Genomic DNA, 54,889 nt, shown 5'->3' with positions numbered 1-54,889 from the left:
CTTGTCGACAAACAAAAGGCGAGACAAATTCACGACGAAAGAAAATGCCCTGATTCCAGTCTGAGATGGAATTGAGCCGAGATCGGGCCGGCCGTGCGAGATGATCTGGGCGTGAACTGGTCCCGAGTCGACGCCTGGCTCCGCTCTCACATGCCTGAGTTGCACGCCAAGTTCCTGCCTCCGGCCACCGCGACCGACGTGGCGGCTGCCGAGGAGGCGATCGGTGTGCCGCTGCCGGCCGACCTGGCGGCGTGGTGGATGGCGTGCGGCGGCCTGACGAACGTGGACTACACGCCGATCATTCCGAAGTTCCACAGCCCCGTCGGCGTCGGCCAGTCGCTGGAGGTCCGCGAGACGATGATGGAGATCCGGCGCGAGGTCGCGATCGATCCGGACGTCGACGGGTACGAGGCGCGAAAGCTGGCCGAACCCGCCGGGTCGCCCATCGGAGACCTGTGGCTGCCGCTCTTCGTCCCGATCGCGGTCAACGCGTCCGGCAGCTACCTGTTCGTCGATCTGCGCGAGGGGCCGCTGCGCGGGTGCGTGATGCCGTTCGACAACGTCGAGGGCGCGGACGAGGAGCCGCTCTGGAAGAACGTCGCCGCGATGCTCGACGCGACGGTCGAGTGGCTTGAGGGCGACTTCCCCGCCGAGTGGCGGGCATGAGATTCGGAAGTCGCCCAAAAATGGCTGCAAAAACAAATCAGCTCCCATCCGCATTTCTGCGAACAGGAGCTGATTCGTGTTATTCAATCGGGGTGACAGGATTTGAACCTGCGACCTCTTCGTCCCGAACGAAGCGCGCTACCAAGCTGCGCCACACCCCGGCTGGGAACATGTAGAACTCTACATCATGTCCGCGCCAGCTCCGAATCGGACCCCCTCATTTCGCCCCTGACCAGGCGTAACGGGCCGCGGAACCAAGGTCAGCAGGGAAGCCTCCGGAGGGCAGCAGAACCGCACCGGCGCGTACGGCGAAGTGCCCATGCCGGCGGACACGTTCATCCACATGTGCGAGCCCCAGCGCGAAACTCCGCGGGCGCGGCCGCGGTCCAGTTCGCAGTTCGTCACCACTGCGCCGTAGAACGGGATGCGGAGCTGGCCGCCGTGCGTGTGGCCCGCCATCACGAAGTCGTAGCCGTCGGCGGCGAACGGGTCGAGCACGCGCGGTTCCGGGGAGTGCGTGACGCCCAGGCGCAGGGCTGCCGACGGGTCCGGGGCGCCGGCGATGTCGGCGTAGCGGTCGCGCTTCAGGTGCGGGTCGTCGAGGCCCGCGCAGAAGATGGCCTGGCCGTTCACCATGATCGTCTTGCGCAGGTGCGTGAGGTCTTCCCAGCCGCGCTCGATCATGCCGGCGCGCAGATCGCGCCACGGGAGCGTCACGCCGTGGATGCGCTTGGTCTTGGCGGACGGCAGCAGGTAGCGGACCGGGTTCTTGAGCCTCGGCGCGTAGTAGTCGTTGCTGCCGAAGACGAACACGCCCGGCTTGTCGAGCAACGGGCCGAGCGCGCGCAACGTGCCGGGGACGGCGTCCTTGTGTGCGAGGTTGTCGCCCGTGTTGACCACGAAGTCCGGGTTCAGGTCGGCCAGCGCGGCCACCCAGCGCTGCTTCGACACCTGGTTCGGCGTCATGTGCAGGTCTGAGATGTGCAGCACGCGGATCGGCTTGGCTCCGGGGGACAGGACCGGCACCGTGGCGGTGCGCAGGGTCCAGTGCCTTCTCTCGATTCCCGCCGCGTACGCGACGGTCGCGGCGCCGAGAGCGGTCGTGGCGAGGAGGGCGCGGCCCAGCTTGTTCACGCGTCAAGGGTACGGAAGGGCGTTAACTCGATCGGCGCGGCATCCGGAGGGCGGTACCGTTCTGCGCCATGGCGGACTTGAAGACGCGGCTGAAGAACGACCTGACTGTCGCGATGAAGGCACGGGAGACCGTCACGGCCGGTGCGTTGCGAATGGCGCTCACGGCCGTCACGAACGAGGAGGTCTCGGGCAAGCAGGCCCGTGAGCTCTCCGACGACGAGGTCGTGAAGGTCCTCGCGCGTGAGGCGAAGAAGCGCAAGGAGGCCGCGGAGGCCTTCGACGGCGCCGGGCGGGCTGAGAAGGCGGACCTGGAGCGCCAGGAACTCGCCGTGCTGGAGATCTACCTCCCGAAGCAGCTCGACGACGCAGAGCTGAAGTCCATTGTGGACAAGGCGTACGACGCCGTCGCCGCCCAGCTCGGCGAGGCGCCGGGGCAGAAGCAGATGGGCCAGGTCATGAAGGCCGTCAACGCCGAGGTCGCCGGGCGCGCCGAGGGTGGCCGGGTGGCCGCCGCGGTGAAGGCCAGGCTCGCCGGTTAGAACTCAGTGCCGCAGCGGTGATCGACCGCTGCGGCACCCCAGCTCAGAACGCCTTGTCGACCGCGTCCGCGAACTCGCCCATCGACCCGAACTCCAGGTCGTAGCTGAAGTCGCCGGACGGCTCCGGCGTCGCGCCCCAGCCCGGCCGGTCGCTCCGCCGGTTGATCCACACGGACGGCAGCCCCTCCCGCTTGGCCGGGACGTGGTCGTGGAACAGGCTCTGCGCCACGTGCAGCAGCTCCGAACGCTCCACGCCCAGTGAGTCCAACTCGCGATCCAACGCCCGGAAGTGGTTCTCGGCGGGCTTGTACGCGCCGACGTCCTCCGCGGTGATGATCGCCGCGAAGTCCCCGCGCAGCTGCCGGTTGCTGCCCGCGAACCCGGCGCGGTGCACGTTCGACAGGATGATCAGCCGGTAGTGGGACGCCAGGCGCGCCAACGCGTCCGCGGAGTCGGGGAACGCCGGCCAGTCCGGCACCGAGTCGCCCAGCCGCCGCGCCCACTCGTCGCTCACCTCGCGCTCCAGCGAGGCGCCGGTCTGCCGGAAGGCCGTGGCCAGGACGTCCGGGTACAACGCGGACGGCGTCGCCGCCTGCACCGCCGACTCCTGCTTTCCGTACGCGAGCAGCAGCTCCTCGTCGGACAGCGAGAGCCCCTGTTCGCGCGCCCACGGTGACAGCACCGCGGCGATGCCGGTCTCCCAGTCGATGAGCGTGCCGTAGCAGTCGAAGCTGAGCGCCTTGAACGCTGTCAGGTCCATGACCCAAACTGTAGTACAGTTCAACTGTAGGGCAACCCGTTAAACTGGCCACATGTCAGCCCTCGACGGCCTCGAAGTGCGCCGCACCACCACGGCCCAGCAGCTGGCCGACGGCCTCTCCGAACGGATCATGGCCGGTGCTTTCGGCCCTGGTGACAGGCTCAGGGAGAGCGCGATCGCGGCCGAGCTCGGCGTCGCGCGCAACACCATCCGCGAGGCCGTCCGGATCCTGGAGCTGACCGGACTGGTCCGCTACGAGGTCAACCGCGGCGCCGTCGTCATCGCGCCCACACCGGAGAAGATCGAGGCGCTGTACACGGCCCGCGAACGCCTGGAGACCGCCGCGATCGCCCGCACCCCGCGCCCGGAACAGCTCGAAGCGATCACCACGGCGTTCGACGCCCTCGTGGAAGCCGCCCGGACCGGCGACGGGATCGTCGACCGCGACCTCGCGTTCCACCAGACGATCGTCGCGCTGCTCGACAGCACGAGGCTGGACGAGTTCTTCGCCTCGCTGACCAAGGAACTGCGCTTCTACCTCACGGTCCTGAGCAAGTCCGAGACGCCCGAGGAGGTCGTGGCCGAGCACGAGGCCATCGTCGACGCCATCCGCCTCGGCGACCGCGACAGGGCGGTCGCCGAGATCCGGGCGCACGTCGACGTGAGCGTCCAGCGCCTCAAAGCGATGCTCGGGTGAGCGCTACCGGGGTTCCGGTTCGGTCGGCAGCGTGATCGGTGGCGGCTCGTTCGGGTTGCCGGGGTTGGGCGGCGGCTGCGCCGGCGGTTCCGTGGCCACCGGCGGCGGCACGTACCCCGAGCTCACCGACAGCGTGATCACCGTGCCGCGCAACGCGTTGCCGCGCGGCGACTGGCTGACGACCGTGCCCTTCGGCTTCTCCGAGTTCACCGACTGCTGGCTGACCTTGTAACCGGCCTGCTCCAGGATCCGCACGGCGTCGTTGGACTGCTTGCCCACGACGTCGGGCACCTGGATCTCGCGGCCGCCCTTGAGGTAGCGCTGCTCCACCTGCGGCAACTGGGCCACCGGCAGGTTCGCGTGCATCTTCGACATCGTCTCGAACCACGTCTTGGCCGGGATGGTGCCGCCGAAGATGTTGCCGTTGCCGCACAACCGGGGTGCGGCGCCCACGCAGATCGGGCGGGGCGAGTTGCCGTCGTTGAACGTCTGCACGGCGCCCGCGAAGTCCGGGGTCGCGCCGATGAACGCCGCCGACTTGTACTCCTCGGTGGTGCCCGTCTTGGCGATCATCGGGCGGGTCCACTTGGCGGCACGGGCGGCGGCCGCGGCGGTACCTCCGCCGACGTCGTCCTTGCTCATGCCGACCGCCAGGCCGTTCGCGAGACCCTCGGCGACGACCTGCTCGCACGGCGCCTCGTTGACCGGGATCGGCTTGCCGTTGCGGTCCAGCACCTTCGTGATCGGCGTGGGCGGGCACCACTTGCCGCCGCTCACGATGGTCGCGGCGACGTTCGCGAGCTCCAGAGTGGACACCGGCGCCGGCGAGAGCGTGAACGACGCGTTGCCGCCGTTCTGCTTGTAGAACTCGGTCTGCGAGACGCGGTTCTGCTTGTCCTTGGCCTTCGGGTCGGGCCTCGTGCCCTGCAGGTTCGTCGCCATCGTCTCGCGCATGCCCAGCCGCGAGGCCATGTCCACGACCGCGTCCATGCCGGTCTGCTCCTCGAGGATCACGAAGCCGGTGTTCGGCGAGGTCGCGAGAGCCTGCTGCAGCGTCATGGACGACGGGTAGCTCGAGTCGAAGTTCGACAGGCAGTACCAGCGCGTGCCGGGCTCGCCGGTGCTCGGGCAGCGCTGGGCGCCACCCTTGAAGACCCGCGAGGTGTGCGAGGTCGGCGTCGGGATGACGTTCTCGATGCCGAGACCCTTCTCCAGCGCCGCCGCGGCCGTGAAGACCTTGTAGACGGAACCGGCGCCGAACTTGTTCTCCACGCCGCTGGGCAGGTCGTACGTCGTCTGCCGCAGGTCGGCCTTCAGGCCGTAGTCGCGGTTCGCGACCAGCGCCAGCACGTCGTGGCGTTCCTTGCCGGGCTTCACGATCGCCATCGTGTTCGCGATGCCGTCGGTGCCCTTGCCGACGCCGGCCTCGGCCGCCGCCTTCGCCTGCTGGGTGACCGCTCTGTCCAAAGTGGTCTGAATGGTGTAACCGCCGGTGCGCAGCTGTTCTTCGCTGAAACCCGCGCGCTGCAAGTAGTTCACGACGTACGAGCAGAAGAAGCCGTTTTCCGGACCGGCACCGACACAACCGTTCGGTGGTGTGCGAACCGGAGTCGCGAGACCCAGTCCTTCCTTCTTCGCCGCCTCACCCGCGTCACGCGACAGCTTGTCGTTCTCGACCATCCGGTCGATCACTTTGTTGCGCCGCTCCAAAGCTTTGTCCGGATACGCTTCGGGGTCGAGTGCTGACGGACTGTTCACCATTCCCGCGAGCATCGCGGCCTGAGGAACCGTCAACTTGTCCGGCGTCGTGTTGAAGTAAGCCTGCGCCGCCGCCGCGATGCCGTAAATGGTCGAACCAAATGGAACGACGTTGAGGTACCGGGCGAGGATCTCCTCCTTGCCGAGCTTTCGCTCCAGCTGCAACGAGATCCGGGCCTCGCGCATCTTGCGCGCGATGGTCTGCTCCTGGGCCTTGGCCTGCTCCAGCTTGTTGTTCCGCGCGACCACGTGGACCAGGTAGTTCTTGACGTACTGCTGGGTCAGCGTGGAGGCGCCCTGCGACACCGACCCGCTGACCTGGTTCGTCAGCCCGGCTCGGATCGTGCCCTTCCAGTCCACGCCCTGGTGCTCGTAGAACCGGCGGTCTTCGACCGAGATCAGCGCCGCCTTCATGGTCGGCGAGATCTTCTCGGGAGGTGTCAGGACTCTGTACTGGTCGAACAGGTAGGCGATCGGGGCGCCGTCCTTGTCCGTGACCGTGGTGATCAACGGGGGATCCGTCGTCACCAGGTCGGCCGAGATGCTGTCCACAGTGTCGCTGGCTCTGTTCGAGACGAGGCCTGTCGCACCCACGACTGGGAACAGCATGCCGGCGAGGAGAACCCCAGCCAGCAGGCACAGGCCGAGCATCTTGAGCACGCCATTCCTGACTCGCACGCGGGTCAGCGTACGCCGTACACGAACGGGTGAAGGTGATCAGTAAGTGCCGTTACTCAGCATGAGTAGACATACGCAAGACAGGTAACAGTCGGGTGACCCAGGCTTGGACAGGGAACCGAACAGCACTACAGTCCGTCAACGTCCAAGGAATGCAGCCGTGGCTCGAACGCTACGGCATCCGTGGCAGGGGTGTGGCGGATTTCCACATTTGGACAGCACTGAGGAGTGGGGGATATGAACCAGGGGGATTGGCGTATCAACGCTTCGTGCCGTGACGAAGAGCCGGACCAGCTCTTCGTTCGAGGTGCGGAGCAGCGCAAGGCGAAGCTCGTGTGCCTGGGATGCCCGGTGCGCATGGAATGCCTGGCCGAAGCGCTGGACAACAAGATCGAGTTCGGGGTCTGGGGAGGCATGACCGAGCGCGAACGCCGTGCTCTGCTGCGCCGCCGTCCGGACGTTGACTCGTGGTTCGAACTGCTCGACAACGCACGTCAAGAGCACGTCGAAGACACGAGGGTCAGCTAGGCGCTTATTCGCCGGCGAGTCGACGACCTATCTCCCGAAGGCCGTCGAGGTCGTGCACGTCAGCAGGCAATGCGGGCACGCCGACCAGCGCGACGCCGGGGTGTGCACGCGTGAACCGGGCCAGCAGCCGCTTCTCACGATCGGCCACTGCCACCCGGTCCGCGTGCAGCCGGAGCACTGCCGCGGCGAGCGGCGCGTCACCGGAGCGGTCCAGGTCATCCGCTGCGGCGACCGCCTTCGCCGCGGGCAGGTCCCCCGCGAGCACGGGATGGGTCCTGTTCGCGACGAGCCCGCACAACGGCATGTTCTCGGCGCTGAGCCGTTCCACGAAATAGCTCGCTTCGCGCAATGCGTCCGGTTCCGCCGCCGCCACCACCACGAAACCGGTTCCGGGCGAGCGGAGCAGTTCGTACGTGCGCTGCGCGCGTTCGCGGAATCCTCCGAACATGCTGTCGAACGCCTGAACAAAAGTTGACGCGTCCTGCAACAGTTGGCCGCCGACGATCGTCGACACGGCACGGGTGAAAAGGCTGAAACCGGTTCCGACGATCTTGAGCAGCCCCCGGCCGCTCGCTCGCGCCGGCGCCGACAGCATCCTGATGAACCTGCCGTCGAGCACCGTCGACAGGCGCTGCGGCGCGTCCAGGAAGTCGAGCGCCGACCGCGACGGCGGGGTGTCGACGATGATCAGGTCCCACTCGTCCTGCGCCACCAGCTGGCCCAGCTTCTCCATCGCCATGTACTCCTGCGTGCCGGAGAACGACGAGGAAATGGTCTGGTAGAAGGGGTTCGACAGGATCTGGTCGGCCCGGTCGCGGCCCGCGTGGGTCAGCACCATGTCGTCGAACGTGCGACGCATGTCGAGCATCATCGCGAACAGCTCGCCCTTGGGCTCGAAGCCGTCGACGACGACCTCGCGCGGGTGGTTGTCCAGTTCCCGCAGGCCCAGCGACTGCGCGAGCCGCCGCGCCGGGTCGATCGTCAGCACGACCACGCGCCTGCCGCGTTCGGCCGCGCGCAACGCCAGCGCCGCCGCGGTCGTCGTCTTGCCCACGCCGCCGGAGCCGCAGCAGACCAGGACGCGCGTCGCCAGGTCGTCGAGCAACGGGTCGAAGTCGAGCCTGGTGGTCATCGGACACCCGCCGCGACCAGCGCCTCGGCCAGTTCGTAGAGCGCGGCCACGTCCACCCCGTCCGTCAGGTCCGGCAGCTCCAGCGTCGGCAGGTCCGACTCGGAGAGCAGTTCCTTGGCTTCCTGCTGCGACTGCACCCGGATGGCATGCTCCACCGTCTCGTCGACCAAACCTTCGAGCGTGAACTCGTCGAGGTCGAGCCCGGCGGCGTTCAGCCCCGCCCGCACCCGTGACTCGTCCAGCCTGCCCTCGGCCGCGACCGGCAGCGAACGCGCGGGCAGCCGGACCGGCTGGACCCTGTTCACCAGCACCGCGCCCGGACGCAGGTCGGCGCCGTCCAGTTCGGTCACGGCGTCCAAGGTCTCGCGCACCGGCATCTCCTCCAGCAGCGCCACCAGGTGCACCGCCGTGTCACCGGAGTGCAGCAGCCGCACGACGCCGTCACTCTGCCCCTTGATCGGCCCGACCTTGGCGAGGTCGGCCATGGCCTTGGTGACGTCGAGGAACTTGACCACGCGCCCGGTGGGCGGCGCGTCCAGCACGACCGCGTCGTAGAGGTGGCGGCCGTCCGGCCCGGTGCGGTTCACGCACTCCTTGACCTTGCCGGTCAGCAGGACGTCGCGCAGGCCGGGCGCGAGGGTGGTCGCGAACTCGATCGCGCCCATCTTGCGCAGCGTGCGGCCCGCGAAGCCGAGGTTGTAGAACATCGCCAGGTACTCGAGGAGCGCGGCCTCCGCGTCGATCGCGAGCGCGTGCACCTCACCGCCGCCCGGCGCGGACGCGATCCGTTCCTCGGAGTAGGGCAGCGGGGCCCGGTCGAAGAGCTGGGCGATGCCCTGCCTGCCCTCGACCTCGATCAGCAGCACCCGGCGCCCACCGGTGGCGAGCGCGAGCGCCAGCGCGGCCGAGACCGTCGTCTTGCCCGTGCCGCCCTTGCCGGAGACCACGTGCAGACGGGCTCGGGTCAGCTCCTCGGTCCACGACGTCACATGTCCAGACTATGTGTGAAATCGGTCGAACGTGGATCGGTCGGTCAATCGACCATGGTGAGGAAGAGAACGGCGATCGCTGTCGCGGCCACCAACGCCCACGCGACGACCGAGGGAAGCCACAGCGCGATGCTCAGCGTGATCACGCCCACGACCACGAGGCCGATCAGTCCGGCCTGGACGACCTCCGTGCGCCGGCTGTGCTTGCGGTCACGCACCTGGGCCATGGCGACGAGCACCATCACCAGCCCACCTGCCGCGAACAGGCTGGTGGCGATGATCCGCCAGGTCTCCATGTGATCAAGGTAGCTCGAAGTGCGAGAACCGCGCAGAGGGCGATCGGGTGGCAAGTTAGGCTCCGCGCATGACGAAGTGGGAGTACGCGACCGTGCCGTTGTTGATCCACGCCACGAAGCAGATCCTCGACCAGTGGGGCGACGACGGCTGGGAGCTGGTCACCGTGCTGACGAACCCGACGGGTGAGCAGCACGTCGCGTACCTGAAGAGGGCGAAGGCATGAGCACCTGGAGCAACCGCCTGAAGGAGCTCGGCATCGAGCTCCCCGGTGTCGCCGCCCCGCTCGCCGCCTACGTGCCCGCCACGCAGAGCGGCCCGTGGGTGTTCACCTCCGGCCAGCTGCCGTTCGTCGAGGGCAAGCTCCCCGCCACCGGCAAGGTCGGCGCCGAGGTCTCCCCGGAGGAGGCCAAGCAGTACGCCGCGACGTGCATCCTCAACGCTCTCGCGGCCGTCCACGCGCTCGTGGGGATTGACTCGATCAAGCGAGTCGTGAAAGTTGTCGGGTTCGTGGCCTCCGCCGAGGGCTTCACGGGACAGCCTGGTGTCATCAACGGCGCCTCCGAGCTGCTCGGCGAGATCTTCGGTGAAGAGGGCAAGCACGCCCGGTCGGCTGTGGGGGTCGCAGAGCTGCCGATCGGCGCTCCAGTGGAGATCGAACTGATCGTCGAGGTGTGACATGTCGGACACGTGCCACGAACTGCTGCTCAGGCTCGCCGGACGCCTTCCGGACGACCTGCTGTGGCGGTACCGGGACTGGGCGGCTTCGGACGCGTATGCGGTGCTCGCGCGGTCGCTGCCGCGCACTCTGCTGCACGGACGCATCCCTCTGACTGATCACGAACTGCGCCTTTTGCAGGACGCGCTGGTGCCCTACGGGGCGGAACCCGGTGCTGTCAGTTCGGTCAAAGGGCTGGACGAACTGCCACCCACCGACTACACCTTTTCCCCGGAATCACCCGATCGGGTGCCGATGGGAGATTCCGCGACCGTCGTTCTCGGAGCCACGCTGCGAGGCCGGCACGGGGTCGGGGAGGTTCGCTCCTGCTGGCGCATCGGTCCCTCCGGGATCAACCGCGTCCTGCTGGTGGCGGCCACCACCGGCCACGCCCGGCTGACTGGTGAGTTGCAGCGTGTTCTGCGGGCGTTGGGCGAGCACGACCCGTGCGTTGAGATCGTGCCGTCCGGCATGGACCTTCCGCCCTACCACCGGGCGGCGTTGGCGGCATCGGAGCTGGTGTGTGCCGGCGCCGAGTCCGAGGAGCACCTGGTGCTCAGCTAAGGAGAGTTGACGTGACGAACGACGGTGTCGGCCTGCCGGTCCGTCTCCACGATCTCCTGCTGTCGATGGCCGGGCGGGTCGACGACGCCGCCCTGTCGCAGGCCCGCGAGTTCCTCGCGGTCGGAGAACTGGATCGCTCGATCGAGCTGCTCCTGGGCACGCTCCTCGCGGGCGGCATCCCGGTGCTGCCGGACGAGCGCGCGGCCATCACGTGGATCCTCCACGAGGTCCGCTCGGACGCGGCGCTGACCGACCGCCTGCCGGTGGTCGAGATGCTGCCGTTCATCAGGCACCGCTTCACCTCCGAGACGGACCCGGCCTCGGACATCGCGGGCGATCTCGCCCGTGCGGTGTCGGTGCTGCCGGACATCCGCTCGGTGCGCTGTGTCTGGCGTTCGTCGCCCACGGGCTCGACGCCGGGCCCGTTGCCGCAGCGGGTCGTGCTGGTGGACATCGGTCCGCAGGGCTTCGCGCCCGCGACCGCCTACCGGGTCGACTCGGTGCTGCGCAAGGCCGGCGTCCGCGCGTCGGTCGAGGTGCTGACCACCGGTGTGCAGCTCAGCGACTACCACGCGTCCGCCGTGACGTCGTCGATGGCGGTGCCGATCTCCGGCGCCGCCGCCCCGATGATGGCCGACCACATCTCGCAGCAGCAGCAAGCCTGGTTCGACCAGCCGGCAGAGGAGCTTCCCGCTCCGGCGCCGGTGGCCGAGCCGACACCGGCGCCGGAGCAACTGGAAGAGACCGGCTCACGACGCGCACGTTCCGCACCGACGACGCTGGAGGGCTCTCAGCCCTTCCCGCCCAAGCCCGTGAAGCGCATCCCGAGGGCCCCCGTGGAGCCCGAGATCGAGGTGCTTCCCGAACCCGTCCCGATCAACCGGGCCGAGATCACGACCGAGCTCAAGCCCGACGAATTGGCGGCTCTGCAGGCCGCTCTCGCCGAGCCCGCCGAGCCGTCCTCCGTGGACGCGAACCTCAGCGAGCGCGAGCGGGCCCTGTTGCAGCAGCTGCACGAGGAGCTGGCGCAGCGGGAGCAGACCGGGGCGAAGGGACCTGACAGCGGTCGCTGGCAGATCGACAGGTCCTCGTCGCGTTCGTCGGCGTTCGGGGCCACGAACAACGGCCACCAGCCTCAGTAACCCGTTCGCAGGTACTCCAGCTGGGCCCGCACCGACCACTCGGCCGCGGGCCACAGCACTTTGTCCACGTCCGCGTAGACGACCTCGACGACCTGTCGCGGGGTCGGTGCGCCGCCCAGCGCTTCGACGGCTTTGCGGACCTGTTCCAGGCGTTGCGTGCGGTGGGCGAGGTACATCCGCGCGGCTTCTCCGGCGTCCGCGAGCTCCGGGCCGTGGCCGGGCAGCACCGCCGTGTTCTCCGGCAGTTCGGCGAGCAGCTTGAGCGACTCGAAGTAGTCGCCCAGCCTGCCGTCCGGGTGGGCCACGATCGTCGTGCCGCGGCCCAGGACCGTGTCGCCGGTCAGCACGGCCTCGCCGTCGATCACGAAGCACAGCGAGTCGCTGGTGTGGCCGGGTGTGCCCAGGACGCGGAGTTCCAGGCCGGCGCTGGTGATCACGTCGCCGTTGCGGAGGCCTTCCGATCCGTGGGTGAGCGTCGGGTCTAGCGCGCGCACCGGAGCCTTGACGAGTTCCGCGAACTGGCGGGCACCCTCGGAGTGGTCCGGGTGGCCGTGGGTCAGCAGGATCTCGGCGATCGGGCCGACCGCGGCGATGCGCTTGAGGTGCGCCTCGTCGAGCGGGCCCGGGTCGACGACGACGTACGACGTCGCGTCCGGTGCCTTGAGCAGCCACGTGTTGGTGCCGTCGAGGGTCATCGGCGACGGGTTGTCGGCCAGCAGCACGGCGGCATGTTCGGTGACCTGGCGGAGTTCGCCGTACAGCGGGTGCGCGGCGCGGGCGCCGATCAGCGGGGCGCCGCTCACTGGAACACCACCCGGATCACGTCGCCGTCGCGGATCAGCTTGGGAATGATCTTCTCGACGCTGCGTTCCTCTGCCATGACCTTCTCCACGCTGCCGAGAGCGCCCACCTCGTCGAGGGTGCGCCAGGTCGGCGGCATGAGCATGCGACGACCCTCCTGTGCGTCCTCGATGGCGTCCGCGGGGGTCTGCCAGGCCGCGTCGGAGGCTTCCGTCGTCTCGCCGTCGGCCTTCTGGCCCTGGGGCAGGGCGGCGACGAAGAAACGGGTGTCGTAGCGGCGGGGCTCCTCGTACGGGGTGACCCAGTTCGCCCACGGCCTGAGCAGATCCGCGCGCAGGACCAGGTTCTCGGCGGCGAGGAACTGGGCCAGGGAGATCTCGCGGTCGACGAGCTGCTGCCGTGCCTTCGCGTACGTTTTCGTGTCCGCGACGACGGAGTTGGCGTCGGGGCCCGCGAGCAGAACGCCGGACTCCTCGAACATCTCGCGCACGGCGGCGCACACGAACGCACGGGCCGTGGCCGCGTCAACGCCGAAGATCTCGCCCCACCACTGCGGCGGCGGACCCGTCCACGCGACGGACGTGTCGGCGTCGCGCTGGTCGACGCCACCGCCGGGGAAGACGGTCATGCCGCCCGCGAACGCCATGCCCTTCACGCGGCGCAACAGGAAGGCTTCGAGGCCTTCGGCGCCGTCGCGGAGCAGGACCACGGTGACGGCGTCCCGCGCCTGCGCGGGCTGATCGGGTTGGGAGACCGGCCGTGCGGGTACCAGGTTTCCCGGCAAGGTCATGTCGTCGGGCATCCTCCGAGCGTACGACCGCGCTAACCCGAGGATGGTGTGATGGCGACGAAGGTCTCCGGTTGTCTGGTGCAGACCCTGCTTTTCCTGCTCGGCGCCGTGCTGGGCACAGGGCTGACAGCGGTGGCGGGCGTGGTGATGTTCGTGCCGGACCGCACGACCGTGATCAGCGTGGATCCGACCTCCAGCTCGCCGGGCGTGTACGTGAAGAAGGTCGAACAGCTCGTGGGCGGCACCCACTACGAGATCTGGCTGGGTCCGACGCCGGACCGCGGCCACGTGGTGACCGTGCCCGCCGGCTGGGACCACGACCCGCAGCGGGAGTCGAGCGACGCCGGCCTGCGCCTGAAGTTCGACAACGGGGGCGAGATCTTCGTCCCCAAGGCGAGTTACTCCTGAGGCAGGATGTGCGAGTGGACGAACAGCTGCGCGTAGGACTTGTCGGTGCGGGCCCGTGGGCCGAGATGATCCACGCACCCGGCATCGCGAACCATCCGGGCACTTCCCTGACCGGCGTGTGGGCCCGGCGCCCGGAAGCGGCCGCGTCGCTGGCCGCCTCCTTCGGCGCGGAACCGTTCGAGGACTACACCGCGATGCTGTCCACTGTGGACGCCGTCGCGTTCTGCGTGCCGCCGGGCGTGCAGGGCCCGATGGCGATCGAGGCCGCCCGCGCCGGCAAGCACCTCGTGCTGGAGAAGCCGATCGCGGAATCCGTGGAGGTGGCTTCGGAACTGGCCGACGCCGTCACCGAGGCAGGCGTGGCGTCCCTGGTCGTCCTGACCCGCCGCTACGCCCCGGAGACGAAGGAGATGCTGGCCCAGCTCCACCGGACCGGCGGCTGGACCGGAGCCGACAGCCGCTGGATCTCCGGCGCGCTGCTGGACGGCCCGTTCTCGAACTCCCCGTGGCGCCACGACAAAGGCGCTCTGGACGACGTGGGCCCGCACGCGTTCGACCTGCTCGACGCGGCCCTGGGCGAGATCACCGACGTGCTGGCGGCGAACGTCAACGACACCGGCCTGTGGCAACTGATCCTGCAACACGCGGGCGGCGCCACCAGCACCGTCTCCCTGTGCCTGTCCCTGCCGATGCAGCCACCGTTCGCGGACTTCACCGTCTTCGGCACCGAGGGCCACCGCACCCTGACGAACCGCGACACCCCCGCGCTGGAGTGCTTCACGAACCTGCTCGACGACTTCGTGGCGATGGCGGACAGCGGCACCACGACGCACGAGTGCGACGTGCGGCGCGGCCTGCACCTGCAGCGGATCATCGACCTGGCGCGCCGCAAGGCAGGCGCCTGACGTCTCACGGGAAGTGGCGGCGGAGCCTCACGCACAGCTCCGCCGCATCACCCCGAGGCGCCCCGGCCCACTCCACCTCGGTCCACGCCAGCTCCTCAGGCGTTCCCCGATGCCGCACGAACACGTGCTGGTGGAAGTGCGGCACAGACCGCCCGGCCACAGCCGAGAACACGAACTCCGGATCCAGCTCGGCCCGCAACCCCACCGCGACGAGCCGAACCGCCCGTGCGACGGCCTCCGCTTCAGCCACGGTGAGCAAGTCCAGGGCGGCCACGTGCCGGCGCGTCTCCACGAACAGATACCCCAGCACCCCGCCGGGCTGATGCGACACGACGACCAGGTCGTCGGCGAACACGACCGGCCCGGCCAGCGGCCCGGAACCGAGGTGCTTCGCGCAGATCAGGCACTCGTCCACAACCCAGCTCCGTCCAGCCGCGACCTGGGCGCCCAAAATTGTCAGGGGTGCCCGCTAGCGTCCAGAGCATGGACCTCACCGCCACGACAGCCGAGCTCGCCGGTGCCGCCGCCGAGGTGGCGCGGCTGCTGCCGACCCGCGTGCTCGACCCGGTGCTGGCCGGGCTTCGCCTGAAGGCCGGCACCGACGTGGAGGTCGCGGGCAGCGACCAGGAACACGGTGTGCGCCTGAGCGTCTACGCGACGGTGCACACCGAGGGCGAGGTGCTCGTGCCGGCGAAGCCGCTGGCCGCGACCCTTCAGGCGCTCGACGAGCCGCAGGTGCGGCTCAAGGTCGAGGGGCAGCGGCTGGCCATCCGCACGCCCACGTCGAGGTTCGCGATTCCGCTGCTCGACCTCGCCCACCACCCCGGTGTCCCGGCGCTGCCGCCGTTGCAGGGCCACGTGGACGCCGCCACGCTCAGGACCATCGCGGCGGTCGCGGGGGCGGCGTCGAAAGACGACGCGTTGCCGATCTTCACCGGCATCCGGATCCAGTCGGACGCCCACAAGCTGCATTTCATGGCTACCGATCGCTACCGCATGGCCTACGCCACACTCCCGTGGGAACAACGAGGTCAACTCGACCTGTTGGTACCTGCGAAGGCCATCGTCGAAGCGGCCCGGCAAGCGACGGGCGAAGTCGCCCTGCACGCGAACGAGGACCGCATCGGCCTCGCCTGGGGCAACAACTCGATCTCCACCGCGCTCCTGGCCGCTCCGTTCCCGGACGACCGCGCGCGCCGACTTCTGGAGGCAGTCATCGACAGCACGGTGCTCGTGGACGCGGACGCGTTGGCTCGCGCCGTCCGCAGAGCCACGCCCTACGGCGGTCCGCACCAGGCCGTGACCATCCAGGTCGAGGACTCCGAGATCCGGGTCAAGGGCAGCGACCCGCAGCACGGCGAGTCGGAGGAGTTCGTCAAGGCCACGGTCGAGGGCGACCGGCTGACCAAGACGTTCCAGGCCCGCTACCTCGCGGACGCGCTGAAGGCGTTCGCGGGCCGCCGGATCGAGTTGAAGATCCAGGACGGTCTGCGTTCTACGGTGCTGACGTCGACGCCCGGCGAGGACGGCGTCGAACTCACCTACCTCGTGGTGCCGATGCGCTCGGTGGCATAACGCGAAAGGTCTCGGAAGCGAAAGCCTCCGAGCCCTTCACCGAGCGAGTCTCAACGAGCCGCGAGTTCCATCTCAGAACGAGCGGGCACTTCGGCTGGCACGCCGCGCTGCACGGTGCCGCGCAGCAGCCAGACCGCCAGCGCGATCAGCAGTCCGGCGACGCCCGACGCGATGAACGCCGGCCGCGTGCCGAAGTGCTCGATCAGCTGACCGGACAGGCCCTGGCCGATGGCGAGGCCGACGGTCACCGAGGTGATCACCCAGCCGAACGCCTCCGCGGCCATGCCGTTCGGCGTGACCTGCTCGATCGCCGCGGAGTGCGCGGTCGACTGCGGCGTGATCAGCGTGCCAACCAGGAACAGCGCGACGCCCAGGCCGATCAACGTGGCCGGGATGGCCAGCAGGAACGCCAGCAGCGCGAAGCCGCCCAGCAGCACCGGCAGGCGCAGGTGCATCGGGCGCGGCCACGGCCGCATGCCGTACAGCACGCCGAAGATCACCGAGCTGATCGACCACAGCGACAGCATCAGGCCGCCCATCGAGGCGTGGCCTGCGGCCTTCGCGAACGCCGGCACGGCCACCTCGACGAAGCCGATGGTCACACCGAAGCCGAGCGCGGCCAGCGCCACCGTGCGCATGCCGGGGTAGGCGAACGCGCCGAGCAACGGGCGCGGAGCCTGCACGACCGGACCCCAGGCGCGCACGACCGGGTTGAACGCGAACCACAGCGCGCCCACGACCATCAGCACGGAACCGACGAGGACACCGGTGCCCGCCCACGGCGCGGCCAGCAGCAGACCGGCGAGACCCGGTCCGAGGATGAAGAAGACCTCCATGCTGATCGCCTCGTAGGCGTAGCCCGCCATCCGAGTCGGGCCGGACGGGACCATCCGCTCCCACAGCGCACGCGACGCCGAGCCCACCATCGGCTCGGTGGCGCCGACGCCGAGGGCCAGCGGGACCAGCACGAACACCGACGCGCCCGCCTCGACGGCGAGCACGGACACGGTGACGAAGAAGGCGAAGAGTCCGGTCACCGCGAGCAGCGGGCGAGTGGGACCGAAGCGGTCCATCAGCCGGCCCTGCACGACGGAACCGAGAGCCACACCCGTCAGCGCCGCCGCCGAGACCATGCCGGCGACCGCGAACGATCCCGTCGCGCGCTCCACGTAGAGCAGCAGCGAGAGCCCGACCATCGCGATGGGCAGGCGGGCGAGCAGAGACGCGACCACAGGGCCGCGCATGCCGGGGGTCGTCAGGGCAGCGCGGTAGTCGGAGAGGCGGGCGGAGTGGGACATGTGTACCAGTATGCCAAAGTTGGTACGGATGTACCAGATCGGGTGCCCAGGGTCACGATGGTTGCGATTGGGTCACGGGAATGGGATGACCGGGTGAAACATGCAACGAATCGGCCACACACGAGGTCCTTGAGGGTGAAAGGGCTTGAGCAGTCGGGGTGGCGACATGCGAAAGTTGACTCGCCAACCGAGACCAACCTCTGGCTTGAGGGTCGGGGCCTGCGCGCCAGAGGGATGGAAGGCACGGTTCGTCGGGGGATGGGCCGTGCAACACAAAGGACCGGTGCGCCACGTCGGGGGTGGCGCCCGGTCCTTTTTGTCTGGTCGCTGCTCCGCAGACTCCGGGCTCGTTCGCCGAGGAGCTGGTCATCCGCGCGAACTCGCGAAGCTCTTGGCGCGCCGGTCGGAACCTCGTCGCGTGCTTGTGCCCGAACGCGCACGGAGCCCCGTTGACTGCCCGGGGCTCCGTTGCGTTTCGTGCTTTGCGTTCTGACTAGCGGGCGCGGCGCGCGAGGCGCTCCGGGTCCAGGATCAGCACGCTCTTGCCCTCCAGGCGCAGCCAGCCGCGGTGCGCGAAGTCGGCCAGAGCCTTGTTCACGGTCTCGCGGGACGCGCCGACGAACTGCGCGATCTCCTCCTGCGTCAGGTCGTGCGTGACGCGGAGCAGGCCGGCCTCCTGCGAGCCGAAGCGCTGTGCGAGCTGCAACAACGCCTTGGCGACGCGGCCGGGCACGTCCGTGAAGATCAGGTCGGCCAGCATGGAGTTCGTCCGGCGCAGCCTGCGGGCCAGGGCCCTCAGCAACTGCTCGGCGATCTCCGGCCGGTTGGTGATCCACTGTCGGAGCGCGGGGCGGTCCATGGACACCGCGCGCACCTCGGTCACCGTCGTCGCAGTCGACGTGCGGGGGCCAGGATCGAAAATGGACAGTTCGCCGAACATGTCGGAGGGCCCGAAGATCCCCAACAGATTCTCGCGGCCGTCCGGCGACTTGCGGCCGATCTTCACCTTGCCGGACTGGATGATGTACAGGCGATCGCCCGGCTCACCCTCCGCGAAGATCACGTGGCCACGCGGGAACTCCACCGTCTCAAGGGTCGTCGCCAGCGCCTCTGCGGCCGCCGGGTCCACCCCCTGGAAGATGCCCGCTCGCGCCAGGGTCTCGTCCACCTCGTCCCTCCTAATCGACGCGACGGCACGCCTACCACCATCTTTGGTGGAGTCAGCGCCGTGCCGCCGATCACTGCGTTGCAGTCTAAGGGCTACGTAGTGGATCGCCGCTCGGCTCGCCGTCTTACTAGGAACAACAAGACTGAAGCGATCCAGAGCCCAACGAGCCAGTTTACGCCATTCGGGTGGACGTCAGCACGGGGCCATCAGCGAACGCGCTTGCGCGTGCCACCGCGGCCACGGCGACGGAGGCGGAACATGTCAAGGGCGCGACCGATGCCGTGTCCGTAGAGCGCCTTGACCTCTTCGGGCCTGGCGGACTCCAGGAACTCCTCGACCTCGTTCTCCTGCACGGCGACGTGCCGGAGCTTCGCTTCGACGCGCTCCATGAAGAGCGCGAAGAACATGATCACGATCGGAACGACGATCACAAACCAGGCAGTCATGATGCTCCGAAGTCTGGCGCATGAGGGATTCGAGTGCGGATCTAGGGGGTGGGTCCGGCGTGTTGACTACTCTGGATCAGTGCCCGCAACCAAGAAACCGGAAACCAAACTCGGCCTGACCCGCAGGGCCCGCCGGATGGTGCGCGTGCTGGCCGAGGGCTACCCCGACGCGCACTGCGAGCTGGACTTCACCACGCCGCTCGAACTCGTCGTGGCGGTCATTCTGTCCGCGCAGTGCACCGACAAGAAGGTCAACGAGGTCACTCCCGCGCTCTTCATGAAGTACCCGACGGCCGCCGACTACGCCGGCGCCGACCGGACGGAACTCGAAGAGATGCTCCGCCCCACCGGTTTCTTCCGGAACAAGGCAACGTCTCTTATGGGTCTCGGTGCTGCTCTTGTGGAGCATCACGACGGGGTGGTGCCGGGCAACATGGAGGAGCTGGTCAAGCTCCCTGGTGTAGGACGCAAGACGGCCAACGTGGTTCTCGGCAACGCGTTCGATGTGCCCGGGCTCACAGTCGACACCCACTTCGGCCGCCTCGTGCGCCGCTGGGGCTGGACCGATCTCGAGGACGCCGTCAAGGTCGAGCACGCCATCGGCGAGCTGATCGAGAAGCGCGACTGGACCATGGCCTCGCACTGGATCGTCTTCCACGGCCGCCGCGTCTGCCACGCCAAAACCCCTGCGTGCGGGGCCTGTCTGCTGATGAAGGACTGCCCGTCGTACGGCCTCGGACCGGAAGACCCGGACAAAGCGGCCAAGCTCGTGAAGGGCGACGAGAAGCCGCACCTGATCGAGCTCGCCGAGCGAGTACGGGCCGGTGAGAAGCTAGGGGGGTGAACAACCGCACGCGCTGGCTCGCCGTCGTGCTCGTCCTCGGCGTGGCGGGTGTCGTGGCGCTGTGGCCCCGTGACGACTCGCCGGGGCCACCACCGCCCACGTCCGCCCGCCCGACGCAGGACGTGGCCGCATTGCGCGCGCAGGCCCAGCTCCGGCCGTGCGTGCCGGGGGCGGAGGGCGGTGTGGGCGTGACGTGCCTCGGCGACGGCACCCGGACGGACCTCGCGCTGAAAGGCCCGCTCCTGATCAACTTCTGGGCGACCTGGTGCCAGCCGTGCCAGGAGGAGCTGCCCGTGCTGGACACCTATGCGAAGCAACCAGGTGCCGTGCCGGTCGTCCCAGTTCTCGTGGAGAGCAGGGACGCGGACGGCCTGGAGCTGCTCGCCCGCCTCGGCGTGCGGTTGCCGTCCGTTCACGACGAGGCCGATGAACTGCGCAAGCGAGTCAAGGCGCCGATAACGCTTCCCGCTACGTATTACGTATCAGCGGACGGACAGGTCCGGCAGATCACCGATCCGCCGTACTTCACAGCACCGGAACAGGTGGAGAAGGCGGTTCGATGACGGAGGCGACGGAGCCACCCGAGTGGATGCAGCGCCTGGTCAAGGCAACTGGGGAGATCGACGCACGAACGTTCATGCGCGACCCCCGCCCGCCTGCGCGCGCCTATCGCAAGGCGTCAGTGCTCATGCTCTTCGGGGAATCCGACGAACACGGGCCCGACCTCCTGCTGCTGCGCCGTTCGGACACGCTCGGCTCGCATCCGGGCCAGGTCGCGTTCCCCGGCGGCGCGTCCGACGACACCGACGACGGGCCGGTGGGCACGGCATTACGCGAGGCTTACGAGGAGACCGGTGTACTTGAGTCAGGAGTGAGACCACTTGCTTTGCTGCCGGAGCTGTACGTGCCGGTGTCCGGGTTCGTGGTCACGCCTGTGCTCGCCTACTGGGAACAGCCGAGCCCCGTCGCACCAGTCGATCCGGCGGAGACCGCCGCGGTCGCTCGGGTGCCGGTCGCGCACCTCGCCGATCCTGCCAACAGGTTCCGGGTGCGCCACCCCGCGGGTTACGTCTCAGCGGCCTTCTCCGCGCCGGGCATGCTGGTGTGGGGATTCACCGCGGGGTTGGTCAACGGCCTGATCGCACTCGGCGGCTGGGAACAGCCGTGGGATGCGACCGATGTGCGTGATCTTGAACTAGCGTTGCGCGCTACACAGTGAGGCGGAGGTTTCGGGTTGAACTGGGTTGACCTGCTCGTGCTGGGCCTTGCCGCGATCGCCGCGGTGTCCGGGGCCAGGCAAGGCATGGTCGTCGCGCTGCCTGCGTTCGTCGGCGTGCTCGTCGGCCTGATCCTCGGCACACAGATCGCTCCGCTGCTGGTGTCCCAGTTCGAGAACGTCGTCACCAAGGTCGTGTTCGCGGTCGGCGTCGTGGTGCTGCTCGTGGCGCTCGGCGAGACGATCGGCGTCTACATCGGCCGGACGATCAAGGCCAGGGTCAACGCGTCGCCGTTGAAGGGCGCGGACAACGCCCTGGGCGCGATCGTGCAGGGCCTGGTCGTCTTCATCGTCGCCTGGATGATCGCGCTCCCGCTGACCTCGGTCGTCGGTCTGCCGGACCTCACCTCGTCGCTCAAGCAGTCGGTGATCCTCGGCAAGGTCGACCAGACCATGCCGCAGGCCGCCCGCGTGTTGTCCGGCGACCTGCAGAAGCTCTTCGACGTCTCGGGCTTCCCGCAGGCGATGGACCCGTTCAACCGCACGCCGCTCAAGGAGGTCGAGCCGCCGAACAGCCAGCTCGCGGACTCCCCGGTCGCGAAACGGCTCCAGGCGAGCGTGCTCAAGGTCCGCGGTCGTGCGCCGTCGTGCTCACGTGCGCTGGAAGGCACCGGATTCGTCATCGCGCCCGAGCGGGTCATGACGAACGCGCACGTCGTCGCGGGCACGAACGAGGTGACGGTCGAGGTCGGCCGCGGCCAGTTCGACGCGACGGTCGTCTCCTACGACCCGCGCACGGACATCGCCGTGCTCGCGGTGCCGGACCTGGAGGCCACGCCGCTGCAGTTCCGCAGCGACGAGGTGCAGCCGGGCGAGGACGGCATCGTGCTCGGCTACCCGCTCGACGGCCCGTACAAGTCCTCGCCGGCACGGGTGCGCGAGCGGATTCCGCTGCTGCGCGGCCCGGACATCTACGACGCCCAGACGGTCACGCGCGACGTCTACACGGTGCGCGCCGAGGTCCGGTCAGGAAACTCGGGCGGCCCGCTGGTCGACCCGAACGGCCGGGTGATGGGCGTGGTGTTCGGTGCCGCGGTCGACGATCCGGAGACGGGCTTCGTGCTCACGGCCCAGCAGGTGCAGTCGATGGTGCAGAAGGCGCCGACGCTGACGAAGCGGGCGTCCACGCAGGGTTGTGCCTCGTAGCGATGCCGTCGAGCACGTAGCTCAGGCCGGTGTCGAACCACGCCGCGGCGTTCGTGTGCTCGGCCTCGTACATGACCCTGGCGAGCCTCGGGAACCTCCCGGTGGCCAGCATCCGCTGCATGTAGGGGCCGGAGGCGGCCTGCCACTGCTCCTCGGTCATGCCGCTGGCCTGCTCGTCCCGGGTCTCGGCGATCTCGTTGCGGACCGCGCCGTGGACGAACGCCATCACCGTGCCGACCGCGCCGAGCACGTCGTCGATGGTGGGGAACTCGGGCCTGTCGTCGAGGGTGGCCAGCGTTGCCTCGATGTGCGCGAGTGAGTTCGGGCCCCGGTGCGGGCGGCCGCCGAGCAGGTCGATGAGCCACGGGTGCCGCTTCGCCGCCGCGCGGATGCCGTGGGCGATCCGTGTCAGCGCCTCGCGCCACTCGGTGCCCGGTTCCGGTAGCGCGATTTCGCCGTAGACCTCGTCGACCATGAGGTCGAGCAGTTCGTCCTTGGTCTCGATGTAGCCGTACAGGCGCATGGGGCCGGCGTTCAGCGCGGCGGCGACCTTGCGCAACGACACCTCGTCGAGCCCGCCCCCGTCGGCGAGCCTGATCGCGGCCTCCACGATCAAATCCCTGCTCAACGGGGTCGGCGACGGCTTGCTGGGCGGCTCTGGGCGGTCCCACACGAGTTCGTTCGACATCGGACTGGACAATACACCGTCTGGCTGCGATACAGTGTATCGAGTGATACGGCGTATCGGGAGGATGCGATGAAGACTTCGGTGTTGGTGGTGGGTGGGGGACTGGCGGGGACGTCGGCCGCGCTGTTCCTGGCGTGGCGCGGGGTGGACGTGGTGCTGGTCGAGAAGCATCCGGGCAGCTCACTGCACCCGCGGGCGGTCGGCTTCAACGCTCGGGTGGGCGAGTTGCTGCGCGCGGTCGGCCTGGAGGGCGAGCTGCCGGTGAGCAGGATGACCAAGGGGTTCGGCGTCCGGCGGGTGCGGGCGGAGAGCCTGGTCGGGAAGAAGTACGACGAGACCTTCTGGACGCCGCCGGCGCAGCTCTCCGACATCGAGTACTCGCCGTCCAAGGGCGTCGGGGTGGCCCAGGACAAGATGGAGCCGCTGCTGCGGGACAAGGCCCGTGAGCTGGGCGCGGACATCCGGATGAGCACCCGGATGCTGGAGTTCTCGCAGGACGGCGAGGGTGTCACGGCGATCGTGCAGGGCGACGGCGAGCCGTACGAGATCCGTGCCGACTACCTGGTCGCGGCGGACGGCCACCGCAGCCCGATCCGCGAACAGCTCGGCATCACGCGCACCGGCCGCGGCTTCATGCACACGTCCCGCAGCGTGCTGTTCCGCGCGCCGCTGCAGGAGTACCTGAAGGACGGCATCGGCCAGTTCGTCATCGACGACGTCGGCTTCCTGACCACCTACGGCGACGGCCGCTGGGTGCTGATGCTCGACGACCGCGAGTACGCCGAGCCCGAACTGCGGCAGAAGATCGTCCAGGCCATCGGCCGCGACGACTTGGAGATCGAGATCATCACGACGGGCCGCTGGACGATCAGCGCCGGAGTGGCCGACCAGTTCTCGCAGGGCCGGATCTTCCTGGCCGGCGACGCCGCGCACACGTTGCCGCCGAGCCGCGGCGGGTTCGGGGCGAACGTCGGCATCGAGGACGCGCACAACCTCGCCTGGAAGCTCGCGGCGGTGATCAACGGCGAGTCACGACCGTCCCTGCTGGACACCTACGACGCGGAACGGCGCCCGGTCGCGACCCTCTGCCACCAGCAGATCTTCGCGCGCAACGACGGCCACAACCGCGACGGTCAGCCGGAGGACGCGCCGCTGATCGACAACAACGCGATGCACTACGGCGTCCTCTACCGCTCGGACGCGGTGCTCGGCGCGGGTCCGGAACTCCCGCAGGCCCAGCTCCCCGAGCAGTGGAACGGCCAGCCGGGCACGCGCGCCCCGCACGTGTGGATCGAGCCGGGCAAGTCCACTTTGGACCTGTTCCAGCGCGGCTGGGTGCTCGTCGCCGACCACCCGCAGTGGGAGGAGGCGACGGCGGACCTGAACGTCCGATACGAACGGGTCGAGCGGCTGGACGTCTTCGGGCTGTCCGCGAAGGGCGCGTCGCTGGTCCGGCCGGACGGCTACGTCGCCTGGCGCTCGACGGACCTGCCGGACGACCCGACCGGTGCCCTGAAGAGCGCGTTCAGCTCGTCTTCTGCAGGAACTCGGTGATCAACCTGCTCGTGGTGTGGGACGCCTCCTGGTTCGGGAAGTGCCCCACCTCGGGCAGGCTCCGGAACTCCGACCCCGCGCCGAGCCACGGCCGCGAGTCGAGCGCCGAGGCCTCCGGTGCGATCGGGTCCAGCGCGCCGTGGATCTGCAGCACCGGTACCTGGATCGGCTTGTCGACGGCCTCGGCGAACCGGCGGCCGTCGCTGCGCAGCTGCGAGCGCACCGCCCAGCGGTAGTACTCCAGCGCGCTGTGGGCGACGCCCGGGATCGTCATCGCCTGCCGGCAGCGGCGGATGACCTCGTCGAACTCGGGCGCCGTCCGCCACTTCGGCCCGGTCCACGCCGAGAGCAGCTTGGCGATCTGCAGGCCGTTCTCGCCGGTCAGCCAGCGTTCCGGGTAGATCGGCAGCTGGAAGCGCAGCACGTGGGAGTTCGTCCGGGGATGCCGGCGGAACGCCCGGCGCGTCACCAGTGGGTGCGGTGCGGACAGCACGGAGATCGACGAGACCACGCGCGGATGCATCGCGCCGACGGTCCACGCCGTGGCGCCGCCCCACGCGTGACCCACCAGGTGTGCGCGCTGGGCACCGAGTGCCTTGACCAGGCCCGCGATGTCACCCGCGAGTGTGAATCCGTCGTAGCCGCGCGGGGGTTTGTCCGAGTCGCCGTAGCCGCGCAGGTCGACCGCCACCGCGCGGTAACCGGCCTCGGCCAGTGCGGTCAGCTGGTGCCGCCACGACCACCAGAACTCGGGGAACCCGTGCAGGAGCAGCACGAGAGGTCCCTCGCCGAGTTCGGCGACGTGCAGGCGGATGCCGTTGGCCGAGACGTCGCGGTGCGTCCACGGACCCGCGACCCGCACGACGGACGGGTCGGGTTTGCGGCTCAGTTGTCGTCGCCCCTGCGCGTCAGGGCCGCGACCGTGTCCTTCGCGGCCGCGATCGACTTCTCCGGCGCCCTGATCTTCTTGACCTTGCGGTAGCCGAGGAAGGCGAAGGCGACGGCGCTGAGCAGCATCACGCCGAACACGAGCCCGAAGCCCGCCCAGTAGCCCCAGCCGAACCACTCGGCGAAGCCGAACCCGAGGGCCATGAACAGGAAGAACAGGCTGAAGCACAGGATCGTCAGCGCGACGATGAAGAAGACGCTGCCCTTCACGCCCTTCTTGATCTCGGCCGTGATCTCGCCCTTCGCGAGCTCGACCTCTGCTCTGACCAAGGTCGACACGTGGGCGGTCGCATCACGGACGAGACCGCCGAGCGACGCCTCGGCCGTCGGGTCGTCTGCGGTCAGCGGAATCGACGCGATGTGTTCCCTGGTGGTCACTCGGACATGGTGCCATGCGCCCGGCTCCGGCGAATGAGCAACACCGCGGCGAGCAGCGACGCGATCATCGAGGCGAGCAGCACAGCCGCCTTCGCGGTCTCCGCCTGGTCGAGTGAGAGCTCCGCGATCAGCAGGCTGACGGTGAACCCGACCCCGCCCAGCACGGCCACCGCCACGATGTCCCGCGGCCCCGCACCGGACGGCCACACCGCCGCCTTGAACCACACCGCGAGCGCCGACGCCCCGACGATCCCGATCACCTTGCCGACGACCAGCCCGACCATCACCCCGATCGCGATCTTGTCCGAGAAGAGCTTCCCGAACGCCTCGGCGCCCACCGGCACACCCGCCGCGAACAGCGCGAACACCGGCACCGCCACCCCGGCGGAGAACGGCTGCAGCCGGTGCTCCAGCCGGACCGCGGGCGCCTCCTGCTCGTACGGGTCGCGCCTCACCCGCGTCAGCAACGCCAGCGCGACGCCCGCGATCGTGGCGTGGATGCCCGACTCGTGCATGAACCACCAGGTGGCGAGCGCGAGCGGCACGTAGATCCAGGCGCTGGTGATCCTCTTGTACTGGAGGAACCAGTACAGCGCCAGCAACAGCACGACCGCTCCGGCCGCGAGCAGGTTGAACTGCGCGGTGAACAGGACGGCGATCACGATGATCGCGCCCAGGTCGTCCACCACGGCCAGCGACAGCAGGAACACCCGCAGGCTCGACGGCAGCCCGGACGCCGTCAGCGCCAGCACTCCCAGCGCGAACGCGATGTCCGTCGCGACAGGAATCGCCCAGGCCTTCTCGATCCCCGGCTCCCCCCAGCCGATCGACAACGCGACCAGCGCGGGCACGATCATCCCGCCGACCGCCGCGATGATCGGCAGGGCGGCGGCCTTCACATTGGACAGTTCGCCGACGACGAGCTCGCGCTTGAGCTCCAGCCCGGCGACGAAGAAGAAGATGGCCAGCAGGCCGTCCTTGGCCCACTCGTCGACCGACAACGGTCCAAGATGGAGGTCCCGCAACGCGAAATAGCTCGGCGCGAGCGGGGAGTTGGCCCACAGCAACGCGATGGCCGTGGCTCCGAGCAGCACGGTCCCGCCCACGGTCTCCGTGCGCAGGTAACGAGCGAAATCAGCGATCTTGCGAGACACAGGGCTCCCAGGGCGGTCGACAGGTACACGAATACTCGTGCCGACCAGACTTCCCGGCTCACCTAGACGCGATCTTAACGCGAACGGGCGCCCTCAAGTGAGGACGCCCGTCACGTTTACGCAGATCAGTCCTCGGACTTGCCCGACTGCAGACCCGCCGAGATCAGGTCCATGACCGACGAGTCGGCCAGCGTCGTCACGTCGCCGACCGCGCGGTTCTCGGCCACGTCGCGCAGCAGGCGGCGCATGATCTTGCCCGAGCGCGTCTTCGGCAACTCCGGCACGACCATGATCTGCCGCGGCTTCGCGATCGGGCCGATCTCCTTGGCCACGTGGTCGCGCAGCGCCTTGATCGCGTCCGCGCCGCCGGCGTCCGCACCCGCGCCACCGCGCAGGATCACGAACGCCACGATGCCCTGGCCGGTCGTGTCGTCGGACGCGCCGACCACAGCGGCCTCGGCCACGGTCGGGTGCGACACGAGCGCCGACTCGACCTCGGTGGTCGAGATGCGGTGACCGGACACGTTCATCACGTCGTCGACGCGGCCGAGCAGCCAGATGTCGCCGTCGGCGTCGTACTTCGCGCCGTCACCGGCGAAGTAGAAGCCCTGCTCCTTGAAGCGCGACCAGTACGTGTCGCGGTAGCGCTCCTCGTCGCCCCAGATGCCGCGCAGCATCGACGGCCACGGCTCGTCCAGCACCAGGTAGCCACCGCCACCCGCGGGAACCTCGACGCCCTCGTCGTTGACGACCTTCGCGCCGATGCCGGGCAGCGGGCGCTGCGCGGAGCCGGGCTTGGTCGAGATGACGCCGGGCAGCGGCGAGATCATGATCGCGCCGGTCTCGGTCTGCCACCACGTGTCCACGATGGGAGCCTTGCCGCCGCCGACGTTCTCGCGGTACCAGATCCACGCCTCGGGGTTGATCGGCTCGCCGACCGAACCCAGCACGCGCAACGAGCTGAGGTCGTACTTGGCCGGGATGTCCGCGCCCCACTTCATGAAGGTGCGGATCAGCGTCGGCGCCGTGTAGTAGATCGAGACGCCGTACTTCTGCACGATCTCCCAGTGGCGGCCCTCGTGCGGGGTGTTCGGCGTGCCTTCGTAGACGACCTGCGTCACGCGGTTCGACAGCGGGCCGTAGACGATGTAGCTGTGGCCGGTGACCCAGCCGATGTCCGCGGTGCACCAGTACACGTCGGTGTCCGGCTTGAGGTCGAACACGTTGTGGTGCGTGTACGACGCCTGCGTGAGGTAGCCGCCGGACGTGTGCAGGATGCCCTTCGGCTTACCCGTGGTGCCCGAGGTGTAGAGGATGAAGAGCGGGTGCTCCGCGTCGAACGCCTCGGGGGTGTGCTGGTCGGACTGCGAGTCCACCAGCTCGTGCCACCACACGTCCTTGTCGGTCCACGCGACCTCGGTGTCGGTGCGCTTGACGACGATGACCTTCTCCACGGACGGCGCGTCGGCGACGGCCTCGTCCACGGCGGGCTTGAGCGGAGCCGGGGTGCCGCGGCGGTACTGGCCGTCGGTCGTGATCACGAGCCGGCACTCGGAGTCCTGGATGCGGGTGCGCAGCGCCTCGGCGGAGAAGCCGCCGAACACGACGTTGTGCAACGCGCCGACACGGGCGCACGCGAGCATCGCGAAGATCGCCTCGGGGACCATCGGCATGTAGATCGCGACACGGTCCTCGGCACCGATTCCCAGCGACGTCAACGCGTTCGCGGCCTTGGAGACCTCGCGCTGCAGCTCGGCGTAGGTGATGGCGCGGGAGTCGCCCGGCTCACCCTCCCAGTGGATGGCGACCTGGTCACCGTGGCCGGACTCGACGTGGCGGTCGACGCAGTTGTAGGCCACGTTGAGCTTGCCGCCCACGAACCACTTCGCGAACGGCGCGTCCGACCAGTCGAGGACCTGGTCCCACTTGGTGTCCCAGTGCAGCCGTTCCGCCTGCTTCGCCCAGAACGCCTCGCGGTCGGCCTTCGCCTCCTCGTACAGCTCGGGCTGTGCGTTCGCCTGTGCCGCGAACTCGTCGGAAGGCGGGAACGTCCTGCTCTCCGTGAGCAGGTTGTCCAGAGCGTTGCCCTGGCCTGGCGACTGCGTCATGGTGCGAGACCTCCTGGAATGTCCAGACCGGTTGGGGATGCGGGTACTGACCGTAGTGCGAGCCAGCTCACTTCCAACAGGCTCCTCCCCAGAAAGGTTCAGACCAATCTTGGGAGGTCGGTTACACGGCTGTCATTGTGTAACCCGTTTTGTCTGGTCCGGGCACGTGTGGCGCGTTGAACGGGCGCAGTTGCGCGCTCAGCGGTTGGCTCAGTGAGCTGGGTCACGCGTTTCACCTGGTCAGGTACTCTGCGCCACCGTGACCGATCCTCTCGCTCCGCTGCTTTCCTTGCCTGGCGTGGCTGACGCCGCGAACGCCGCCAAGGACGCCGTCTTCCAGGTGCACCGCCATCGGGTGAACCTGCGTGGCTGGGCCACGACGGCGGCGGAGGCGTCCGTCCGCGCGGCCCGTGCGTCGGCCGCCCTGGAGGGCGGGCCGACCGAGATCCCGGAGTCCGGCGAGGTCTCGGATCCCGTGCTGGCCGGGTCCTTGCGGATCGCCGAGGCACTGGGCGGGCTCGTCGGCACCTGGCAGCGCGCGCCGTTGCAGGCCCTCGCACGGTTGCACGTTCTCGCCGCCGCCGATCTCTCCGCCGAGGTCGGACGGCCGCGCGTCTCCGCGGACGTGTCGGCTCGGCTCGACATGCTCGGCTCGCTGGTCACCGGCGGAACGTCCGTGCCGGCCCCGATCGTCGTCGCCGTCGTGCACGGCGAACTGCTCGGGCTGGCGCCGTTCGACGTCGCCAACGGCGTGATCGCCCGTGCCGCGGCCCGGATGACGTCGATCTCCACCGGCCTCGATCCCAAGGGGCTCGGCGTGCCCGAGGTGGCGTGCCTGCGCCGGTCGTCCGAGTACGAGGCCGCTTCCGTGGCGTTCGCGTCGGGGTCTCTGGAAGGCCTGACCCAGTGGATCCTGTTCGTGTGCTCGTCGCTGGAGGCGGGCGCCCGCGAGGCCAAGAGCATCGCGGACGCCGCGCAAGCTAGTTGACGATCTCGGCCAGGACCTCGGCTGCCCTGATCGCGTCCTCGTCGGTGACGTAGAGCGGGGCGAACCCGAAGCGGAGGACGTCCGGCGGCCGGTGGTCGCCGATGACTCCGCGCGCGATCAGCTCGTCCATGACGTTCCTGGCATCGGGGCACCGGACCGAGATCTGGTTGCCCCGCTGGTCGGGCGTGATCACCTCGAGGTTCGTGAGCTTCTCGACGTGCTCGCGGAACAACGCGGTGAGCGCCAGGCCGCGCTGCCGCAGTTCGGCCAGGTCGACGTCGTCCCAGACGTCCAGCGCGGCGTCGAGCGCCAGCATCGACAGGATGTCCGGCGTGCCGACGCGTGCCCTCGCGATCCCGGCGTCCGGTTCGTAGGACGACTTCATGCCGAACGGTTCGCGGTGGCCGTTCCAGCCCGACAACGGGTTCTCGAACGTGGCCTGCTTCGCGTGCGGCACGTAGATGAACGCCGGTGAGCCCGGTCCGCCGTTGAGGAACTTGTAGGTGCAGCCGATCGCGAAGTCGACCTGGAGGGCGTCCAACTCGATCGGCAGCACGCCCGCGCTGTGGCAGAGGTCCCAGACCACCTGTGCGCCAACGGCGTGCGCCTGCTCGGTGAGCGCCTTCATGTCGTGCAGCGCGCCGGTGCGGTAGTCGACCTGGTTGAGCAACACCACGGCGGTGTCCTCGGTCAGGTCCAAAGAGGACGGATGCGCCGCGCGGATCTTCATACCGGTCAACGAAGCCACCGACTGCGCGATGTAGCCGTCGGTCGGGAACGTCGACTCGTCGCACACGATCTCGGTGCGTTCGGTGCCCTTCACCGCGCCCATCAACGCCTTGTAGACGTTGACCGACGTGGAATCGCCGACCACGACCTGGCCTTCGGCCGCTCCGATCAGCCGGCCGACGCGGTCGCCGACCCGTTGCGGCGTCTCCCACCAGCCTTCGCTCCACGACCGGATCAGCCGCGTGCCCCACTGGTGGCCGATCACTTCCTGCATGCGCGCGGCGACGTGCTTCGGTGGTGCGCCAAGGGAGTTGCCGTCGAGGTAGACGACGCCTTCGGGGAGATCGAACAGCTCGCGCCTCACACGTAACTCCTCGCGGTCCACAGCTCGGGGAACACCGCTCGTTGGGTGCGCTTCTCCAGCCATGCAACACCAGCGGAGCCGCCCGTGCCGACCTTGGAGCCCATCGACCGCCGGGTCGCGAGCAGGTGGTCGTAGCGCCAGCGCGCGAACTCCTCGGCGATGTCGGTCAGCGCCTCGCCCAGCTCCAGCAGGTCGCGGTCGTTGCCGCGGTAGATCGCCGCCCACACCTGCTCGACCTCGGCCGACGGCTCGTAGGCCTTGGTCAGGTCGCGGTCCAGCACGCTCTGCGGGACGTCGAAACCCTTGCGCTTCAACGCGCCCAGCACGTCGTCGTAGAGCGACGGCAGCGCCAGCGACTTCTCCAGCTGCTCGTGCATCGCCGGCACCGCCCGGTGCGGCACCAGCATCGACGCGGACTTCTCGCCGAGCAGGAACTCCATCTCGCGGTACATGCCCGACTGGAAGCCGGACCCCTCGCCGAGCGCGTCGCGGAACGAGTTGAACTCGGTCGGCGTCATCCGCGCGATGGGCCGCCAGGCCGCCGACAGCGCCTGGAGGTGCAGGTCGGAACGCCGGAGCGTGCGCACGGCTGCCCGCACGTCGTCGGCGCGCAGCTCGCTCTGGGCCTGCCGCCACTCGAAGCAGAGCAGGCCGAAGTACAGCTCCATCACCTGCGTGATGACCAGGAACGACATCTCGCGCGGATCTTTGGACCACTGCTGTTGAAGGGTGTGCAACACCGACGCGTGCACGTAGTCCTCGTACGGCGTGGTGCCGCCGAAATCCAGCTTGGGGGACACGGGGCAGCTCATGGGGTCAATCGTCGCCGGAACGGCCCGTCACCTGAATGGGCGACGAAAGGCGTTCGCGCCGAACTTCTTCTGATTGCAAAACAGATCGCCGGGTAGCTTTGCGTTCATGTTGGACGAGGTGGACAAGGCCCTGTTGGAGGCACTCCAAGAGGATGCGCGCCTGTCGTACAACGAGCTCGCCCGACGCGTGCACGTCTCACCGCCGACGGTCGCGCAACGGGTCCGGCGGCTGGAGAACATGGGCGCGATCACCGGCTATCGCGCCGTGGTCGATCCGACCGTCGTTGGACGTCCGGTCGTCGCGTTGGTGCGCATGAAGTGCTACGGCCCGCGGTGCATCACCGTGCACCCGCAGCTGCTCGACGACTGCCCGGAGGTGGTCGAGGTCGTGCGGCTCACCGGTGACATCTGCTCGGTCGTGAAGGTCGTGACGACGTCGATCCTGGAGCTGGAACGGCTGCTGGTGCGGCTGGCGTCGCACGGGGAGACGTCGAGCGCGATGGTGCTGTCGACGCCGATCCCGTGGCGCCCGGTGTTGCCCGGATAACATGCATCTGAGATTCCAATTAAGCTAGTCTCGATCACGTGAGGCTGACCAAGAGCACCGACATCGCGTTGCGGATCGTCATGCGACTGGCCGTCGTCGACGACTCCACCCACCCGACCACGCGCGAAGTCGCCGAGGTCATGGGCGTGCAGTACACCCACGCGGCGAAGGTGGTGGCGCAGTTGCAGCACCTCGGCGTGGTCGAGGCGCGGCGTGGCCGGGGAGGCGGGCTGACGCTCACCGCCGCGGGCCGAAATAGCTCGATCGGACGCCTCGTGCGCGACCTGGAGGGCGTCGGTGACGTCGTAGACTGCGAGGGCGAGCTGCCTTGCCCGCTCAGCTCCGCCTGCCGGTTGCGGCACGCGTTGCGCGAGGCTCAGGAAGCCTTCTACGCCTCACTGGATCCGTTGTCCGTCGGGGACCTCGTCGCTCAACCCACCGGCCCGGTTCTGCTCAGCCTGGGGCAGAAGTGAGGAGCTCGTCGATGCTGTCCCCGAAGTCCGCCGAACTGGTCGAGGCCACGCTGCCCGCGGTCGGCGCCGCCATCGGAGAGATCAGCCGGCTGTTCTACGACCGCCTGTTCGCCGAGCACCCGATCCTGCTTCGGATCATGTTCAACCGCGGCAACCAGGCCAACGGCACGCAGGCCCAGGCGCTGGCCGGGTCGATCGCGGTCTTCGCGACCGGACTGCTCGCCGGGCAGCAGCCGGAGGCGATGTTGCGCCGCATCGCGCACAAGCACGTCTCGATCGGCGTCACCTCCGGCCAGTACGCGGTCGTGCACGAGCACCTGCTCGGTGCCGTCGCCGAGGTCCTGGACGTCACGCCGGAGATCGCGGCGGCCTGGAGCGAGGTCTACTGGCTGATGGCCGACACGCTGATCTCCCTGGAGCGGTTCCTGCCCAGGGGCCAGCAGGAGTACCGGGTGATCGCGCGGTTCCAGGAGACCGACGAGGTGGCGACGTTCGTGGTCAGGCCGGTCAGCGGTCCGGTGCCCCCGAGCAAGCCGGGCCAGTACGTGTCGGTGCACGTGCCGCTGCCCGACGGTGCCCGGCAGATCCGCCAGTACAGCCTCTCCGGACGGACCGACGACGCGCTGCAGTTCTCGGTCAAGCGGGACGGCGAGGTGTCGAACCGCCTGCACGACTTCGCGCCGGTCGGCAGCACGCTGAAGCTCAGTCATCCCAGCGGGGACGTGACGCTCGAGCCCGGTGACGGCCCGGTGCTGCTCGTGTCGGCCGGGATCGGCTGCACGCCGATGATCTCGATGCTCGCCGAACTGGCCGCCACGGATTCACCGCGGCAGGTGGTCGCGGTGCACGGCGACCGCGACCAGCTCTCGCACCCGTTCCGCGCCGAACTCGCCCAGCTCGTGGCCAAGCTGGAGGACGCGCGGGCCCACGTCTTCTACGAACGGCCGATCGGGGAGTGGCCGGCCGAGCGGACCGGGTACGTGGACCTCGCCGGCGTCGAGATCCCGCCGAACACGACCGCGTACCTGTGTGGGCCCGTGCCGTTCCTGCGTGCCGTGCGAGCCCAGTTGCTCGAAGCGGGCGTCACCGACATCCACTACGAGGTGTTCGGGCCGGACGTGGTGTCAGCCGGCTAGCCGGTCCAGGGCGTTGCGGACGTGGCCCTTGGTGTCCTCGAGAGCGGCGGCCGCACGTTCGGTCGGTGCGCCGGAGAGCAGGTGCACCAACGCGACCTTGAGGTCGCCGGACGCGTCCGCCAGCGCCTGCTCGCACGCGGTCTCCGGCTGGCCGGTGGCCTCGTGCAGGATCCGGATCGTCCGGCCGCGCAGCTTCGCGTTGGTGGCGCGCATGCTGACCATCAGGTTCGAGTAGGTGCGGCCGAGCTTGATCATCACCGCGCTGGAGAACGAGGTCAGGACCAGCTTCTGGGCCGAGCCCGCCTTCATCCGGGTGGAGCCGGCGATGGCCTCGGGACCGGTGTTCAGCGTGACGAGGACGTCCGGGGTGAACGGCACCGACGCGTTGTTCGACACCAGCACCGTGTGGGCGCCAAGCGCTCGCGCCTCCTGCAGGGCGCCGATCACGAACGGCGTGCGTCCGGACGCCGTCACGCCCACGACCAGGTCTTTTCCGGTGGCGTGGCGACGGATCTGGGCTGCGCCGGAGTGGTCCTCCACCTCTTCGACGGCACGGACGAGGGCTTCCGGACCGCCGGCGTGGTGGGCGACGAACCAGTCGCCGGGAACGTTGAAGGTGGGCACGAGCTCAGCGGCGTCCAGCGTGGCCAGCCGGCCGGACGTGCCCGCGCCGACGTAGTGCACGCGGCCGCCGGACATGATCGCAGTGACGCCCAGGTCGACCGCGCGGGCCAGGTCCGGCAGTGCTTCCGCGACCGCCGCCGGGACCGTGCGGTCCTCGTCGTTGATCATGCGCAGCACGTCGATCGTGGATACCCGGTCGATGTCCGTGGTGCGGGGGTTCCGTTGCTCGGTCGGAGATTCCACGCGCACCACCACACCGTTCCGGGGGGAGATCATTTAGTCGTCTCCCGCGGCCGTCGCCGGCCGTCTGGTCTGGCGCCGAGCCGGTGGCCGGACACCGCTTCGTAGGTCGCCTCCAGCGCCGTCTTCGCCGAGTCCACGTGGTGCTGCGCGACGCCGATGAACAGGCAGTCGATCACCGTGAGCTGGGCGATGCGGCTCGCCATGGCGCCCGAGCGGAACGTGGTCTCGCGCGCGGCCGTGGTCAGCACGTGGTCGGCGACCTCGGTGATCGGCGACCGCGGGAAGTTGGTCAGCGCGACGGTGGTGGCGCCGGTCTCGCGAGCGACGCGGAGGGCCTCGACGGTCTCCGCGGTCGAGCCGGTGTGCGAGATGCCCACGGCGACGTCGGCGGGGGTCAGCACGGCCGCCGACGTCAGCGCGATGTGCGTGTCGTTCCACGCGAAGCAGGTGAGCCCTATGCGGTGCAGCTTCTGCTGCATGTCGAACGCGACGAACGCGGACGCGCCGAAGCCGTACACGTCGACACGACGGGCGCCCGCGACCGCCTGGACGACCTTGTCGAGCGACTCGATGTCGAGCTGCTCCGCGGTCTCCTCGACGGCGCGGGCGTCGGCGAACGCGACCTTGCCGACGACCTGCTTGAGGTCGTCGCCCGGTCCGATGTCGCCACCCATGTCGTGGTTGGCCCTGGCCTGGCTGCGGGCGGTGTCGGCGGCGAGCGCGATGCGCAGCTCCGGATATCCACCCACGCCGATGGCCTTGCAGAACCGCGTCACCGTCGTCTCACTGGTGCCCGCCTGCTCGGCGACCTCGGTGATGCTGCGGTGCGCGACAGTTCCGGGGTTCTCCAGCACCACCTTCGCGACGCGCTGTTCGGCGCGCGCGAGACCCGGCAGCAACGACCGGATCTTCACCAGTGGACTGGACTCGGCACTGCTATCAGTGGACACGTGGGAAACTTACTAACCGCCACTGCGAGGGTCAACGGAGTGTGTCCGAAAGTCACTCTCTCGGCAGGTCCTAGTGGACGTCGGGCACCTTCCGGGTGGAGACGGCGATCCGGTTCCACGAGTTGATGGTGAAGATCAGCGCGATGAGCTGGGCCAGTTCCTCTTCGCCGAAGTGCTTCGCGGCGCGCTCGTAGACCTCGTCGCTGACGTACTCGTGGCTGCTCAGGACCGTGATGGCCTCGGTGAGGCGCAACGCGGCCTGCTCCTTCTCGGTGTAGATGTCACCGGCTTCCTCCCACGCGCTGAGCAGGTAGATGCGGGCCTCGGTCTCACCGCCCTTCCGTGCGTCGACCGTGTGCATGTTGAGGCAGTAGGCGCAGTGGTTGAGCTGGGAGGCGCGGATGCGGACGAGCTCCGCGAGCTGCTCGTCGAGACCCTCGCGGGCGGCGGCGTCGAGGGCGATCATGGCGCGGTAGACCTTCGGTGCCTTCTTGGCGAGGTCGATGCGGTTCGTCATGGCTAAAACCTATGACGCTGATTGGCCCTGAGCATGGTGCAATCTGATCGTGGAATCGTGGGCCAATCTTGACTTCCACCTGGACCTGTCCGGTCCGGGTGGACTGCGGCACCGGTTGACGGCGTCGCTGCGGGAAGCGGTCCGGTCGGCACGGCTGCCGCCCGGCACTCGCCTGCCCGCCTCGCGGTCGCTCGCCGTCGACCTGGGAATCGCGCGGAACACCGTCGCGGAGGCCTATGCGGAGCTCGTGGCAGAAGGCTGGCTGACCGCGCGTCAGGGATCGGGAACCGTTGTCGCGCAACGGGTCGCGCCACCTGCGCCGGTGAAGCGTCCGGTTGCCGACTCCGAGGTGCGGTTCGACCTGACGGTGTCCACGCCCGACGTCACCGAGTTCCCGCGCGCCGAGTGGATCCGGTCCACGCGGCGGGCGTTGACGGCGGCGCCCTCGGAGGCGTTCGGGCCAGGGGATCCGCAGGGGCGCATCGAGTTGCGGACGGCGCTGGCCGAGTACCTGGCGCGGGCGCGGGGTGTGCGGGCCGATCCCGAACGGATCGTGCTGTGCTCGGGGTTCGGCGGCGCCATCCAGATGTTCAACCGGCTGCTGAAACCGCCCGTCGTGGTCGAGGAGTACGGGCTGGACTTCCACCGCTCGATGTGGAGGTCGACAGTGCCGTTGGCGGTGGACGACCACGGTGCGAACACCGAGCAGTTGCCCGACGACCGGCGTGCGTGCGTGTTGACGCCCGCGCACCAGTTCCCGTTGGGCGGTCCCTTGCACCCACGGCGGCGCGCATCGGCCGTGGAGTGGGCACGGCGCGTGGACGGCCTTGTGCTGGAGGACGACTACGACGGCGAGTTCCGTTATGACCGGCAGCCGGTCGGGGCCGTGCAGGGACTGGATCCGGAGCACGTCGTCTACCTGGGCACGTCCAGCAAGGCGTTGTCACCGGCGTTGCGGATCGCCTGGATGGTGCTGCCGGACCGGTTCGTGGACCCGATCCTGGCCTTGAAGACCGACCGGGAGCAGCACATCAGCATGCTCGATCAGCTGATCCTGGCCGATTTCCTGGAATGCGGCGCCTACGACAGCCATGTGCGGCGGATGCGGCTCAAATACCAACGGCGGCGCGATCGGCTCGTGGAGGCTGTTTCGCCGTACGCGTCGGTGTCGGGCATCGCGGCGGGAATGCATGCCGTGCTCGACACACCGCACGAGGCGGCGATCGTGCAGACCGCGCGCGAACGTGGGATCGAGGTCAACCCTCTCTCGTCCTTCCGGCACGAGCTGAGCGACGACGACCGCACGGGAGTCGTGGTGAGCTTTGGAGCGCCCGCGTTTCCACGGGCGCTCCCGCTGTTCACCGAGGTGCTAGCGGCGTGCCACTGACCAGCCCTCGGCCGTGACGTCGCCACGGGCATGCACGTAGACGCCGCGCCCGTTGTAGAGGCCTGCCTTGGTGTAGACGAACCTGGTCTTCACGGATTCCGTTGGCACCCAACGACGTTCGGTCGTCGTGATGGTGCGCGCGTCCTGCCAGTCCGTGCCGTTCCAGTGCTGGATGGTCAGCTTGTCGCCCTTGTCGACGTCCACGAAGACCTCGACCGGGCGTTCCGCGACGAGGGTGCCGCCGGAAGTCGTTGCACGCCATTGCTTTCCGCGTGACTGGACCGCGAGCGCGTTGGCCAGGCCGTCGGCGACGACCCTCCGCGCGGGGTTCACGCTGCCCCAGTCACGGCTCGGGTGCACGCGGTTGGTCAGCAGGATCGCGATCGACCGCGAGGCCTTGTCGATCACGAACGACGTGCCGGTGTAGCCGGTGTGACCTGCGGTTCCCGGCCCGCTCAGGCCGCCCATGTACCAGCGCTGGTCGAGCTCGAAGCCGAGGCCGTGGGCGTTGTCGGGGAACTGCTGGTTGAAGTTCGTCAGCATCAGCTCGACGGAGTGCTCGGACAGGATGCGCCGGCCGTTGTACGTGCCGCCGTTGAGGATCGTCTGGCCGAGTACGGCGAGGTCTTTGGCCGTGCCGAAGACACCGGCGTGGCCCGCTACTCCTCCGAGGGACCACGCGTTCTCGTCGTGCACCTCGCCGCGGACGATGCCGCGGGGCGGTGCCGTCTGGAACTCGGTCGCGGCCGTGCGGTCCTTGGCCTTCGGGTTGTAGCCGGTGTCCTTCATGTTGAGCGGCTTGGTGATGCCGTCGCTGACCGCCTGGTCGAGCTTCTTGCCGCTGACCTTGAAGACGAGTTCGCCGAGCGTGATCAGGTTCAGGTCGGAGTAGACGTACGTGGTGCCGGGCGTGGACTTCGGCTTCACGTCCATCACGCCTTTGATGCGTGACGGGATGTCCGGGTACTTCTGCCACAACGGGATGAACGGCTCAAGCCCGCTCGTGTGTGTGAGGAGCTGCTTGACGGTGATGTTCTCTTTGCCGTTCACGCCGAACTCGGGCAGGTAGGTGGCGACCTTCTCGTCGATGCTCACCCGGCCCTGTTCGACCTGCTGGATCACCGCGATCGACGTGAAGAGCTTGGAAATGGACGCGAAGTCGAAGATCGTGTCCTTGCGCATAGGGACGCGTTCTTCTTCTGGCAGCTGGGTTTGCTGGTCCTTGTACAGAACCGCGTAGCCCGTGCGGTCGTGCGTGACGATCTTGCCGTCGTGCACGTACATCGTGACGGCGCCGGCGAACAGCGGTTTGCCGTTGGCCTGGGGTTTCTGGAACTCGCGGAGCTGGCGCAGTGCCGCGTTGATCGGCTCCGGGTCGAGGTTCGCGAAGTACGGGTTCGACTCGCGCAGCGTCGTCCAGCGGTGCGCGAAGCCGTCCTGGGGCTGGTCGAAGTGGCCGGGTACTGCCGTCGTCACGAGTGCGACGGCCAGTGCAGGGATGAGCATGGCGTCCTCACCGGTAGCGCAGGTAGGGCAGGCGGGTGCGGCGGAACTGCTGGAGCTCCTGTTGCCACACACCGGTGACCTCGTCCAGTGGAGCCTGGGCGTCGATCATCGTGCGCAGCCGGTCGGAGCCGCTGAGCTTGTCGATCCAGTTGTCGGGACGCCACGCGAACACGGCGGGGTACAACGACTTCGCGGTGATCAGCATGGCGACGGCGGCCTTGATGGCGTCGAACTGGGCTGCGTCGGTGACGTGCAGGGTGACACCGCCGCAGGTCTTGCCCTGGAACTTGTTGAACGTCGGCGAGAAGTAGGTCTCGCGGAACCTGATTCCCCTGAGGTTCAGGGCGTTGAGGGACTCGGCCCAGCGCCAGTCGATGCCGGGCGCGCCGACCGTTTCGAACGGACGGGTGGTGCCGCGGCCCTCGGACAGCACCGTGCCCTCGAACAGGCACGTGCCGGGGTAGACCAGCGCGGTGTCCTGGGTGGGCATGTTCGGGCTCGGCGGGACCCACGGCAGGCCGGTGTCGAGCTGGGTGCGCCGCCAGTTCCGGACGTTGACCACCTCCAGCCTCGTGGTCAGGTCGAACTCGCCCTGGAAGAGGCGGGCCAGTTCGCCGACCGTCATGCCGTGTTGCTGGACGATCGGCTTCAGGCCCACGAAGGTCGCGTAGGCCGGGTCGAGCTGCGGGCCGTTCGCCGTGCCGCCGATGGGGTTCGGGCGGTCGAGGACGATGAAGTCCAGGTCCTTGGCCGCTTCCATCGCCTGGTACAGCGACCAGATGTAGGTGTAGAAGCGTGCGCCCACGTCCGCGATGTCGAACACGACCGTGTCGATGCCCGCCTTCGTGAACATCGCCTGGATCTTCGCGGGGGTGGCCTGGTACGTGTCGTACACCGGGATGCCGGTGCGCGGGTCCGCGTAGTCGCCTTCGGAGCCGCCTGCCTGGGCCGTGCCTCGGAAGCCGTGTTCTGGCCCGAAGACGGCGGTCGGCTTGGCGCCGTGGGCGACCATCGAGTCGACGACGTGGGTCTGGTCCTTGAGGATGCCCGTCGGGTTCGTGAGCACGCCGACCTTGCGGCCCTTGAGCTTGCGCCAGCCGTCCTGCGCGAGCTGTTCGGAGGCGGTGGCGAGCTTCGGGGACGCGTGGGCGGTCGCTGTGCTGACGAGGGGGACGGACAGGGCGCTTGCCGCGAGGAAGCTCCGCCTTCTCACCAGGTCACTCCGTGTCCGAACGGGTAGGGGGTCGGGCCTGGCACGTCGACCGGGAGCTTGCCCTGCGGCTTGGCCTCGCCGAGCAGGATCCTGGCCAGCGCCTCCATCGAGACCGTCGTGGTCGAGTAGGTGGCGAGCCACGTCTTGGCGTTGCTGTGGGCGACGTCGTACGGGTTGCCGGTGGCGGCCGCGATGACCGGTTTGCCGGTGGCCACGAGCTGGTTGATCAGGTCGACCTGGGCGGGCCTGGTGCTCGCGTTGTTGGTCAGCACGACGATCTTGTCCGCGTTGGCCGCCGCGGCCACCGCCTGCTGGATCTGCGCCGGGGTGGGGCTGGTCGCGGTGACGACCTTGGTGCCCTTGAGTCGCGTCGCCAGGGCTGCCGTGGTGGCGTCGCTGGTGCCGACGACCAGGGGAGCGGTGGCGTTCAGGGGGATCGCCTGGGCGTCGTTGCGGACGGCCGTGATGGTGCGGTCGGCGATGGCCTGGGCGCTTTGCGCGTTGGAGCCGACGACCTGGTCGACCTTGTTCTCGTCGACCTCGGCGGTGAGCATGACGCCGCGCAGGAGCTTCATCTTCAGGATGCGCAGGACGCTCTGGTCGATGCGCTGCTCGGTGATCTCACCGCTGCGGACGGCCTTGATGACGCTGTCGATCGCGAGGCCGAGGTTCGGCGGCATCAGCAGCTGGTCGACGCCCGCCTTGATGGCCAGCACCGGGATCTCGGCGTCGGAGTGGAGCTTGCGGACGCCCGCCATCTCCAGCGAGTCGGTGATGACGACGCCGTCGTACTTCAGCTCGTCGCGCAGCAGACCCGTGATGATCTTCGGGCTGAGCGTGGCCGGGTTGCCGGACGGGTCGATCTGCGGCACCTGGATGTGCGCGGTCATGATCGAGTCGATCTTGGCGGCGATGGCGGCCTTGAACGGCGGAGCGTCGATCTGGCGCCACTGGTCGAGGCTGCGGTTCGAGACCGGCAGGGCGGTGTGGCTGTCCTCGGACGTGTCGCCGTGGCCGGGGAAGTGCTTGGCGGTCGAGGTGACCGAGCTCAGGTCGAACCAGCGGCGGCCCTCGTAGCCCTGGACCTGTGCCGCGACCATGTCGGCCGCGAGCTTCGGGTCGCTGCTGAAGCTGCGCACGCCGATGATCGGGTTCGCCGGGTTGGAGTTCACGTCGGCGTCCGGGGCGAAGTTCTGGTTGATGCCCATCGCGCGAAGCTCTTGGCCGGTGATGCGCGCGGCCTCTTCGGCGTCCTTCGTGCTGCGGCCGGCGCCGAGGGCCATGTTGCCCGGCAACTGGGTGGCCGGCGGGCCGATGCGCGTGACGAGGCCCATCTCCTGGTCGGTGGAGATGAGCAGGGGGATGCGACTGGCCTTCTGCAGGCCGTTCGAGAGCTGCGCGATCTGCTTCGGGGTGTCGATGTTGTCGCGGCTCGAGTTGTTGAAGTAGATGACGCCGCCGGGCTGGTACTTGCGCACCATCTCCGCGGGCGTGGCCACGCCGAAGTCGGCCTGGTTCTTGGGGTGCGGGACGTCGGCGGCCTGGCCGTTGACGTACGTGACGAAGAGCTGGCCGACCTTCTGTTCCAGCGACATCCCGCGCAGCGTGGTCACGGAGGCGTCCGCTCTCGCCACCGGCGTGAGGGCGACCATGGCTGTGACCAGCGTCAACGCGGCGAACTTCCGCACTTGTCCGTGCCTCCCGGTGATGTTCCCACAGGTAACTGGCGTATTTCGCAAGTTACTCACGACTGCGTGGTGGGTCAACGGGCGCACATTCTGCCGTTCGTCGGCAAAAGTTGGCCTAACAAGCAGACGGGGCACCCTCGAAAGGGTGCCCCGTCTTCAGCGCGGGCTTGCGAGTTACCAAGCGTGCAACTCCAGTCGTACAACCCTGGCCTCGGCGTCCGGCGTCCCGGTACGCAGGCCCTAGACGACAAGCCTCCCGCGGCGTGCTGCGCGTGGGTACTCGAAGTCCGCGCACGGAGCTTGGCCGGGGTGGATCCTGACTTCTCTTCGTCTGGTCCCTGGCCGACCCGAGGTCCGCACCACCCATTTAAGTGCGTGGGCCCGGTCACAGCAAGGGCTCGGACGGGTGCACCGTTCAAGCCACGTTCAGTAGTGAAAGTACTGGCGTTCTTGGATTTGTGAGGTTCTGGTCGCGTTCGGGTACCGCTGCCAGGGCGTTGTCGTGCACTCACGCGGGCACCACATGCGCGGCGCGTTGCCGCTACTCGTCAGTACCGGCCACCTTCGGTGATTTTTTGTTGCGAGGCCTTGACTTCAGCCGCGGGTGCGCTTCCGGCGCAGGCCGTACCAGGCCGCGCCGGCCGCCGCGACGGCGCCGAGGCTGATGGCCGTGACGGCGACCGTCCTGCCCGACGGGGTGGGGATGCGGGAGCGCAGGCTCACCGGGTCGACGAACTGCTGCACGGGCCAGTCCTTCTCGACGGCGATGCGGCGCAGGCCCCGGTCCGGGTTCACGACCGTCGGGTGGCCGACGACCTCGAGCATCGGCAGGTCCGTGACGCTGTCCGAGTAGGCGTAGCTCTTCGCGAGGTCGTAGCCGTGCTCGGCGGCGAGCTGCTTGATCGCGACCGCCTTGTTGTCGGCGGCGCAGTAGAAGTCGACGTCGCCGGTGTAGCGGCCGTCGAGGATCACCATCTTGGTGCCGACGCTGTAGTCCGCCCCGATCATCTCGGCGATGGGGGCGACCAGCTCCTCGCCGGACGCGCTCACGATGACGACGTCGTGGCCCTCGGCCTTGTGGTCGGCGATCAACTGCGTCGCTTCTTTGTAGACGAGTGGATCGACGATGTCGTGCAGCGTCTCGCTGACGATGCTGCGGATCTGTTCGACGTCCCAGCCGGCCGCGAGCGCCGTGATGTGCGCCCGCATGCGGTCCATCTGATCCGCGTCCGCGCCGGCGAGCATGAACACGAACTGCGCATATGCGCTCTTCAGCACCGCGCGGCGGTTGATCAGCCCCTCCTGGAAGAAGGGTCGGCTGAACGCCAGCGTGCTCGACTTCGCGATCACGGTCTTGTCGAGGTCGAAGAAGGCGGCGATCCGGCTCATGTACCTCAGCTTAGGTGTACTCGTCAGTAGGCCGTTCGGGCGGCATTTCGTTCGTGTACGAAACCGTTGTGCTGCACGGTTACCGAAACTTGGCCCGCGGCTGTTGCGGAAGTTGCGCGCGGCACTGGCGCATGGGGATACAGTAGGTGAGTCCGGTTCGACGGACGGGTTCAGTCCGACCCCCCGGGACTGAACCATTGACGACCCCCGTCCCTCCCCCCTGGCGGGGGTCGTCCCATATCCGGACCCCGTTTCCAGGCGGGTGCGACTGGACCTCTGCGGCCCTTGCCCGAGGCTCGTGCGCCCAACCCTCCAGCGTCGCACACGGGTCCGACACTTCCGCCCTGGCAAGGCTTCCAAGATCGCGACTTGTCCACAGCCGCTGACTTGTCCACATGTGGATCTACGCCCGTTGTGTCGTTCCTCACGACTGACCACCGTTGATCCCATGACCCACCCCATCGCCCTGCTCACGGACCAGGACCTCCTCGACGAGGTCCTCCGGGTGGCCGCCGCGGCCGACTGCCCGCTCTCCTGCGCCCCGGACGTCACGTCGCTGCGCTCGCAGTGGCACAGCGCGCCGCTGGTCCTGCTGGACCCCGCAGCGGTCTCCGCCTGCCTGGACGCGGGCTTCCCCCGTCGCACCGGCGTCCTGGTCGTCCACGGCGGCGACCCGCCCTGGGCGCCGGCAGTGGCCCTGGGCGCGGACGGCGTCCTCGAGCTCCCGGTGGAAGGCCGCTCCCTGGTGACGGCCCTGACCGATCTGGGAGAGGGTCCGCCCTCGGACCGGGGCCGGGTGGTGTCGTTCATCGGCGGAAGGGGAGGCGCCGGCGCCTCCACCCTGGCCATCGCGTGCGGCCGCGAGGCGGTGGAGTCCGGCGGCGAGGCGATGCTCGTCGACTGCGATCCGCTGGGCGGCGGCATAGACCTGGCCCTGGGCACCGAGTCGGACCAGGGCGCCCGCTGGCCGGGCGTGCACGCCACCGGTGGCAGAGTCCCGATGTCGGCCCTGCGAGCGGCCCTGCCCACCTCGGGCAACCTGAGCGTCCTGGCCTGCGACCGCGCCGCCCCGGACCCGGAACCGGCAGCCGTGGCGGCCGTCCTCGACGCGGGCCGCCGAGCGGGCTGCACGGTGATCTGCGACCTGCCGCGCTTCCCCACGGCCTCCGCGTCCGCGGCACTGGACCGCACCGACCTGACGATCCTGGTGGTGCCGGCCGAAGTCCGCGCCACCGCGGCCGCCGGCCGAGTCGCCTCCCGCCTCCTGACGCACGGCCGCAACCTCCGCCTGGTGGTCCGCGGCCCGTCACCCGGCAACCTCCAGCCCGGCGAGATGGCCGACGTGATCGGCATCCCGCTGCTGACCTCGATGCGCGCCGAGCCGGGCCTGGCCGAGGTGCTGGAGCGGGGCCGCTTCCCGCGCAACCCCAAGGGCCCGCTCGCCACGGCGGCCCGCGTGGTGCTGAAGGAGCTCCGCCCATGACCGTCCCGCCCGAGGCGGCGGACGCCGTGTCGGCCGCCGACGAGGCCGAGTACGTCGCACTGCTGTTGGGAGACAACGACACCGCGCCGACGCCCTACGCCGGGTGTGGGTGCGTGCCGGTCTTCCTCGAGGCGCAAGGGGAGCCCGCTCCGCCGCTGATTCCCTTGGCGCGGAAGGAGTTCCAGCCGTGATCCGCCTCCGCATCCTGTGCCGGATGCTGCGCAACCTCGTCGTCTACGGCCGCCTCTACCCACCCCGCTTCATCTTCAAGCAGGAGAAGGAGAAGCCGAAGTGAACCGCTTCCTCATCTGGTGCCAGGAAACGTGGCTCCGCCTGACCGGCCGCGAGGTCACCTACGGCCGCCACGCCCGCCGCCCGGAGGCCGCGACATGACCGCGACGTCCACTGCCGACGCAACCGTCGTGCCCGGTTCTCGCAGTCGCGCGGTGACAGCGGCGTCTCCTGTCGACGCAACCGTCGCGCCCGGTTCCCGAAGCCGTGCCGTGCCTGCGGCGTCCACTGCGCCCGGTTCCCGAAGCCGCGCCATAACTGCGGCGTCCGTTTCCGACGTGGCCGTATTGCCCAGTTCTCGAAGCTGCGCCGTGGCTGCGGCGTCCACTGCCGACGTGGCAGGTTCCCGACGCTGCGCCGTGACCGCCTCGTTCTCCTGCGGTAGAGGGCGTGCCGGACCCGCGAGGTGCGCGCCATGACCTCCGCTCTGATCGACCGCGTCCGCCACCGCCTGGCCGGCGCCGACATGGAACTGTCCGCGGCCGTCGTGGCCCACGCGGTCCGTTCCGAAGCCGGCGGTGTGCTGGCCGACTCGGACGTCCTCGAAGCACTCCAGGTGCTGCGCCAGGAGTTCAGCGGCACCGGCCCGCTCGACCCGCTCCTCGCCGACCCCGGCACCACCGACGTGCTGGTCACCGCGCCGGACCAGGTCTGGGTGGACGGCACGACGGGCCTGCGCCGCACCGGCGTCACCTTCCCCGACGAAGACGCCGTCCGGCGGCTCGCGCAACGCCTGGCGGTCGCTGCGGGCAGGCGGCTCGACGATGCCTCGCCGTGCGTCGACGGGTGGTTGCCGGGCAGCGGGGTCCGGCTGCACGCCGTGTTGCCGCCCATCGCGGACCGCACCTGCCTGTCGTTGCGGATCCTCAGACCGGCGACGCACGACCTCCCGGCGCTGCAGGAACTCGGCACGTTCGACGCCGAGATCGCGGAGACGTTGCGTGCGATCGTCCGCAGGCGCATGGCGTTTCTGGTGGTCGGTGGCACCGGGTCGGGCAAGACGTCGTTGTTGTCGGCGTTGCTCGGGTGCGTCTCGCCGAAGGAACGCATCGTGTGCGTGGAGGACGCCGGTGAGCTGAATCCCGACCATCCGCAGTTCGTGCGGCTCACCGCGCGGCCGGCGAACGTCGAGGGCGCGGGCGAGATCACCACGCGGGAGCTGGTGCGGGAGGCCCTGCGGATGCGGCCCGACCGGATCGTGGTCGGGGAGGTGCGCGGGGCCGAGGTGCGGGAGTTGCTCACCTCGTTGAACACCGGGCACGAAGGGGGTGCCGGGACGTTGCACGCCAACTCGCCGGCTGAGGTGCCCGCGCGGCTGGAAGCTCTTGGCGCGTTGGGTGGGCTCTCGCCGCAGGCGTTGCACAGTCAGGTTTCAGCGGCGGTGCGGATCGTGCTGCACATGCGGCGGGACAACAACATCCGGTACCTCAGCGAGATCGGGGTGTTCGGGCGGAACGACGGTCTCGTGGTCCGTCCTGTCTGGACGCGTGAGCACGGGTGGCACGAGAAGGAGTTGCTGTGCTGAGCCTTCTGCTGCTCGCGACGGCGCTGATCGTGTGGCCGCAGCTCAAACCGATCCGCAGGCTCAGACCGCGCCGCAACAGGGAAATCGTTGTGCCGCCGTACCTCTGGCTGGCCGCCGCGGCGACGGTCACCTACCTCGTGGCGGGCGTCGGCGGGCTGGTCGCCGGTGTCGTGCTGGGAGTGACGGGCCGGAGAATCCTCAAGCAGCACAGGCGAAACACCGCACTCCGGCGGGCGACCGAAGCGCTGAGCACCGGGCTGGGCGGTGTGGTCGACGAGCTGCGAGCGGGCGCGCAACCCGCCCAGGCGGCCGAAGGCGCGGCGGAGGACACCGCGGCACCGGCGAAGGAAGTGCTGAAAGCGGCGGCGGCCACGTCGAGGCTCGGCGGTGACGTGGAGCGGACGTTGCGTGAGCTGCGGCAGCCGTTGCTCGGCAAGGCGGTGGACCAGCTGGCCAAGGCGTGGCACGTGTCGGCGAAGCACGGTGTGGCGTTGGCCGAGGTGCTGGACGCCACGAGGCGTGATCTCGATCAACGGGCGGCGTTCGCGCGGCAGGTGCACGCGCGGATGGCCGGGCCGCGGGCGAGTGCGGCGGTGCTGGCGGTGTTGCCGGTGGTCGGCGTGTTGCTGGGCGAGTTCAGTGGTGCGCGGCCGTTTCACGTGCTCACGAGCACGGTGGCTGGGCAGTTCCTCCTGGCGCTGGGAGCGGTGTTCGTGGCGGCAGGGGTGTGGTGGACGCAGCGGATCACGGAGGTGGAGCCGTGACGTTCCTGCTCCTCGCGCTGGCGGTCCTTCTCGCGCCCTCGCCGCGACGATCGATTGATCGGTTGACGCCCCGGGCCCACGACCCGCCGCACGACAACAAGAAACCAGATGGCCCGTTCGAACGGGCCGCGGCCTGGGACCTGCTGGCCGCGTGCCTGAAAGCCGGGTTGCCGGTGCCCACCGCGATCCAGGCGGTCGACGTGAAGGAACTGAGCCAGGTCGCCGAACTGCTGAAGCTGGGCGCTGATCCCGTCACGGCGTGGGCGTCCGCGCTCGACCAGCCGGCCACCGCGTTGCTCGCCAGGGCCGCGAGACGGACCGCGCGATCCGGGGCGGCGCTCGCCCGGCAGACCGCCGAACTCGCCGAGCGCACCAGGTCGGAAGCGTGCGACGACGCGGAAGCGAAGGCGCAGAAGGCCGCGGTCGCGGTGGCGGCGCCGCTCGCACTGTGTTTCCTGCCGGCCTTCCTGTGCCTCGGCGTCGCGCCGGTGGTGCTGGGCCTGGCCGGCCAATTCCTCAACTAGGAGAAGCAGATGGACCTGCTCGACGACGACAGCGGCATGAGCACGGTGGAGTACGCGATCGGGACGTTGGCGGCGGCCGCGTTCGCCGGCCTGCTGTACGTGCTCCTCACCAGCGACTTCATGCAGAACCAGCTGCAAGGGTTGATACAGCGTGCGTTGTCTTCGGTCTGATGACCGGGGCATGGCCACGGTCGAGGCGGCGATCGCGGTCAGCGCGTTGCTGATGGCCGTGTGGCTGGGGGCGAACGGACTGGCGGCGGTCACCGAGCAGATGCGGTGCGCCGACGCGGCGAGAGAAGCAGCACGGCTCACGGCGCGCGGTGAACAGCAGCGCGGTGCGGAGGCGGCCGCACAGATCGTGTCCGGTGCCAACGTCGTGATCGACGTCCAAGCCGACGCGATCAAGGTCGTCGTCAGCAAACGCGGACCGCTGGGCTTGCCGCTCAGCGCGCGGGCGTTCGCCGTGCCGGAGCCGCGATGAACGGCGAGCGGTCCGGCGGTGATCGCGGTTCGGCTGCGGTGAGCGGTGTGGTGGCGATGTTGTTGCTGATCATCGTCACGGTGGCCGGTGCGCAGATCGGATCGGCGGTAGTTGCACGGCATCGGGTCACCGGTGCGGCCGACCTGGCGGCGCTCGCGGCTGCCGCTCGTCTCACCGAAAGCGCTGAAAGCGCTTGTGAGCAGGCAAAACGCGTGGCCTCGGAGAACCGGGCCGAGCTGACGAGCTGCACGGTGAGCGGATGGGAGGTGGTTGTGGAGGTCTCGGCGATTACGCCGTTCGGCCCGGTGAACGCACGCGCCAGGGCAGGTCCGGCTGAAGATCGAAGCGTTTGGAGCACGACGAGCGGTCGGCTCACAGCGGTGAGCGGACTCACATCGGTGCCCGGACATGCTGAACGGTGATCGAACCAAACGCGAACAGTTCAGTTGCCCGGTCAAGCAAAGGACGTTCGCCGTCCCGTAGCTACCAGTTGTCGAGCGGGGGTTACGGAGGCCGGTGCCGGTGTCGTTAGTTGTAGTGGCGGCACCGACGCGGTGTCCTACGAAAACCGACACCTTGTCGATGTCGAGTCAGAGCCTGGGAAGAAGGCGACGAAAGATGGATTGGTCGGATAGCTGGCGCGGGGCCTTCCGCATCGAACTGCGTGCCGAGGCCGTGAGCCTCGCGTACCGCGGTTGGCCCGTACTGCCCGGCACCTATCCGGCCGGTACTGAGAACGGCGTCACGCAGTGGGCCGGTCGCAGCGGCCTCGAGCTGCACGGCCCGATCCCCGTGCACCGCGACTGGGTGGACCGCATCGGGACTCGTCCCGACCAGGTCGCCACGTGGTGGGCGGGTCGTTCCTACAGCCTTCTCGTCGCCACCGGTCACGTGGTGGACGCGATCGAGGTCGGTGCCGGCCTCGGTCACCGCGCGGCCGTCGCACTGCGGCAGATCGGTGTTCCCGTGCCGATCGCCGCGACCCCGTCCGGCCGGTGGATGTTCCTCGTGAAGTCCGGCTCGAAGCTCAACGCCGAGCTGGCCAACAACGCGGACGTGCACCTCTACGGCAAGGGCGAGTACATCCCGCTGCCCCCCACCACCATGGCGCACGGTGTCGTGCACTGGCGGGTCAAGCCGCAGGTCTGCGGCTGGAACCTGCCGGAGGCTCACGTCGTGCAGGACGCACTCGTCGAGGCCGTGCACGCTCCGGCGCGCTTCGAGCTCGAAACCGTCTGACCTACAACTGAATCCAAGCCCGGCCGTGTTGGGTGTCGTCGTGGACTCTCCCCGACAACCCCGAAGGCGATGCCCTGCACGGCCGTTCCACCACAGCCCGATCTGATGATCGGCCCCCGCACCCCGCACGTCGGGGGTGGTCGGAGGACCGGGCGAAAAAGCCGAACACGCACCCCGAAGGACAGCCTCCCGCAACAGTGACCGGACCGAGGACGTTAGTGGCAGGGCGCCAGCTCTGCCGCGGTCGGTGAAGCCGGCTCCTCCCCGGAGTTCGTCAGCAGACAGTCGACACCGTCGCCTCCCGCGTGTCCTGTCGAGACGAACGAACCAGATTCCACCGATGTTCCAAGGGATCCGGTCATGAAGCGGTAGCAGGCGGGAACACAGTGTTCGGCACGTGGAGAGCGCGGCGGGGGTACCCGTGAGCCCCCGCCGCGCCCCACGGAAAAGTGGTAGACCTAGAGCTGGAGAGTTTCCGCGTAGGAAGCGAAGGCGAAGGTCTCCTCCATGGATCCGGGCCGCGGAACCGCATCGGCGTCCCAGCCGAGTTCCCGGTCCTGCAGGACCTGCTCGATCAGCGGGTGCCACCGCTGATCGAGCATTTTCTTCGCCCACACCAGGGCGCCGCGCTTGGACTCCACCTCTCCCGTGTGGATGGTGTAGAGCGTGCGGCAGTACGCCGAGACGATGTAGCGCTGGGTCCAGGCGTTGCCCATCGGCGCCCACTCCGCGATGCCGGACAGCACGTGCGGCAGTTCGGCACGCATCGACGAGCGCAGCGCGGAAGCCGGCACCTCGTCGACCAGTGAGGTGATCGGCGGGCCGTCCAGCACGATGCCGTGGTGGCGCAGGATCCAGCGGGCGTGCGGGCTGTTGCAGTGCAGGTCCCACACCAAGGTGCGCGTGCCGTGGTCGTTGAACAGCCACGGAACTCCCAGGCCCGCCACCGAGCGCAGCGACTCCACGTCGGCGTACGAGCCCTCGATCTCGGTCGACCAGCGGCCGCAACGGGTCGGGATCTCGTCGTGCAGGGCACGGAGCCCGGCCTCGCGCTCGCCGGACGGGAGTTCGGTGCAGGCGACGATGAAGTCGCAGTCGCTGTGGAGGTCACCGGCGCCCAGGGCGAAGGAGCCCTGGAGGTACGCGCCGACGTAGGTGGGGCCGAGGATCTCGCGCACGGACGAGACAAGGTCGGCGAGAAGTGCGTTCAAATCAGCAAAAGGCGTGAACAAAGCAGACTCCGATGAACCCGTGGCCAATGGGGGACGGGCGCGGCGAAGCGTCCGGGCTCAGCCGCGCTGGGTGCGACGGGTCCGGTCGGTGGCGTTGCAGCTGCTTGCGGTCACGGCATCAAGGTAGCCGGGCGGAGGCCACCCGGTCAGGCGATTTTGCCCAGCACCACGTCCAGCACGAGCACGGCACCGGCCTTGTCCAGCGGGTCGTTGCCGTTGCCGCACTTGGGCGACTGCACGCAGGACGGGCAGCCCATCGGGCACGCGCAGGCGCTGATCGCCGCCCTCGTCGCCGATAGCCACGCCCGCAACGCCGTGTGCCCTCGATCAGCGAAGCCCGCGCCGCCGGGATGGCCGTCGTGCACGAACACCGTCGGCATACCCGTGTCCGGGTGCGCCGCCGTCGACACGCCGCCGATGTCCCACCGGTCGCACGTCGCGAACAGCGGTAACAGACCGATCGCCGCGTGCTCGGCAGCGTGCAGGGCACCGGGGATCCGTTTCGCCTCCACGCCCGCGTCGAACAGCAGCGACTCGTCGACCGTGTACCAGACCGCGCGGGTCTGCAGCGTCTGCTCCGGCAGGTCCAGCGGGATCTGGTCGAGCACCACCCCGGACGGCAGCCGCCGCAGGTAGCCGACGACCTGCGTCGTCACCTCCACCTCGCCCAGGCACACCGACACCCCGCCGAAGTCGGTGCGCTCGATCTCGCGCACCACGGTGATGTCCACGCAGTCACGCGGCTGCGTCGTCCACTCCGGGTCTTCGCGGTGGACCATCGCGAGCCCGCTGTCCAGATCGAGCTCGTCGACCACGTACGCCCGCCCCTGGTGCAGGTACACGGCGCCGGGATGCACCTGCCAGCAGGCGGATCCCGGGTCGACCGTGCCGAGCATCCGGCCGGAGTCCGACTCCACGACGGCGACCTGGTCGCCGCCGGAGCCGCGGATGTCCACCCCGGCGTGCGGCCGGTCGTGCGACGCCCAGTACCACCCGGCAGGCCGCTTGCGCAGCAGCTTCTCCGCCACCAGTTCGGCGAGCACCGCCTCCGCGAGCGGTCCGCCGAAGTCGTCCAGACAGGCCGGCGTCAACGGCATCTCGGACGCCGCGCAGGCCAGCTGCGGCCCCAGCACGTACGGGTTCAGCGGGTCCAGCACCGTCGCCTCGACCGGCCTGTCCAGCACGGCGGCCGGGTTGTGCACCAGGTACGTGTCCAACGGGTCGTCGCGCGCCACGAACACGACCAGCGCGCTGTCCCCTGACCGGCCCGCACGGCCCGCCTGCTGCCAGAACGACGCCAGCGTGCCGGGGAAACCGGCCACCACCACGGCGTCCAGCCCGGCGATGTCGACGCCGAGCTCCAGCGCGTTCGTGGTCGCGACGCCGAGCAGGTCGCCCGTGGACAGAGCCTTCTCCAGCGCGCGCCGCTCCTCCGGCAGGAACCCGCCCCGGTACGCGGCCACCCGGCCGGGCAGCTCACCGTCCACTTCGGACAGAATCCGCTGGGTGCCCATCGCCGTCAGCTCCGCGCCACGCCGCGAGCGCACGAACGCGAGCGACCGTGCGCCCTCGATCACGAGGTCGGCCAGGATCCGCGACGTCTCCGCGCCCGCCGAGCGCCGGACGGGAGCGCCGTTCTCACCCTCCAGAGAGGTCAGCGGGGGTTCCCACAACGCGACCGTGCGCGACGCACGCGGCGAAAAGTCGTCCACGACAGCGGAAACGGGAACGCCGAGCAATCTTTCCGCCGACCCGGAAGGATCAGCCACTGTGGCCGATGCGAGAACGAAGATCGGATCCGCGCCGTATTTGCGGGCGACCCTCCGCAGGCGACGCATCAACAACGCCACGTGCGAACCGAAAACGCCGCGATAGGAATGGCACTCGTCGATCACCACGTACTTCAGCCTGCGGAAGAACCGCAGCCATTTCGGGTGCTGCGGCAGGATTCCGCGGTGCAGCATGTCCGGGTTGGTGAAGACCCAGTTCGCGTGGGCCTTGACCCAGTCGCGTTCGGCCATCGGGGTGTCACCGTCGTAGGCCGACGCGCGCACCCCCTTGATCCCCAGTTCCTCGAGCGACCGGAGCTGGTCCGCGCCAAGGGCTTTGGTCGGGGACAGGTACAGCGCGGTGGCCTTCGTGTCCGCCAAAAGAGTGGAAAGCACGGGCAACTGGTAGGCAAGTGACTTGCCCGACGCCGTGCCCGTCGCGAGGACCACGTGCTGCCCGGACCACGCCAGCGAAGCGGCCTCGGCCTGGTGCCGCCACGGCTCGCGCACACCCGTCTCGACGAACGCCTCGACGACCGGCGGAGCCGTCCACGCAGGCCACTCCACGTGATCTGCCTGCCGCAACGGCAGATCGCGCGCGTGCGTGAGGGGTGTCTCCCCGGCGGGCACGCCCGCCAGCACGCGGTCCAGCAACCGGCGTCCCTGATCCACCACGAGATCGAGCTTCGCATACACCACCGACAGTCCCGGCCGGGCCGTACTCGACTTCCTGCGCAGATAACGGTGTGTGCACGGATCGGGACGTTTCGTTGCCTCGTTGCAACCACCCCCTAGACTCCCCGCTCATCGCATCCAATGAGGGATGCGTCACGTCGCGCTGGGCGGCTGGACTGCCTTGGCGCTGCACATGGCAACTCACCAGGAGGACGGATGTCCCGGCAATTCCTCGCGGAGAGCCTCGAGCTCTCCGGGGGTGATCGCGGCGTCGTAGCCGTGGTCGCCGTGGTCGCCCTGGCTGCTCTCGCCGTCGGGTACGTACTGCTCAAGGAGGTCCTGGCCGCCGGTCAGGGCACCCCCAAGATGCAGGACATCGCCAAGGCGGTTCAGGAGGGCGCAGCGGCCTACCTCAACCGGCAGTTCCGCACGCTCGGCATTTTTGTCGTGATCGTGTTCGTACTGCTGTTCGCGCTACCGGCGGATGATTTGGCCGAGCGAATCGGCCGATCTTTGTTCTTCCTCGTCGGTGCCGCGTTCTCGGCGACTATCGGCTACCTGGGCATGTGGTTGTCCACGCGCGCCAACGTGCGTGTCGCCGCCGCCGCGAACGAAGAAGGCGGTCGCGAAAAGGCGACGCGCATCGCGTTCCGCACCGGTGGTGTGGTCGGCATGACCACGGTCGGTCTCGGTCTCTTCGGAGCCGCGCTGGTCGTGCTCGTGTACGCGGGTCAGGCCCCGAAGGTCCTGGAGGGCTTCGGTTTCGGCGCCGCACTGCTCGCGATGTTCATGCGCGTCGGTGGCGGCATCTTCACCAAGGCCGCCGACGTCGGTGCCGACCTGGTCGGCAAGGTCGAGCAGGGCATCCCCGAGGACGACCCCCGCAACGCCGCCACCATCGCGGACAACGTGGGTGACAACGTCGGTGACTGCGCCGGCATGGCCGCGGACCTCTTCGAGTCCTACGCCGTCACGCTGGTCGCCTCGCTGATCCTCGGCACCGCCGCGTTCGGTTCGCAGGGCCTGCTCTTCCCGCTGATCGTTCCCGCGATCGGCGTGCTGACCGCGGTCATCGGCGTCTACACCACCAAGGCGAAGGCGGGCGAGAACGGCCTCGCGGCCATCAACCGCGCCTTCTACATCTCCGCGGTCATCTCCGCGGTGCTGTGCACCATCGCGGCCTTCGCGTTCCTGCCGAGCTCGTTCGCCGACCTCAACGGCATCAGCGACGAGATCAAGGGCGTCAGCGGCAAC

The 54,889-nt window shown here is 69.0% G+C and carries 59 protein-coding genes and 1 tRNA gene (1 of these 60 only partly in view); 31 read left to right on the top strand and 29 right to left on the bottom strand.

Features of this window, described 5'->3' with window-relative positions:
- The first annotated feature begins 111 nt into the window (after positions 1-111).
- On the top strand, positions 112-666 hold the full coding sequence (locus ACH413_RS41485) for an SMI1/KNR4 family protein (RefSeq protein ID WP_360045912.1): 555 nt from the start codon (positions 112-114) through the stop codon (positions 664-666).
- Positions 667-753: 87 nt separating this feature from the next.
- On the opposite strand, the gene ACH413_RS41480 is transcribed toward ACH413_RS41485, so the two are convergent.
- Both ACH413_RS41480 and ACH413_RS41475 read right to left on the bottom strand, forming a co-directional pair.
- A tRNA-Pro gene (locus ACH413_RS41480) sits at positions 754-827 on the bottom strand.
- A 19-nt stretch (positions 828-846) separates the two neighbouring features.
- On the bottom strand, positions 847-1,800 hold the full coding sequence (locus tag ACH413_RS41475; RefSeq protein WP_093594444.1) for a metallophosphoesterase: 954 nt from the start codon (positions 1,798-1,800) through the stop codon (positions 847-849).
- 68 nt (positions 1,801-1,868) lie between these two features.
- Between ACH413_RS41475 and ACH413_RS41470 the strand changes: the two genes are divergently transcribed.
- On the top strand, positions 1,869-2,339 hold the full coding sequence (locus ACH413_RS41470; protein ID WP_360045909.1) for a GatB/YqeY domain-containing protein: 471 nt from the start codon (positions 1,869-1,871) through the stop codon (positions 2,337-2,339).
- Positions 2,340-2,382: 43 nt separating this feature from the next.
- Here the strand turns inward: ACH413_RS41470 and ACH413_RS41465 are convergent, their stop codons facing one another.
- A complete protein-coding gene (locus ACH413_RS41465; RefSeq protein WP_360045907.1) occupies positions 2,383-3,099 on the bottom strand; it encodes a haloacid dehalogenase type II in 717 nt (238 codons plus the stop codon).
- Positions 3,100-3,151: 52 nt separating this feature from the next.
- Between ACH413_RS41465 and ACH413_RS41460 the strand changes: the two genes are divergently transcribed.
- A complete protein-coding gene (locus ACH413_RS41460) occupies positions 3,152-3,796 on the top strand; it encodes a GntR family transcriptional regulator (protein ID WP_360045905.1) in 645 nt (214 codons plus the stop codon).
- 3 nt (positions 3,797-3,799) lie between these two features.
- On the opposite strand, the gene ACH413_RS41455 is transcribed toward ACH413_RS41460, so the two are convergent.
- A complete protein-coding gene (locus ACH413_RS41455; protein ID WP_360045903.1) occupies positions 3,800-6,232 on the bottom strand; it encodes a transglycosylase domain-containing protein in 2,433 nt (810 codons plus the stop codon).
- A gap of 237 nt (positions 6,233-6,469) precedes the next feature.
- Here ACH413_RS41455 and ACH413_RS41450 point away from each other — a divergent pair, with 237 nt between their 5' ends.
- The gene (locus tag ACH413_RS41450) at positions 6,470-6,760 is read left to right on the top strand and encodes a WhiB family transcriptional regulator (RefSeq protein WP_089908081.1); all 291 of its coding nucleotides are present in this window, start codon (positions 6,470-6,472) and stop codon (positions 6,758-6,760) included.
- 4 nt (positions 6,761-6,764) lie between these two features.
- Here the strand turns inward: ACH413_RS41450 and ACH413_RS41445 are convergent, their stop codons facing one another.
- The 3 genes from ACH413_RS41445 to ACH413_RS41435 are packed head-to-tail and all read right to left on the bottom strand — an operon-like array spanning position 6,765 to position 9,177.
- Entirely contained in the window at positions 6,765-7,892 is a 1,128-nt protein-coding gene (locus ACH413_RS41445) for an ArsA-related P-loop ATPase (protein ID WP_360045901.1), read from the bottom strand.
- Complete coding sequence (locus ACH413_RS41440; RefSeq protein WP_360045899.1) at positions 7,889-8,881, bottom strand: ArsA-related P-loop ATPase; 993 nt, start codon at positions 8,879-8,881, stop codon at positions 7,889-7,891. The genes ACH413_RS41445 and ACH413_RS41440 overlap by 4 nt, the downstream gene beginning before the upstream one ends.
- A gap of 44 nt (positions 8,882-8,925) precedes the next feature.
- Complete coding sequence (locus tag ACH413_RS41435) at positions 8,926-9,177, bottom strand: hypothetical protein (RefSeq protein ID WP_360045897.1); 252 nt, start codon at positions 9,175-9,177, stop codon at positions 8,926-8,928.
- Positions 9,178-9,245: 68 nt separating this feature from the next.
- On the opposite strand from ACH413_RS41435, the gene ACH413_RS41430 reads away from it, so the two are divergent.
- From ACH413_RS41430 to ACH413_RS41415, 4 genes are read left to right on the top strand one after another with little or no spacing between them, the layout of a single operon-like run.
- Positions 9,246-9,401: a DUF4177 domain-containing protein gene (locus tag ACH413_RS41430; protein ID WP_089950120.1), complete on the top strand. Its 156-nt coding sequence runs from the start codon at positions 9,246-9,248 to the stop codon at positions 9,399-9,401.
- Entirely contained in the window at positions 9,398-9,853 is a 456-nt protein-coding gene (locus ACH413_RS41425; protein WP_360045895.1) for a RidA family protein, read from the top strand. The genes ACH413_RS41430 and ACH413_RS41425 overlap by 4 nt, the downstream gene beginning before the upstream one ends.
- Position 9,854: 1 nt before the next feature.
- Positions 9,855-10,457: a hypothetical protein gene (locus ACH413_RS41420; RefSeq protein ID WP_360045893.1), complete on the top strand. Its 603-nt coding sequence runs from the start codon at positions 9,855-9,857 to the stop codon at positions 10,455-10,457.
- An 11-nt stretch (positions 10,458-10,468) separates the two neighbouring features.
- Positions 10,469-11,599, top strand: a complete 1,131-nt coding sequence (locus tag ACH413_RS41415; protein ID WP_360045891.1) for a hypothetical protein — start codon at positions 10,469-10,471, stop codon at positions 11,597-11,599.
- Here ACH413_RS41415 and ACH413_RS41410 read toward each other — a convergent pair.
- The gene (locus tag ACH413_RS41410; RefSeq protein ID WP_360045889.1) at positions 11,593-12,402 is read right to left on the bottom strand and encodes an MBL fold metallo-hydrolase; all 810 of its coding nucleotides are present in this window, start codon (positions 12,400-12,402) and stop codon (positions 11,593-11,595) included. The two genes, ACH413_RS41415 and ACH413_RS41410, sit on opposite strands and share 7 nt — an antisense overlap.
- Positions 12,399-13,190, bottom strand: coding sequence for an NUDIX hydrolase (locus ACH413_RS41405; RefSeq protein ID WP_396425791.1), 792 nt, complete (start codon positions 13,188-13,190; stop codon positions 12,399-12,401). The genes ACH413_RS41410 and ACH413_RS41405 overlap by 4 nt, the downstream gene beginning before the upstream one ends.
- A 51-nt stretch (positions 13,191-13,241) precedes the next feature.
- On the opposite strand from ACH413_RS41405, the gene ACH413_RS41400 reads away from it, so the two are divergent.
- Together ACH413_RS41400 and ACH413_RS41395 are read left to right on the top strand one after the other, a co-directional pair.
- Positions 13,242-13,598: a hypothetical protein gene (locus tag ACH413_RS41400; RefSeq protein ID WP_360045885.1), complete on the top strand. Its 357-nt coding sequence runs from the start codon at positions 13,242-13,244 to the stop codon at positions 13,596-13,598.
- A gap of 14 nt (positions 13,599-13,612) precedes the next feature.
- Positions 13,613-14,503 carry a Gfo/Idh/MocA family oxidoreductase gene (locus ACH413_RS41395; RefSeq protein WP_360045883.1) on the top strand — a complete coding sequence of 297 codons (891 nt, stop codon included), beginning with the start codon at positions 13,613-13,615 and terminating at the stop codon, positions 14,501-14,503.
- 4 nt (positions 14,504-14,507) lie between these two features.
- Here the strand turns inward: ACH413_RS41395 and ACH413_RS41390 are convergent, their stop codons facing one another.
- Positions 14,508-14,918: an HIT domain-containing protein gene (locus ACH413_RS41390; protein ID WP_360045881.1), complete on the bottom strand. Its 411-nt coding sequence runs from the start codon at positions 14,916-14,918 to the stop codon at positions 14,508-14,510.
- A gap of 68 nt (positions 14,919-14,986) precedes the next feature.
- On the opposite strand from ACH413_RS41390, the gene dnaN reads away from it, so the two are divergent.
- Entirely contained in the window at positions 14,987-16,078 is a 1,092-nt protein-coding gene (dnaN, locus tag ACH413_RS41385; protein ID WP_360045879.1) for a DNA polymerase III subunit beta, read from the top strand.
- Between the two features lie 50 nt (positions 16,079-16,128).
- On the opposite strand, the gene ACH413_RS41380 is transcribed toward dnaN, so the two are convergent.
- The 3 genes from ACH413_RS41380 to ACH413_RS41370 all read right to left on the bottom strand — a co-directional run bounded on the left by ACH413_RS41380 (position 16,129) and on the right by ACH413_RS41370 (position 18,990).
- Positions 16,129-17,376 (bottom strand): MFS transporter, encoded by a 1,248-nt coding sequence (locus ACH413_RS41380; protein ID WP_360045877.1) that lies wholly within the window; start codon positions 17,374-17,376, stop codon positions 16,129-16,131.
- 493 nt (positions 17,377-17,869) lie between these two features.
- Complete coding sequence (locus ACH413_RS41375) at positions 17,870-18,544, bottom strand: Crp/Fnr family transcriptional regulator (protein WP_030477589.1); 675 nt, start codon at positions 18,542-18,544, stop codon at positions 17,870-17,872.
- A gap of 206 nt (positions 18,545-18,750) precedes the next feature.
- Positions 18,751-18,990 (bottom strand): hypothetical protein, encoded by a 240-nt coding sequence (locus ACH413_RS41370; RefSeq protein ID WP_093594399.1) that lies wholly within the window; start codon positions 18,988-18,990, stop codon positions 18,751-18,753.
- A gap of 136 nt (positions 18,991-19,126) precedes the next feature.
- Between ACH413_RS41370 and nth the strand changes: the two genes are divergently transcribed.
- The 4 genes from nth to ACH413_RS41350 are packed head-to-tail and all read left to right on the top strand — an operon-like array spanning position 19,127 to position 22,256.
- On the top strand, positions 19,127-19,834 hold the full coding sequence (nth, locus tag ACH413_RS41365; protein ID WP_319976126.1) for an endonuclease III: 708 nt from the start codon (positions 19,127-19,129) through the stop codon (positions 19,832-19,834).
- Positions 19,831-20,397, top strand: coding sequence for a TlpA disulfide reductase family protein (locus tag ACH413_RS41360; RefSeq protein WP_360045874.1), 567 nt, complete (start codon positions 19,831-19,833; stop codon positions 20,395-20,397). Before nth ends, ACH413_RS41360 begins: the two co-directional genes overlap by 4 nt.
- Positions 20,394-21,053 carry a CoA pyrophosphatase gene (locus ACH413_RS41355; RefSeq protein ID WP_360045872.1) on the top strand — a complete coding sequence of 220 codons (660 nt, stop codon included), beginning with the start codon at positions 20,394-20,396 and terminating at the stop codon, positions 21,051-21,053. The genes ACH413_RS41360 and ACH413_RS41355 overlap by 4 nt, the downstream gene beginning before the upstream one ends.
- A gap of 15 nt (positions 21,054-21,068) precedes the next feature.
- Positions 21,069-22,256: a MarP family serine protease gene (locus ACH413_RS41350; protein ID WP_360045870.1), complete on the top strand. Its 1,188-nt coding sequence runs from the start codon at positions 21,069-21,071 to the stop codon at positions 22,254-22,256.
- Here the strand turns inward: ACH413_RS41350 and ACH413_RS41345 are convergent.
- On the bottom strand, positions 22,174-22,944 hold the full coding sequence (locus ACH413_RS41345; protein ID WP_360045868.1) for a TetR/AcrR family transcriptional regulator: 771 nt from the start codon (positions 22,942-22,944) through the stop codon (positions 22,174-22,176). The two genes, ACH413_RS41350 and ACH413_RS41345, sit on opposite strands and share 83 nt — an antisense overlap.
- A 69-nt stretch (positions 22,945-23,013) precedes the next feature.
- On the opposite strand from ACH413_RS41345, the gene ACH413_RS41340 reads away from it, so the two are divergent.
- Entirely contained in the window at positions 23,014-24,498 is a 1,485-nt protein-coding gene (locus tag ACH413_RS41340; protein WP_360045866.1) for an FAD-dependent oxidoreductase, read from the top strand.
- Here the strand turns inward: ACH413_RS41340 and ACH413_RS41335 are convergent.
- The 4 genes from ACH413_RS41335 to acs all read right to left on the bottom strand — a co-directional run bounded on the left by ACH413_RS41335 (position 24,470) and on the right by acs (position 29,086).
- Positions 24,470-25,387: an alpha/beta hydrolase gene (locus tag ACH413_RS41335; protein WP_360045978.1), complete on the bottom strand. Its 918-nt coding sequence runs from the start codon at positions 25,385-25,387 to the stop codon at positions 24,470-24,472. The two genes, ACH413_RS41340 and ACH413_RS41335, sit on opposite strands and share 29 nt — an antisense overlap.
- A complete protein-coding gene (locus ACH413_RS41330) occupies positions 25,384-25,824 on the bottom strand; it encodes a phage holin family protein (protein ID WP_218164493.1) in 441 nt (146 codons plus the stop codon). The genes ACH413_RS41335 and ACH413_RS41330 overlap by 4 nt, the downstream gene beginning before the upstream one ends.
- The gene (gene nhaA / locus ACH413_RS41325; RefSeq protein WP_360045864.1) at positions 25,821-26,978 is read right to left on the bottom strand and encodes a Na+/H+ antiporter NhaA; all 1,158 of its coding nucleotides are present in this window, start codon (positions 26,976-26,978) and stop codon (positions 25,821-25,823) included. Before nhaA ends, ACH413_RS41330 begins: the two co-directional genes overlap by 4 nt.
- 125 nt (positions 26,979-27,103) lie before the next feature.
- Positions 27,104-29,086: an acetate--CoA ligase gene (gene acs, locus ACH413_RS41320; RefSeq protein WP_360045862.1), complete on the bottom strand. Its 1,983-nt coding sequence runs from the start codon at positions 29,084-29,086 to the stop codon at positions 27,104-27,106.
- A 259-nt stretch (positions 29,087-29,345) separates the two neighbouring features.
- Between acs and ACH413_RS41315 the strand changes: the two genes are divergently transcribed.
- Complete coding sequence (locus tag ACH413_RS41315) at positions 29,346-30,074, top strand: oxidoreductase (protein WP_360045860.1); 729 nt, start codon at positions 29,346-29,348, stop codon at positions 30,072-30,074.
- Here ACH413_RS41315 and kynU read toward each other — a convergent pair.
- Together kynU and ACH413_RS41305 are read right to left on the bottom strand one after the other, a co-directional pair.
- The gene (kynU, locus tag ACH413_RS41310) at positions 30,067-31,167 is read right to left on the bottom strand and encodes a kynureninase (protein ID WP_360045858.1); all 1,101 of its coding nucleotides are present in this window, start codon (positions 31,165-31,167) and stop codon (positions 30,067-30,069) included. The genes ACH413_RS41315 and kynU overlap by 8 nt on opposite strands.
- Entirely contained in the window at positions 31,164-31,979 is an 816-nt protein-coding gene (locus ACH413_RS41305; RefSeq protein ID WP_360045856.1) for a tryptophan 2,3-dioxygenase family protein, read from the bottom strand. Before ACH413_RS41305 ends, kynU begins: the two co-directional genes overlap by 4 nt.
- Before the next feature lie 106 nt (positions 31,980-32,085).
- Here ACH413_RS41305 and ACH413_RS41300 point away from each other — a divergent pair, with 106 nt between their 5' ends.
- The 3 genes from ACH413_RS41300 to ACH413_RS41290 are packed head-to-tail and all read left to right on the top strand — an operon-like array spanning position 32,086 to position 34,135.
- Complete coding sequence (locus ACH413_RS41300) at positions 32,086-32,526, top strand: Lrp/AsnC family transcriptional regulator (RefSeq protein ID WP_218164492.1); 441 nt, start codon at positions 32,086-32,088, stop codon at positions 32,524-32,526.
- Between the two features lie 38 nt (positions 32,527-32,564).
- On the top strand, positions 32,565-32,999 hold the full coding sequence (locus tag ACH413_RS41295) for an Rrf2 family transcriptional regulator (RefSeq protein WP_360045854.1): 435 nt from the start codon (positions 32,565-32,567) through the stop codon (positions 32,997-32,999).
- Between the two features lie 11 nt (positions 33,000-33,010).
- Positions 33,011-34,135 (top strand): globin domain-containing protein, encoded by a 1,125-nt coding sequence (locus tag ACH413_RS41290; RefSeq protein ID WP_360045852.1) that lies wholly within the window; start codon positions 33,011-33,013, stop codon positions 34,133-34,135.
- Here ACH413_RS41290 and ACH413_RS41285 read toward each other — a convergent pair.
- The 3 genes from ACH413_RS41285 to ACH413_RS41275 all read right to left on the bottom strand — a co-directional run bounded on the left by ACH413_RS41285 (position 34,124) and on the right by ACH413_RS41275 (position 36,469).
- A complete protein-coding gene (locus tag ACH413_RS41285) occupies positions 34,124-35,035 on the bottom strand; it encodes an N-acetylmuramic acid 6-phosphate etherase (RefSeq protein ID WP_360045850.1) in 912 nt (303 codons plus the stop codon). The two genes, ACH413_RS41290 and ACH413_RS41285, sit on opposite strands and share 12 nt — an antisense overlap.
- Positions 35,032-35,916, bottom strand: a complete 885-nt coding sequence (locus ACH413_RS41280; RefSeq protein WP_396425788.1) for a MurR/RpiR family transcriptional regulator — start codon at positions 35,914-35,916, stop codon at positions 35,032-35,034. Before ACH413_RS41280 ends, ACH413_RS41285 begins: the two co-directional genes overlap by 4 nt.
- 106 nt (positions 35,917-36,022) lie before the next feature.
- Positions 36,023-36,469, bottom strand: coding sequence for a carboxymuconolactone decarboxylase family protein (locus ACH413_RS41275; RefSeq protein WP_360045846.1), 447 nt, complete (start codon positions 36,467-36,469; stop codon positions 36,023-36,025).
- Between the two features lie 49 nt (positions 36,470-36,518).
- Here ACH413_RS41275 and ACH413_RS41270 point away from each other — a divergent pair, with 49 nt between their 5' ends.
- Positions 36,519-37,856, top strand: coding sequence for a PLP-dependent aminotransferase family protein (locus ACH413_RS41270; RefSeq protein ID WP_360045844.1), 1,338 nt, complete (start codon positions 36,519-36,521; stop codon positions 37,854-37,856).
- Here ACH413_RS41270 and ACH413_RS41265 read toward each other — a convergent pair.
- The 4 genes from ACH413_RS41265 to ACH413_RS41250 form a co-directional block, all read right to left on the bottom strand.
- Entirely contained in the window at positions 37,839-39,362 is a 1,524-nt protein-coding gene (locus tag ACH413_RS41265; protein WP_360045842.1) for a serine hydrolase domain-containing protein, read from the bottom strand. The genes ACH413_RS41270 and ACH413_RS41265 overlap by 18 nt on opposite strands.
- A 7-nt stretch (positions 39,363-39,369) precedes the next feature.
- Complete coding sequence (locus ACH413_RS41260; protein WP_360045840.1) at positions 39,370-40,575, bottom strand: DUF1343 domain-containing protein; 1,206 nt, start codon at positions 40,573-40,575, stop codon at positions 39,370-39,372.
- Complete coding sequence (locus ACH413_RS41255) at positions 40,572-42,227, bottom strand: glycoside hydrolase family 3 N-terminal domain-containing protein (RefSeq protein WP_360045976.1); 1,656 nt, start codon at positions 42,225-42,227, stop codon at positions 40,572-40,574. The genes ACH413_RS41260 and ACH413_RS41255 overlap by 4 nt, the downstream gene beginning before the upstream one ends.
- A gap of 630 nt (positions 42,228-42,857) precedes the next feature.
- Positions 42,858-43,652 (bottom strand): HAD-IB family hydrolase, encoded by a 795-nt coding sequence (locus ACH413_RS41250; protein WP_360045838.1) that lies wholly within the window; start codon positions 43,650-43,652, stop codon positions 42,858-42,860.
- A gap of 448 nt (positions 43,653-44,100) precedes the next feature.
- Here ACH413_RS41250 and ssd point away from each other — a divergent pair, with 448 nt between their 5' ends.
- From ssd to ACH413_RS41205, 9 genes are all read left to right on the top strand, one after another.
- Positions 44,101-45,135, top strand: coding sequence for a septum site-determining protein Ssd (ssd, locus tag ACH413_RS41245; RefSeq protein WP_360045836.1), 1,035 nt, complete (start codon positions 44,101-44,103; stop codon positions 45,133-45,135).
- Positions 45,132-45,326 carry a hypothetical protein gene (locus tag ACH413_RS41240; RefSeq protein WP_360045834.1) on the top strand — a complete coding sequence of 65 codons (195 nt, stop codon included), beginning with the start codon at positions 45,132-45,134 and terminating at the stop codon, positions 45,324-45,326. The genes ssd and ACH413_RS41240 overlap by 4 nt, the downstream gene beginning before the upstream one ends.
- Positions 45,327-45,841: 515 nt before the next feature.
- Complete coding sequence (locus ACH413_RS41235) at positions 45,842-46,951, top strand: TadA family conjugal transfer-associated ATPase (RefSeq protein WP_360045832.1); 1,110 nt, start codon at positions 45,842-45,844, stop codon at positions 46,949-46,951.
- Positions 46,945-47,715 (top strand): type II secretion system F family protein, encoded by a 771-nt coding sequence (locus ACH413_RS41230; RefSeq protein ID WP_360045831.1) that lies wholly within the window; start codon positions 46,945-46,947, stop codon positions 47,713-47,715. The genes ACH413_RS41235 and ACH413_RS41230 overlap by 7 nt, the downstream gene beginning before the upstream one ends.
- Positions 47,712-48,239, top strand: coding sequence for a type II secretion system F family protein (locus tag ACH413_RS41225; protein ID WP_360045829.1), 528 nt, complete (start codon positions 47,712-47,714; stop codon positions 48,237-48,239). Before ACH413_RS41230 ends, ACH413_RS41225 begins: the two co-directional genes overlap by 4 nt.
- A 9-nt stretch (positions 48,240-48,248) precedes the next feature.
- The gene (locus tag ACH413_RS41220; RefSeq protein ID WP_360045827.1) at positions 48,249-48,410 is read left to right on the top strand and encodes a DUF4244 domain-containing protein; all 162 of its coding nucleotides are present in this window, start codon (positions 48,249-48,251) and stop codon (positions 48,408-48,410) included.
- A 10-nt stretch (positions 48,411-48,420) separates the two neighbouring features.
- Positions 48,421-48,720 (top strand): TadE family type IV pilus minor pilin, encoded by a 300-nt coding sequence (locus tag ACH413_RS41215; RefSeq protein ID WP_360045825.1) that lies wholly within the window; start codon positions 48,421-48,423, stop codon positions 48,718-48,720.
- On the top strand, positions 48,717-49,142 hold the full coding sequence (locus ACH413_RS41210; protein ID WP_360045823.1) for an Rv3654c family TadE-like protein: 426 nt from the start codon (positions 48,717-48,719) through the stop codon (positions 49,140-49,142). The genes ACH413_RS41215 and ACH413_RS41210 overlap by 4 nt, the downstream gene beginning before the upstream one ends.
- A gap of 196 nt (positions 49,143-49,338) precedes the next feature.
- Complete coding sequence (locus ACH413_RS41205) at positions 49,339-49,959, top strand: bifunctional DNA primase/polymerase (protein WP_360045821.1); 621 nt, start codon at positions 49,339-49,341, stop codon at positions 49,957-49,959.
- Between the two features lie 458 nt (positions 49,960-50,417).
- Here ACH413_RS41205 and ACH413_RS41200 read toward each other — a convergent pair whose 3' ends face one another.
- Together ACH413_RS41200 and ACH413_RS41195 are read right to left on the bottom strand one after the other, a co-directional pair.
- Entirely contained in the window at positions 50,418-51,137 is a 720-nt protein-coding gene (locus ACH413_RS41200; RefSeq protein WP_360045819.1) for an aminoglycoside adenylyltransferase domain-containing protein, read from the bottom strand.
- 200 nt (positions 51,138-51,337) lie between these two features.
- Complete coding sequence (locus tag ACH413_RS41195; protein ID WP_396425756.1) at positions 51,338-53,635, bottom strand: DEAD/DEAH box helicase; 2,298 nt, start codon at positions 53,633-53,635, stop codon at positions 51,338-51,340.
- Between the two features lie 216 nt (positions 53,636-53,851).
- Here ACH413_RS41195 and ACH413_RS41190 point away from each other — a divergent pair, with 216 nt between their 5' ends.
- A protein-coding gene (locus ACH413_RS41190) for a sodium-translocating pyrophosphatase (RefSeq protein WP_360045815.1) crosses the window boundary here: on the top strand, positions 53,852-54,889 show its 5' portion. 1,269 nt of this gene lie beyond the right edge of the window; the window shows 1,038 of its 2,307 coding nt (coding positions 1-1,038); it begins with the start codon at positions 53,852-53,854; its stop codon lies beyond the right edge, outside the window.

Origin of the sequence: Lentzea sp. NPDC020367 (assembly GCF_044387305.1) — a bacterium.
Classification (GTDB): Bacteria; Actinomycetota; Actinomycetes; order Mycobacteriales; family Pseudonocardiaceae; genus Lentzea.
Note: the sequence above shows the minus strand (reverse complement) of the source record. Positions and strands in the feature narration are given on the sequence as shown.

Excerpts from the sequence above, each read along its gene's own strand:
- ACH413_RS41470 (WP_360045909.1), top strand. The coding sequence starts at position 1,869 with ATGGCGGACTTGAAGACGCGGCTGAAGAACGACCTGACTGTCGCGATG.
- ACH413_RS41465 (WP_360045907.1), bottom strand. The coding sequence starts at position 3,099 with ATGGACCTGACAGCGTTCAAGGCGCTCAGCTTCGACTGCTACGGCACG.
- ACH413_RS41460 (WP_360045905.1), top strand. The coding sequence starts at position 3,152 with ATGTCAGCCCTCGACGGCCTCGAAGTGCGCCGCACCACCACGGCCCAG.
- ACH413_RS41450 (WP_089908081.1), top strand. The coding sequence starts at position 6,470 with ATGAACCAGGGGGATTGGCGTATCAACGCTTCGTGCCGTGACGAAGAG.
- ACH413_RS41445 (WP_360045901.1), bottom strand. The coding sequence starts at position 7,892 with ATGACCACCAGGCTCGACTTCGACCCGTTGCTCGACGACCTGGCGACG.
- ACH413_RS41435 (WP_360045897.1), bottom strand. The coding sequence starts at position 9,177 with ATGGAGACCTGGCGGATCATCGCCACCAGCCTGTTCGCGGCAGGTGGG.
- ACH413_RS41430 (WP_089950120.1), top strand. The coding sequence starts at position 9,246 with ATGACGAAGTGGGAGTACGCGACCGTGCCGTTGTTGATCCACGCCACG.
- ACH413_RS41425 (WP_360045895.1), top strand. The coding sequence starts at position 9,398 with ATGAGCACCTGGAGCAACCGCCTGAAGGAGCTCGGCATCGAGCTCCCC.
- ACH413_RS41420 (WP_360045893.1), top strand. The coding sequence starts at position 9,855 with ATGTCGGACACGTGCCACGAACTGCTGCTCAGGCTCGCCGGACGCCTT.
- ACH413_RS41405 (WP_396425791.1), bottom strand. The coding sequence starts at position 13,190 with ATGACCTTGCCGGGAAACCTGGTACCCGCACGGCCGGTCTCCCAACCC.
- ACH413_RS41400 (WP_360045885.1), top strand. The coding sequence starts at position 13,242 with ATGGCGACGAAGGTCTCCGGTTGTCTGGTGCAGACCCTGCTTTTCCTG.
- dnaN (WP_360045879.1), top strand. The coding sequence starts at position 14,987 with ATGGACCTCACCGCCACGACAGCCGAGCTCGCCGGTGCCGCCGCCGAG.
- ACH413_RS41380 (WP_360045877.1), bottom strand. The coding sequence starts at position 17,376 with ATGTCCCACTCCGCCCGCCTCTCCGACTACCGCGCTGCCCTGACGACC.
- ACH413_RS41370 (WP_093594399.1), bottom strand. The coding sequence starts at position 18,990 with ATGACTGCCTGGTTTGTGATCGTCGTTCCGATCGTGATCATGTTCTTC.
- nth (WP_319976126.1), top strand. The coding sequence starts at position 19,127 with ATGGTGCGCGTGCTGGCCGAGGGCTACCCCGACGCGCACTGCGAGCTG.
- ACH413_RS41355 (WP_360045872.1), top strand. The coding sequence starts at position 20,394 with ATGACGGAGGCGACGGAGCCACCCGAGTGGATGCAGCGCCTGGTCAAG.
- ACH413_RS41345 (WP_360045868.1), bottom strand. The coding sequence starts at position 22,944 with ATGTCGAACGAACTCGTGTGGGACCGCCCAGAGCCGCCCAGCAAGCCG.
- ACH413_RS41340 (WP_360045866.1), top strand. The coding sequence starts at position 23,014 with ATGAAGACTTCGGTGTTGGTGGTGGGTGGGGGACTGGCGGGGACGTCG.
- acs (WP_360045862.1), bottom strand. The coding sequence starts at position 29,086 with ATGACGCAGTCGCCAGGCCAGGGCAACGCTCTGGACAACCTGCTCACG.
- ACH413_RS41305 (WP_360045856.1), bottom strand. The coding sequence starts at position 31,979 with ATGAGCTGCCCCGTGTCCCCCAAGCTGGATTTCGGCGGCACCACGCCG.
- ACH413_RS41300 (WP_218164492.1), top strand. The coding sequence starts at position 32,086 with ATGTTGGACGAGGTGGACAAGGCCCTGTTGGAGGCACTCCAAGAGGAT.
- ACH413_RS41290 (WP_360045852.1), top strand. The coding sequence starts at position 33,011 with ATGCTGTCCCCGAAGTCCGCCGAACTGGTCGAGGCCACGCTGCCCGCG.
- ACH413_RS41285 (WP_360045850.1), bottom strand. The coding sequence starts at position 35,035 with ATGATCTCCCCCCGGAACGGTGTGGTGGTGCGCGTGGAATCTCCGACC.
- ACH413_RS41275 (WP_360045846.1), bottom strand. The coding sequence starts at position 36,469 with ATGACGAACCGCATCGACCTCGCCAAGAAGGCACCGAAGGTCTACCGC.
- ACH413_RS41265 (WP_360045842.1), bottom strand. The coding sequence starts at position 39,362 with ATGCTCATCCCTGCACTGGCCGTCGCACTCGTGACGACGGCAGTACCC.
- ACH413_RS41255 (WP_360045976.1), bottom strand. The coding sequence starts at position 42,227 with ATGGTCGCCCTCACGCCGGTGGCGAGAGCGGACGCCTCCGTGACCACG.
- ACH413_RS41250 (WP_360045838.1), bottom strand. The coding sequence starts at position 43,652 with ATGAGCCGGATCGCCGCCTTCTTCGACCTCGACAAGACCGTGATCGCG.
- ssd (WP_360045836.1), top strand. The coding sequence starts at position 44,101 with ATGACCCACCCCATCGCCCTGCTCACGGACCAGGACCTCCTCGACGAG.
- ACH413_RS41240 (WP_360045834.1), top strand. The coding sequence starts at position 45,132 with ATGACCGTCCCGCCCGAGGCGGCGGACGCCGTGTCGGCCGCCGACGAG.
- ACH413_RS41235 (WP_360045832.1), top strand. The coding sequence starts at position 45,842 with ATGACCTCCGCTCTGATCGACCGCGTCCGCCACCGCCTGGCCGGCGCC.
- ACH413_RS41220 (WP_360045827.1), top strand. The coding sequence starts at position 48,249 with ATGGACCTGCTCGACGACGACAGCGGCATGAGCACGGTGGAGTACGCG.
- ACH413_RS41215 (WP_360045825.1), top strand. The coding sequence starts at position 48,421 with ATGGCCACGGTCGAGGCGGCGATCGCGGTCAGCGCGTTGCTGATGGCC.
- ACH413_RS41210 (WP_360045823.1), top strand. The coding sequence starts at position 48,717 with ATGAACGGCGAGCGGTCCGGCGGTGATCGCGGTTCGGCTGCGGTGAGC.
- ACH413_RS41205 (WP_360045821.1), top strand. The coding sequence starts at position 49,339 with ATGGATTGGTCGGATAGCTGGCGCGGGGCCTTCCGCATCGAACTGCGT.